49 protein-coding genes and 2 tRNA genes (2 of these 51 only partly in view) are annotated in these 57,671 nt (G+C 56.3%); 35 read left to right on the plus strand and 16 right to left on the minus strand.

The window, feature by feature from the left end; genetic code table 11:
* On the plus strand, positions 1-32 hold the 3' end of the coding sequence (gene rseP / locus ACWJJK_RS03990) for an RIP metalloprotease RseP (RefSeq protein ID WP_077731259.1). The gene continues 1,330 nt to the left of window position 1, outside the view; the window shows 32 of its 1,362 coding nt (coding positions 1,331-1,362); its start codon lies off the left edge, out of view; the stop codon is at positions 30-32.
* A 31-nt stretch (positions 33-63) separates the two neighbouring features.
* Complete coding sequence (locus ACWJJK_RS03995; RefSeq protein WP_077731258.1) at positions 64-783, plus strand: DsbC family protein; 720 nt, start codon at positions 64-66, stop codon at positions 781-783.
* 38 nt (positions 784-821) lie between these two features.
* Here the strand turns inward: ACWJJK_RS03995 and mutS are convergent, their stop codons facing one another.
* Positions 822-3,386 (minus strand): DNA mismatch repair protein MutS, encoded by a 2,565-nt coding sequence (mutS, locus tag ACWJJK_RS04000; protein WP_156880767.1) that lies wholly within the window; start codon positions 3,384-3,386, stop codon positions 822-824.
* A gap of 54 nt (positions 3,387-3,440) precedes the next feature.
* Between mutS and ACWJJK_RS04005 the strand changes: the two genes are divergently transcribed.
* The 17 genes from ACWJJK_RS04005 (at position 3,441) to lpxB (ending at position 17,778) form a co-directional block, all read left to right on the plus strand.
* On the plus strand, positions 3,441-3,935 hold the full coding sequence (locus ACWJJK_RS04005; protein WP_077731256.1) for a CinA family protein: 495 nt from the start codon (positions 3,441-3,443) through the stop codon (positions 3,933-3,935).
* A complete protein-coding gene (gene thpR, locus ACWJJK_RS04010; RefSeq protein WP_077731255.1) occupies positions 3,919-4,494 on the plus strand; it encodes an RNA 2',3'-cyclic phosphodiesterase in 576 nt (191 codons plus the stop codon). The genes ACWJJK_RS04005 and thpR overlap by 17 nt, the downstream gene beginning before the upstream one ends.
* A 39-nt stretch (positions 4,495-4,533) precedes the next feature.
* Complete coding sequence (gene recA / locus ACWJJK_RS04015; protein ID WP_454128664.1) at positions 4,534-5,583, plus strand: recombinase RecA; 1,050 nt, start codon at positions 4,534-4,536, stop codon at positions 5,581-5,583.
* Positions 5,584-5,600: 17 nt separating this feature from the next.
* On the plus strand, positions 5,601-6,041 hold the full coding sequence (locus ACWJJK_RS04020) for a regulatory protein RecX (RefSeq protein ID WP_168175468.1): 441 nt from the start codon (positions 5,601-5,603) through the stop codon (positions 6,039-6,041).
* A gap of 40 nt (positions 6,042-6,081) precedes the next feature.
* Complete coding sequence (alaS, locus tag ACWJJK_RS04025; protein WP_156880765.1) at positions 6,082-8,682, plus strand: alanine--tRNA ligase; 2,601 nt, start codon at positions 6,082-6,084, stop codon at positions 8,680-8,682.
* A gap of 25 nt (positions 8,683-8,707) precedes the next feature.
* Positions 8,708-9,937 (plus strand): aspartate kinase, encoded by a 1,230-nt coding sequence (locus tag ACWJJK_RS04030; RefSeq protein WP_077731251.1) that lies wholly within the window; start codon positions 8,708-8,710, stop codon positions 9,935-9,937.
* A 133-nt stretch (positions 9,938-10,070) separates the two neighbouring features.
* Positions 10,071-10,277, plus strand: a complete 207-nt coding sequence (csrA, locus tag ACWJJK_RS04035; protein ID WP_077731250.1) for a carbon storage regulator CsrA — start codon at positions 10,071-10,073, stop codon at positions 10,275-10,277.
* 24 nt (positions 10,278-10,301) lie between these two features.
* Positions 10,302-10,394 (plus strand) — tRNA-Ser (locus tag ACWJJK_RS04040).
* 225 nt (positions 10,395-10,619) lie between these two features.
* A complete protein-coding gene (gene rpsP / locus ACWJJK_RS04045) occupies positions 10,620-10,883 on the plus strand; it encodes a 30S ribosomal protein S16 (RefSeq protein ID WP_077731249.1) in 264 nt (87 codons plus the stop codon).
* A 26-nt stretch (positions 10,884-10,909) separates the two neighbouring features.
* Positions 10,910-11,410 (plus strand): ribosome maturation factor RimM, encoded by a 501-nt coding sequence (gene rimM / locus ACWJJK_RS04050; protein ID WP_077731248.1) that lies wholly within the window; start codon positions 10,910-10,912, stop codon positions 11,408-11,410.
* Between the two features lie 12 nt (positions 11,411-11,422).
* Positions 11,423-12,172 (plus strand): tRNA (guanosine(37)-N1)-methyltransferase TrmD, encoded by a 750-nt coding sequence (gene trmD, locus ACWJJK_RS04055; protein WP_077731247.1) that lies wholly within the window; start codon positions 11,423-11,425, stop codon positions 12,170-12,172.
* An 11-nt stretch (positions 12,173-12,183) separates the two neighbouring features.
* Positions 12,184-12,534, plus strand: a complete 351-nt coding sequence (gene rplS / locus ACWJJK_RS04060; RefSeq protein ID WP_077731246.1) for a 50S ribosomal protein L19 — start codon at positions 12,184-12,186, stop codon at positions 12,532-12,534.
* A 193-nt stretch (positions 12,535-12,727) separates the two neighbouring features.
* Complete coding sequence (xerD, locus tag ACWJJK_RS04065) at positions 12,728-13,591, plus strand: site-specific tyrosine recombinase XerD (RefSeq protein WP_240502572.1); 864 nt, start codon at positions 12,728-12,730, stop codon at positions 13,589-13,591.
* Between the two features lie 27 nt (positions 13,592-13,618).
* Positions 13,619-14,407 (plus strand): acyl-ACP--UDP-N-acetylglucosamine O-acyltransferase, encoded by a 789-nt coding sequence (gene lpxA / locus ACWJJK_RS04070; protein ID WP_205780816.1) that lies wholly within the window; start codon positions 13,619-13,621, stop codon positions 14,405-14,407.
* Between the two features lie 51 nt (positions 14,408-14,458).
* The gene (locus ACWJJK_RS04075) at positions 14,459-15,394 is read left to right on the plus strand and encodes a Gfo/Idh/MocA family protein (protein WP_077731244.1); all 936 of its coding nucleotides are present in this window, start codon (positions 14,459-14,461) and stop codon (positions 15,392-15,394) included.
* Between the two features lie 106 nt (positions 15,395-15,500).
* Entirely contained in the window at positions 15,501-16,598 is a 1,098-nt protein-coding gene (locus ACWJJK_RS04080) for a DegT/DnrJ/EryC1/StrS family aminotransferase (protein WP_454128665.1), read from the plus strand.
* Positions 16,591-17,778, plus strand: coding sequence for a lipid-A-disaccharide synthase (gene lpxB, locus ACWJJK_RS04085; protein WP_454128666.1), 1,188 nt, complete (start codon positions 16,591-16,593; stop codon positions 17,776-17,778). Before ACWJJK_RS04080 ends, lpxB begins: the two co-directional genes overlap by 8 nt.
* Here the strand turns inward: lpxB and ACWJJK_RS04090 are convergent.
* On the minus strand, positions 17,768-19,579 hold the full coding sequence (locus tag ACWJJK_RS04090; protein WP_454128667.1) for an EAL domain-containing protein: 1,812 nt from the start codon (positions 19,577-19,579) through the stop codon (positions 17,768-17,770). The genes lpxB and ACWJJK_RS04090 overlap by 11 nt on opposite strands.
* A 218-nt stretch (positions 19,580-19,797) precedes the next feature.
* Between ACWJJK_RS04090 and ACWJJK_RS04095 the strand changes: the two genes are divergently transcribed.
* From ACWJJK_RS04095 to ACWJJK_RS04115, 5 genes are all read left to right on the plus strand, one after another.
* Entirely contained in the window at positions 19,798-20,295 is a 498-nt protein-coding gene (locus ACWJJK_RS04095) for a GreA/GreB family elongation factor (protein WP_454128668.1), read from the plus strand.
* A gap of 3 nt (positions 20,296-20,298) precedes the next feature.
* The gene (locus tag ACWJJK_RS04100; RefSeq protein WP_454128669.1) at positions 20,299-21,012 is read left to right on the plus strand and encodes a M48 family metallopeptidase; all 714 of its coding nucleotides are present in this window, start codon (positions 20,299-20,301) and stop codon (positions 21,010-21,012) included.
* Positions 21,013-21,016: 4 nt separating this feature from the next.
* Positions 21,017-21,508: a protein disulfide oxidoreductase gene (locus tag ACWJJK_RS04105; RefSeq protein ID WP_454128670.1), complete on the plus strand. Its 492-nt coding sequence runs from the start codon at positions 21,017-21,019 to the stop codon at positions 21,506-21,508.
* A gap of 36 nt (positions 21,509-21,544) precedes the next feature.
* On the plus strand, positions 21,545-22,522 hold the full coding sequence (locus tag ACWJJK_RS04110; RefSeq protein ID WP_347257230.1) for an NAD(P)H-quinone oxidoreductase: 978 nt from the start codon (positions 21,545-21,547) through the stop codon (positions 22,520-22,522).
* A gap of 61 nt (positions 22,523-22,583) precedes the next feature.
* Complete coding sequence (locus ACWJJK_RS04115; RefSeq protein WP_454128671.1) at positions 22,584-23,297, plus strand: tetratricopeptide repeat protein; 714 nt, start codon at positions 22,584-22,586, stop codon at positions 23,295-23,297.
* 12 nt (positions 23,298-23,309) lie between these two features.
* On the opposite strand, the gene ppnP is transcribed toward ACWJJK_RS04115, so the two are convergent.
* Positions 23,310-23,621 carry a pyrimidine/purine nucleoside phosphorylase gene (gene ppnP / locus ACWJJK_RS04120; RefSeq protein ID WP_086134468.1) on the minus strand — a complete coding sequence of 104 codons (312 nt, stop codon included), beginning with the start codon at positions 23,619-23,621 and terminating at the stop codon, positions 23,310-23,312.
* A 178-nt stretch (positions 23,622-23,799) separates the two neighbouring features.
* On the opposite strand from ppnP, the gene ACWJJK_RS04125 reads away from it, so the two are divergent.
* Positions 23,800-24,762 (plus strand): carotenoid biosynthesis protein, encoded by a 963-nt coding sequence (locus tag ACWJJK_RS04125; RefSeq protein WP_077731234.1) that lies wholly within the window; start codon positions 23,800-23,802, stop codon positions 24,760-24,762.
* 75 nt (positions 24,763-24,837) lie between these two features.
* Here the strand turns inward: ACWJJK_RS04125 and ACWJJK_RS04130 are convergent, their stop codons facing one another.
* From ACWJJK_RS04130 to ACWJJK_RS04155, 6 genes are all read right to left on the minus strand, one after another.
* A complete protein-coding gene (locus ACWJJK_RS04130) occupies positions 24,838-27,381 on the minus strand; it encodes an ATP-binding protein (protein WP_077731233.1) in 2,544 nt (847 codons plus the stop codon).
* Positions 27,382-27,432: 51 nt separating this feature from the next.
* Positions 27,433-27,900: an FKBP-type peptidyl-prolyl cis-trans isomerase gene (locus ACWJJK_RS04135; protein ID WP_077731232.1), complete on the minus strand. Its 468-nt coding sequence runs from the start codon at positions 27,898-27,900 to the stop codon at positions 27,433-27,435.
* 518 nt (positions 27,901-28,418) lie between these two features.
* Entirely contained in the window at positions 28,419-30,257 is a 1,839-nt protein-coding gene (locus ACWJJK_RS04140; RefSeq protein ID WP_077731231.1) for an ABC transporter ATP-binding protein, read from the minus strand.
* Between the two features lie 313 nt (positions 30,258-30,570).
* Complete coding sequence (locus ACWJJK_RS04145) at positions 30,571-30,756, minus strand: hypothetical protein (RefSeq protein WP_077731230.1); 186 nt, start codon at positions 30,754-30,756, stop codon at positions 30,571-30,573.
* A gap of 173 nt (positions 30,757-30,929) precedes the next feature.
* Positions 30,930-31,634, minus strand: a complete 705-nt coding sequence (locus ACWJJK_RS04150; protein ID WP_077731229.1) for an endonuclease/exonuclease/phosphatase family protein — start codon at positions 31,632-31,634, stop codon at positions 30,930-30,932.
* A 10-nt stretch (positions 31,635-31,644) separates the two neighbouring features.
* Complete coding sequence (locus tag ACWJJK_RS04155) at positions 31,645-33,717, minus strand: VTT domain-containing protein (RefSeq protein WP_454128672.1); 2,073 nt, start codon at positions 33,715-33,717, stop codon at positions 31,645-31,647.
* 798 nt (positions 33,718-34,515) lie between these two features.
* Here ACWJJK_RS04155 and ACWJJK_RS04160 point away from each other — a divergent pair.
* Both ACWJJK_RS04160 and ACWJJK_RS04165 read left to right on the plus strand, forming a co-directional pair.
* Positions 34,516-35,130, plus strand: coding sequence for a response regulator transcription factor (locus tag ACWJJK_RS04160; RefSeq protein ID WP_166642602.1), 615 nt, complete (start codon positions 34,516-34,518; stop codon positions 35,128-35,130).
* 799 nt (positions 35,131-35,929) lie between these two features.
* Positions 35,930-38,347: a PAS domain S-box protein gene (locus ACWJJK_RS04165; RefSeq protein WP_434114062.1), complete on the plus strand. Its 2,418-nt coding sequence runs from the start codon at positions 35,930-35,932 to the stop codon at positions 38,345-38,347.
* Here the strand turns inward: ACWJJK_RS04165 and odhB are convergent.
* Positions 38,333-39,583, minus strand: coding sequence for a 2-oxoglutarate dehydrogenase complex dihydrolipoyllysine-residue succinyltransferase (gene odhB / locus ACWJJK_RS04170; protein WP_077731224.1), 1,251 nt, complete (start codon positions 39,581-39,583; stop codon positions 38,333-38,335). The two genes, ACWJJK_RS04165 and odhB, sit on opposite strands and share 15 nt — an antisense overlap.
* Positions 39,558-42,410, minus strand: coding sequence for a 2-oxoglutarate dehydrogenase E1 component (locus ACWJJK_RS04175; protein ID WP_454128673.1), 2,853 nt, complete (start codon positions 42,408-42,410; stop codon positions 39,558-39,560). The genes odhB and ACWJJK_RS04175 overlap by 26 nt, the downstream gene beginning before the upstream one ends.
* 701 nt (positions 42,411-43,111) lie before the next feature.
* Between ACWJJK_RS04175 and ACWJJK_RS04180 the strand changes: the two genes are divergently transcribed.
* Together ACWJJK_RS04180 and moaA are read left to right on the plus strand one after the other, a co-directional pair.
* Entirely contained in the window at positions 43,112-44,317 is a 1,206-nt protein-coding gene (locus tag ACWJJK_RS04180; RefSeq protein WP_077731222.1) for an EAL and HDOD domain-containing protein, read from the plus strand.
* Positions 44,318-44,442: 125 nt separating this feature from the next.
* Positions 44,443-45,444, plus strand: coding sequence for a GTP 3',8-cyclase MoaA (gene moaA / locus ACWJJK_RS04185; protein WP_077731221.1), 1,002 nt, complete (start codon positions 44,443-44,445; stop codon positions 45,442-45,444).
* 551 nt (positions 45,445-45,995) lie between these two features.
* On the opposite strand, the gene ACWJJK_RS04190 is transcribed toward moaA, so the two are convergent.
* The 3 genes from ACWJJK_RS04190 to moaB all read right to left on the minus strand — a co-directional run bounded on the left by ACWJJK_RS04190 (position 45,996) and on the right by moaB (position 47,719).
* Positions 45,996-46,202, minus strand: coding sequence for a DUF6494 family protein (locus ACWJJK_RS04190; protein ID WP_077731220.1), 207 nt, complete (start codon positions 46,200-46,202; stop codon positions 45,996-45,998).
* 224 nt (positions 46,203-46,426) lie between these two features.
* Positions 46,427-47,107, minus strand: coding sequence for an NnrU family protein (locus ACWJJK_RS04195; RefSeq protein WP_086134474.1), 681 nt, complete (start codon positions 47,105-47,107; stop codon positions 46,427-46,429).
* Between the two features lie 90 nt (positions 47,108-47,197).
* Positions 47,198-47,719: a molybdenum cofactor biosynthesis protein B gene (moaB, locus tag ACWJJK_RS04200; RefSeq protein WP_086134475.1), complete on the minus strand. Its 522-nt coding sequence runs from the start codon at positions 47,717-47,719 to the stop codon at positions 47,198-47,200.
* Between the two features lie 317 nt (positions 47,720-48,036).
* Between moaB and ACWJJK_RS04205 the strand changes: the two genes are divergently transcribed.
* The 3 genes from ACWJJK_RS04205 to ACWJJK_RS04215 all read left to right on the plus strand — a co-directional run bounded on the left by ACWJJK_RS04205 (position 48,037) and on the right by ACWJJK_RS04215 (position 53,826).
* Positions 48,037-49,404, plus strand: coding sequence for a TolC family protein (locus ACWJJK_RS04205; RefSeq protein WP_086134476.1), 1,368 nt, complete (start codon positions 48,037-48,039; stop codon positions 49,402-49,404).
* 106 nt (positions 49,405-49,510) lie between these two features.
* Positions 49,511-50,593, plus strand: coding sequence for an efflux RND transporter periplasmic adaptor subunit (locus ACWJJK_RS04210; RefSeq protein ID WP_454128674.1), 1,083 nt, complete (start codon positions 49,511-49,513; stop codon positions 50,591-50,593).
* The gene (locus tag ACWJJK_RS04215) at positions 50,590-53,826 is read left to right on the plus strand and encodes an efflux RND transporter permease subunit (RefSeq protein WP_454128675.1); all 3,237 of its coding nucleotides are present in this window, start codon (positions 50,590-50,592) and stop codon (positions 53,824-53,826) included. Before ACWJJK_RS04210 ends, ACWJJK_RS04215 begins: the two co-directional genes overlap by 4 nt.
* A gap of 377 nt (positions 53,827-54,203) precedes the next feature.
* Here the strand turns inward: ACWJJK_RS04215 and ACWJJK_RS04220 are convergent, their stop codons facing one another.
* Positions 54,204-54,452 carry a DUF4389 domain-containing protein gene (locus ACWJJK_RS04220; RefSeq protein WP_454128676.1) on the minus strand — a complete coding sequence of 83 codons (249 nt, stop codon included), beginning with the start codon at positions 54,450-54,452 and terminating at the stop codon, positions 54,204-54,206.
* A 143-nt stretch (positions 54,453-54,595) separates the two neighbouring features.
* Between ACWJJK_RS04220 and ACWJJK_RS04225 the strand changes: the two genes are divergently transcribed.
* The gene (locus tag ACWJJK_RS04225; protein ID WP_454128677.1) at positions 54,596-55,198 is read left to right on the plus strand and encodes a DUF2127 domain-containing protein; all 603 of its coding nucleotides are present in this window, start codon (positions 54,596-54,598) and stop codon (positions 55,196-55,198) included.
* A gap of 58 nt (positions 55,199-55,256) precedes the next feature.
* Here the strand turns inward: ACWJJK_RS04225 and ACWJJK_RS04230 are convergent.
* A tRNA-Gly gene (locus ACWJJK_RS04230) sits at positions 55,257-55,330 on the minus strand.
* A 152-nt stretch (positions 55,331-55,482) separates the two neighbouring features.
* Between ACWJJK_RS04230 and ACWJJK_RS04235 the strand changes: the two genes are divergently transcribed.
* A complete protein-coding gene (locus ACWJJK_RS04235) occupies positions 55,483-56,910 on the plus strand; it encodes a glutamate--cysteine ligase (protein ID WP_454128678.1) in 1,428 nt (475 codons plus the stop codon).
* Positions 56,898-57,671: the 5' portion of a M14 family metallopeptidase gene (locus ACWJJK_RS04240; protein ID WP_454128679.1), read on the plus strand. The gene runs 264 nt beyond the window's last position; the window shows 774 of its 1,038 coding nt (coding positions 1-774); its start codon is at positions 56,898-56,900; the stop codon falls past the right edge of the window. Before ACWJJK_RS04235 ends, ACWJJK_RS04240 begins: the two co-directional genes overlap by 13 nt.

The following is a 57,671-nucleotide window of genomic DNA, read 5'->3' on the forward strand; positions in this document are numbered from 1 at the left end:
TCATTCTCGACATCGAGCGTTTGCTGACATAAATCGAAACCGAAGCAACCCACGGATACATTCATGAAAACACATTGGGGCGTCGCATTCTTGGGCATGGCGGCTCTTTTTTTCGGGCCGGCCTATGCCGACAATAAAGCCATTGAACAAGCGTTAAAGGACGCTTTGCCCGGAGTCAAGCCGGATTCGATCACACCGTCCGCCATGTCGGGGCTTTACGAAGTCGTTGTTGGGCCGAAGCTGTTCTATGTTTCGGAGGACGGTCGGTATTTGTTTCAGGGCTCGATGATCGATATTAAGGCGCGCGAAGATTTAACGGAAGGCAAGCTGGCCGACGCTCGAGTCAGTTCTCTGAAAAAAGTCGGCTCAGACAACATGATAGTCTTCAAGCCTAAGAGTTCGAAGCACTTGCTATACGTGTTCACCGATATCGATTGCGGCTACTGTCGAAAACTGCATTCGGAGATCGATCAGTATCTAACGGAAGGTATCGAGATTCGTTACCTGTTTTTCCCGCGCGCTGGCGAAGGCTCTGATTCCTACAAGAAAGCGGTGTCGGTGTGGTGTGCGGACGATCGCAACGCGGCTTTGACCAAGGCGAAGCGTGGCGAGACCATCGAAAACCGGCAATGCGACAACCCGGTAGATCGGCATCTGACACTGGGAACGCAAATGGGCGCCGCCGGAACGCCCATGCTTGTCACCGAGAAAGGGAACATACTGCCGGGATACGTGCCGGCTAGTCAATTGGCCAAGATTTTGGCTCAAGAGAGCGAAAAATAAGCGCCCATTTAGGCGTGGTCGACTCCAGCGTCTTGCTCTCAGTTCGTCAAGTCCTTTAGGGTGAACAGCAAGTCCAAGGCCTGTTTGGGTGTGATTTCTTCGGGTCTGATCGTTCTGAGCAGATCCAACGCAGGGTGAGGCTCGGCATTCGCGAAAAGGTCGAATTGCCGTGCTTCGCTTTGATGTTCGGCATAGGTCTGGTTCTCCAGAACCGTCAACTTCTTGCGCGCGTTGTCAATCACCGTTCTCGGCACGCCAGCCAGAGCAGCCACCTGGAGTCCGTAGCTCTGGTTGGCCGGGCCGTCCTTGACGGCATGAAGGAACACGACCCCATCGCCGTGCTCTACTGCGTCCAGATGGACGTTCTGTACCCCGGGGCACTCGTCAGGCAGCGTAATCAATTCGAAGTAGTGGGTCGCAAAAAGCGTGAACGCCTGGATCTTGCGTGCCAAGTAGTCGGCCGTTGCCCAGGCCAGCGCCAAGCCATCAAAGGTGCTGGTGCCGCGACCGATCTCATCCATTAGCACGAGACTTGATGATGTCGCGTTATGAAGGATGTTCGCGGTCTCGGTCATCTCGACCATAAATGTCGATCGGCCGCTGGCCAAGTCGTCGGAGGCACCGATCCGGGTGAAAATCCGGTCGATCGGGCCTATCATCGCCGCTTCCGCAGGCACGTAGCTGCCGATATGAGCCATTAAGACGATAAGTGCGGTTTGGCGCATATAAGTGGATTTCCCGCCCATATTGGGGCCGGTGATAATGAGCATGCGGCGGTCGGAGTTGAGTTCCAAATCGTTGGGGACAAACGGCGTATCGGCAACCGTTTCGACGACGGGATGGCGGCCGCCTGTGATGCGAATGCCTGGTTCCTTGATTAGTAGGGGCATGGTGAGGTTCAGGCTTTCGGCGCGCTCGGCCAGGTTGGCCAAGACGTCCAGCTCCGAGAGCCCTGAAGCGCAGTCCTGCAGCGCTTTTATCGACGTGCCAAGAATATCCAATAGCTCGTCATAAAGGGCTTTCTCAAACGCTAGGGAGCGTTCCCGTGCGCTCAGCACCTTATCTTCAAAGGCTTTTAGTTCTGGCGTGATATAGCGCTCGGCACCCTTCAAGGTTTGGCGCCGGATGTAGTCTGCCGGGACCCTGTCGGCCTGCGTGCGGGAAAGCTCGAGATAGAAGCCTTGCACACGATTGTATCCGACCTTTAGGTTTGATAGCCCAGTTCGCTGGCGTTCCCGCTGCTCGAGGTCAACCAGGAAGCGTTCCGTGTTTTGGCTGAGGTTGCGTAGTTCGTCCAGTTCCGGATGGTAACCTTCGGCAATGACGCCGCCATCGCGGATCAGCATAGGCGGGTTTTCTATGATCGCGCGATCGAGCAGTTGGTAAATTTCAGGCTGCTCTCGAATCCGCTGCCGTATGTCCGTAAGGAGCGTGCTCTCCAGGGTTTCGAGCTGATTTAAGAGCTCGGGTAGCGTACCTAACGATGCTCGCAATACCACGAGATCCCGCGGCCGCGCCGATTTGAGCGCGATGCGGGCGACGATGCGTTCAATGTCCCCGACTGATGCAAGCACATCGCGAATGGAAGCGTAATTCCTATCTTTGCGTAGTGCCTCTATGGCCTCGTAACGCTGATAAAGAATGCGTTGATCTCGTAGAGGATGATGGAGCCAGCGTCGCAGCAGGCGTCCGCCCATGGCGGTTGAGGTGCGGTCGAGTACGCCGAACAGGGTAAGATTGACCCGACCCGACGGATGAAAATCCAATTCCAAGTTGCGCCGGCTTGCCGCGTCCAGGATGATGCTTTCCTCGCCAGTTTCTGTCCGTAACCCTTGGATGTGGGGCAGCGCGCTTTTTTGGGTGTCCTGAACATATTGAAGCAAACAACCTGCGGCGGCGATCGCCGCGGGCGAACCTTCGCAGCCGAAGCCGGAGAGATCTTGAGTTTTGAATTGAAGAAGCAATCGATGGCGTGCGCTCTCGGGGTCGAAGTGCCAAGACGGTCGCCGGGTGATCCCACGCCTTGCGGCTATGGTTGGTGGTGGCGACCATTCTTCGCTGATGAGTAGCTCAGAAGGATTTAAACGCTCCAGTTCGCCGGCTAATCTCTCCAGGCTGGTGGCCTGCTGAACTGTGAATCGTCCGCCGGCCAGGTCTAATCCGGCGAGACCATAAATTTCGCCGAGCTGGACTATGGCGACCAATAGATTCTCTTTGCGATCCTCCAGCAAGGCCTCTTCGGTCACTGTGCCGGGGCTGACGATGCGTACGACCTTGCGTTCGACGGGACCTTTGGAAGCGGCTGGATCTCCAATTTGTTCACAGATCGCAACCGATTCACCGAGTTTGATCAGTCGAGCGAGATAACCATCGACGGCATGATAGGGGACACCCGCCATAGGTATGCGTTCGCCGGCCGATTCGCCCCTAGCGGTCAAGGTGATGTCCAGGAGTTGTGCGGCTTTACGCGCATCCTCGTAGAAGAGTTCGTAAAAATCCCCCATTCGGAAAAAGAGAAGCTGCTCGGGGTGTTCGGCCTTGATGCGCAGGTACTGCTGCATCAGTGGGGTATGTCTGGAGAGTGTGGTTGCTTGATCGGTCATCAGAGTAGTTTATCGGATAGAATAAAGGTCTGCGATTGAGCGAATGGCTGACATATGGCGGAGGACGAAGCGTTATACGCGTTGGCGCGCGAGGTTGGGCAGATCCTGAGGCTTCAGGAGCGAGTGCTAGTCTTGGCCGAGTCTTGCACCGGTGGGTGGGTGGCCCAATGTATCACCGATGTGCCCGGAAGCTCCGCTTGGTTCGATAGAGGGTTCGTCACCTACAGCAATCAGGCGAAGTACGAGTTGCTGGGCGTGCCGAGCGAAATCATCGAAGTTTATGGCGCTGTCAGCGTCGAAACGGTGCGAGCCATGGCTGCGGGTGCCTTGAGTCATAGTGCGGCGGGCGTGGCGGCGGCCGTTAGCGGAATCGCCGGGCCGACCGGCGGTACGCCGGATAAGCCTGTGGGCACCGTATGGTTCGCTTGGCAGCGGGGCGATGGCATCTGCCGCGTAAAACACATGCAGTTCGGCGGTGATCGGCGTCAGGTCAGGCGGCAAGCGGTTAGAGTCGCGCTTCAAGGTATTCTTGATGTCTGCCGAGATTAAAACGCTTCGTTTGTTTTTCGCTCTTTGGCCAGACGGGGCGGTACGCGCTTCACTGGCGCAGCTTGTCGATACGCTCAAGCAAACGGCTACGGCTAAGTGGGTAAAGGGGGAAAATCTTCATATTACACTGGCTTTTTTGGGAGAAGTGAATGAAGATCGGTTGCCGGTGGTCAGTCAGGTTGGCGACAGCATTGTCGGACAGTCATTTGAGCTGAGTCTCGATCGAATCGAGTTTTGGCCGAAAAAGGGAATTATCTGCCTGTCGCCCCTGAGTGCGCCGGAAGCGCTGAACCATTTGGCAAACAGTTTGACTGCCGGCCTCGGTCGAATTGGGTTTGTCATGGAAAACAGGCCATTCCGGGCGCATCTGACGCTGGCCAGGAAAGCTTGCCGCGACAGTGTGTCGTCACAGACTATCGACGATCCGATCCGTTGGCGCGTGAGTTCGTTCAGTCTGATCGAGTCCCAAATTAGCCGCGCCGGCTCACTGTATCTGGTGCGGAAGAGCTGGAACCTGCCGAGTTTTCAGGCTATTCCCGACGATTCGTCTGTGAGATAATTAGTAATTATTTACAACGGTTTAGTCAGTATTAATCTAATGGACGAAAACAAAAAGAAAGCGTTGAGTGCAGCGCTTTCGCAAATCGAAAAGCAGTTTGGCAAAGGGTCCGTGATGCGGATGGGGGATGTCCCCGCAATGCGTGACCTCGAAGTCATTCCCACGGGCTCGCTGTCTCTCGATATCGCATTGGGCTGCGGCGGTTTGCCTCGCGGACGTATCGTAGAAATATACGGTCCCGAATCATCCGGCAAGACGACTCTGACGCTCGAAGTCATTGCTCAGGCTCAAAAGCGGGGCGGGGTTGCGGCTTTCGTCGATGCCGAGCACGCCCTAGACCCCGTTTACGCGGAAAAAATTGGTGTCAATCTGGACGATTTGCTGGTATCCCAGCCCGATACCGGCGAGCAGGCACTGGAAATCGCCGACATGTTGGTTCGGTCGGGCGGCGTCGACATCGTCGTGATCGACTCAGTGGCGGCTTTAACGCCTAAAGCGGAAATCGAAGGCGAAATGGGCGACTCCCATGTCGGTCTTCAGGCTCGTTTGATGTCTCAGGCGCTGCGAAAACTTACGGCCAATATCAAGCGCTCGAATACTTTGGTCATTTTCATCAATCAGATCCGCATGAAGATCGGCGTTATGTTCGGCAATCCGGAGACGACAACCGGCGGAAATGCACTCAAATTTTACGCTTCGGTTCGTCTCGATATTCGCCGTTTGGGGGCGATCAAGAATGGTGACGAAGTGGTCGGCAACGAGACTCGTGTCAAGGTGGTGAAGAACAAAGTGGCGCCTCCGTTCAGGAATGCGGATTTCGAAATTCTTTACGGCGAAGGCGTTTCCCACGAAGGCGAATTGGTCGATTTGGGCGTGAATTACGGCATTCTGCAGAAGTCGGGCTCCTGGTACAGTCTCGGAGCGGAGCGTATCGGCCAAGGTAAGGATAACACTCGCAATTTCCTGAAAGAGCGTCCGGAGTTGGCTGAAAGCATCGAGTCTAAGATTCGTGAAAAAGCCTTCGGCAGCAGCGCCCCTGCAGTGGGGCAGGTCGCTGCGTCCGATCCGCTTGAGGAGGCCGGATCCTGAGCGACGTTCCCGACTCGTTGCAGGCGGTAAAGGCTGCGGCCCTGCGTTATCTTTCACATCGCGAATGCAGCAGTGCGGAGCTGCGGCAGAAGCTTTGCCGCAAGGGGTATTCGGAAGCCGTGGTTGAGCAAGTCGTTGCAGATCTGGCATCTCAAGGCTTGCAGAGCGATGGGCGTTTCGCTGAAGTGTTCGCGCGCAGTCGCGCCGAAAAGGGATACGGAGCGTACCGGATTAGACAGGAGTTGCGACAGCACGGCGTCGACGTGGATAAATCGCTGGAAAATGATCGGGATTGGGACGCGTTGATCCATAAAACTTATGTCAAAAGGTATGGCGAGACCATTCCGGATTCGCTCCTAGAGCGTGCGGCGCGGGAGCGCTTTCTTAGGCGACGTGGCTTCGAATCGGATCAGATCCGCCGCTTGTTCAAACGCTTGAGATATCCTGACAGCGAATAATCCTCACAAGAATAAGAATGAAACCATCGGTAGCAGCGAAATGACCAGCGCAGAACTGCGTTCACTTTTTTTGAAGTATTTCGAGGAGCGGCAACATGCGGTCGTTCCATCCAGCTCGTTGATTCCGGCCGATGATCCTACTCTGCTGTTCACGAACGCGGGTATGGTTCAATTCAAAGACGTGTTTTTGGGGCGAGAAGAGCGTCCGTACGTTCGCGCGGCCTCGGCGCAACGCTGCGTAAGAGCGGGTGGTAAGCACAACGACTTGGAAAACGTTGGATATACGGCGCGCCACCATACGTTCTTCGAGATGCTGGGGAATTTCAGCTTCGGCGATTATTTCAAGCGTGATGCGATTCATTACGCGTGGGAATTTTTGACCGGGGTTTTGAAGCTGCCGGCCGAGCGGCTCTGGGTTACGGTTTACGACCAGGATAAGGAAGCCGAGGCGATCTGGCTTAACGATGTAGGCGTTGATCCAACACGGTTTGCACGCATAGGCTCTAAGGATAACTTCTGGAGCATGGGCGACACGGGGCCCTGTGGCCCTTGTACCGAAATTTTCTATGACCATGGCGAAGGGATTCCGGGAGGTCCGCCCGGTTCGCTCAACGAGGATGGCGATAGGTACATCGAAATCTGGAATCTCGTATTCATGCAGTACGATCGTGCTCCGGATGGAACGCTTACGCCATTGCCTAGGCCATCGGTCGATACAGGTATGGGCTTGGAGCGGATTGCTGCCGTCGTTCAAGGCGTACACAGCAATTACGAAATCGACATCTTTAAGGCTTTGATAAGGGCCGCAGCGGATCTTGCGCGAGTCGGAAGCACCGACAACAGCTCGTTGAGAGTACTGGCCGATCATATTCGCTCGTGTGCTTTCCTGATTGCCGACGGCGTTTTGCCGTCCAACGAGGGGCGCGGCTATGTGCTCCGTCGTATCATTCGAAGAGCGATTCGCCACGGTTACAAGCTGGGGATTCGCGAGACCTTCTTTTACCGGTTGGTTGGTCCGCTTTGCGCTCAGATGGGTGATGCGTATCCGGATTTGGCTGCGGCGCGGTCCATGGTGGAGCAAGTCCTAAAGAAGGAAGAAGAGCGTTTTGCCGAAACCTTGGAGCAAGGGATGAGGGTTCTGGAAGCCCATCTCAAGGGGATGAGCGGCAAGACGATTTCCGGCGATGCTGTGTTTCAGCTTTATGACACCTACGGCTTTCCGGTTGATTTAACAGCCGATTTTGCCCGTGAGCATGGTCTGATTTTGGACCTGGAAGGTTTCGAGAAAGCAATGGAGGAGCAGCGGGAGCGTGCGCGCGCGGCCAGTCATTTCGGCGTCGATTACTCCCACGATGTACATCTCGACGTACGCTGTGAATTCACCGGTTATAAGAGTTCGCATGAGGAGACAGCCGTTGAGGCGGCGCTACGGGATGGCAAGCCCGTTGAGACTCTATCGGCCGGCGAGGAAGGCATTCTGATTTTGGCCAAAACTCCGTTCTATGCCGAGTCTGGTGGGCAGGTCGGCGATCGAGGCATCATTCGCGCGGGCGACAATCTGTTCGAAGTATCGGATACCCAGAAGAAGACCGGCGATTTGATTCTTCATATCGGGCGAGTATTGAAAGGCGAGTTCAAAGCCGGTTCGATTTGCGAGGCGGAAGTCGATGTCGAGTCTCGCAATGCTACGGCGCTCAATCATTCCGCGACTCATTTGCTGCATGCGGCATTGAGGAAAGTTCTAGGGGACCACGTGACTCAGAAGGGCTCCCTGGTTGATCCCGACCGGTTACGTTTCGATTTTTCCCACTTTGCGCCGGTAACGGCGGAGCAAATCGAGACGATCGAACGGTTGGTGAATGAACAGATTCGTGCCAACGATGCCGTAACGGCGGAAATGATGCCGAGGGAGACTGCCATCAAGGCGGGAGCGATGGCCTTGTTTGGTGAGAAGTATGGCGATAACGTGCGTGTCCTTCGGATCGGCGATTTTTCGACCGAATTGTGCGGCGGAATTCATGTCAAACGCGCTGGTGACATTGGCTTGTTTAAGATCGTGAGCGAAACCGGAGTGGCAGCCGGAGTTCGTAGAATCGAAGCGGTTACAGGTGAGGCCGCTGTCGATTGGATAGAGAAAAACGATCGCATCTTGCTGTCTCTCGAAGAGAGAGTGAAAGCCGGGCGGGACACTTTGGATGAAAAAGTGAACCAGCTTCTCGAAAGAAATCGTTCTTTGGAGAAGGAATTGGACCGACTCAAAGCAAAGCTGGCGAGTGCCGCAGGTGACGATCTGGTCTCTCGGGCGATATCGGTCGACGGAGTGAAAGTTTTGGCGGCAAAAGTGGAAGAAAGCGATCCGAAAGGGCTTCGGGATATGGTCGATCAACTCAGGAATAAGCTGGGGAGCGCAGCGATCGTGCTGGGGTCGGTCAAAGAAGATAAGGTGACGCTGATCGCCGGAGTAACCAAAGATCAGATAAACCGGATCAAGGCCGGGGATTTGGTTAACGCAGTGGCCGTGCAGGTCGGCGGAAAAGGTGGCGGCCGAGCCGATATGGCTCAAGCTGGGGGGACCAATCCGGCAATGCTGGACGCAGCGTTGAAGAGCGTACCGGATTGGGTGCGGCGCCATACGGCATAATCACAGACAGACTTCTCAGAAGAACATGGCCTTATACGTACATAAATACGGCGGTACGTCGGTGGGTAGTACCGAGCGAATACGACATGTCGCCGACAACATTGTCAAAGCGCGAGGGAGAGGCGAGGACATCGTTGTTGTCGTATCTGCAATGAGTGGAGAAACCAATCGTCTGGTGACCTTGGCTCAGGATATTCAGGCGCGTCCCGAGCCGCGGGAAATGGATGTACTGCTCGCTACGGGTGAGCAGATCACCATAGCTCTTCTGTGCATGGCTCTGCACGAAAAGGGCATCCCGGCATGCTCATACACTGGCGGGCAAGTCAGAATCGTCACCGACCGCGCCCATACGAAGGCGCGTATTTTGAATATCGACACCGATCGCATCTTGAGTGATCTCGGTCGGGGCAGGGTGGTGGTGGTAGCCGGTTTTCAAGGCATCACCGAGGATGGTGATATCACCACATTGGGGCGCGGCGGGTCGGATACCACGGCGGTAGCCCTGGCTGCGGCGCTCAAAGCGAGTGAGTGCTTGATCTATACCGACGTGGATGGTGTTTACACCACCGATCCGCGCGTTGAGCCGCGCGCCAGGCGGCTGGACCGAATTACATTCGAAGAAATGTTAGAAATGGCGAGTTTGGGATCGAAAGTATTGCAGATTCGATCAGTCGAGTTCGCCGGTAAATACAATGTCCCTCTACGGGTGCTTTCGAGTTTTAAGGAAGGCCCTGGCACGTTGATCAGTTACGAGGAAGAAAACGTGGAAAAGCCGCTAATTTCCGGCATAGCGTTCAATCGAGACGAAGCTAAGCTGACCATTATGGGTGTGCCCGATCGTCCAGGCATCGCCTATAAAATCCTTGGTCCCATCGCAAATGCGAATATTGAAGTCGATATGATTGTCCAAAATATCGGAGAGGACGGCACAACCGATTTCACGTTTACAGTGCATCGCAATGACTATGGAAAAGCTTTGGACATTCTGCATAGCACTTGCGCCGAACTCGGCGCGCGCGAAGTTGCTGGTGATGACAAGATTGTCAAAGTATCCTTGGTTGGTGTCGGGATGCGCTCGCACGCCGGGATTGCCAGCAAGATGTTCGAGGCCCTTGCAAAAGAGGGGATCAATATCCAGATGATATCGACCTCCGAAATCAAGATTTCTGTAGTTTTGAATGAAAAATATCTGGAACTCGCAGTTCGGAGTTTGCACGAAGCCTTTAATCTCGATCAGTCGGTGGAAGCGGCGTGAGGTCAAATTTTCATTATAAACATAAGAAAAACTGATATAATATAGCGCTTAACCGTTTGTGTTGGTTGGCTTGGTGTTGCGGCAAGCGGCACCATTTTAAGGTAGGTCACGAGCGACCGGAAAGGAAGGATTTATGTTGATATTGACTCGTAGAGTCGGTGAGACTCTGATGATCGGGGATGATGTAACGGTTACCGTATTAGGGGTAAAAGGTAATCAGGTTCGCATTGGTGTGAACGCGCCCAAGGAAGTTTCTGTGCATCGGGAAGAGATCTATGAGCGCATAAAAAGAGAGCAGCAGGCTCAAACACCAGAAAAAACAGCTGAGCATACGGAATAAGTCGATTATAATCTCGTCAGTTTCGGAGAGATGGCCGAGAGGCTGAAGGCGCTCCCCTGCTAAGGGAGTATAGGGTCAAAAGCTCTATCGAGGGTTCGAATCCCTCTCTCTCCGCCATTCCATTAAAGCGCAGAAGATCTCGAGTGGCGATTACCCGGTTCGGGTGGGTTCGGGAGCTGCGAGTCTGTTTTCAATCTAGCCCGTATGACGCAAATCTGTTTCAATTTTGGCGCTGAGTCTTGGTTTGGCATGATTTTGGCGGCCAAGTCTTCACATAAACAGGTTTTTCGGTAAAATATCTGGTTTTTTCGGGTTGTTCTTGCATCCTTAAGAGGAAATTTAATGGTCACGATTCGTCTTGCCCGTGGTGGCGCAAAAAAGCGCCCTTTCTATCATGTCGTTGTTGCCGACAGCAGATGTAAACGAGATGGTCGTTACATTGAGCGAGTTGGGTTTTTTAACCCGATCGCTTCCGGGAAAGACGAAAGACTGCGTTTAAATGATGCGCGTGTTCAGTACTGGCTGAGTCAAGGCGCCAAGACGACCGAACGGGTTCACTCCTTGATTAAGGAATTTCGGAAAGGCGCAGACTCGGCTGCGGCTTAAATTTATTCCCGCGACACAAGTTTACAGTGGCGCGGCAGATTGTCGCCGGTGAAGTGTTGGGTGCGTTTGGCGTCCGAGGGTGGGTAAGAGTTCGCTCACATACCGATCCGCCAGACAATATCTTGAGTTATTCGCCGTGGCTGATCGGCGATGAGAAAGCTCAAAAGGAATTTAAGGTCGTCGGCGGGCGCCGGCATGGGAACACGGTCGTAGCGCATCTGGAGGGTGTGGATAACCGTGACCAAGCGTTGCAGTTATCTACGCTGAATATCTTCGTTAACAGAGAACAGTTTCAGCCAACGAAGCCAGGCGAATATTATTGGGCGGATTTGATCGGGCTTGAGGTCCGTACGACATCCGGCATTAGTCTGGGTGCCGTGACCGGCATGATGGAAACCGGTGCGAACGATGTTATGACGGTTCACGGCGAGCGAGAGCGCTTGATCCCTTTTGTGGTCGGCGAATTCGTTAAGAGTGTCGACTTGAATGAGGGTGTTCTAATCGTAGATTGGGATCCGGATTTTTAGAGCCGTAGCTCAATGCGTTTCGATGTCGTTACCCTGTTCCCCGAAATGGTCGAAAGTGCCGCCAGGTGCGGTGTAACCGGGCGGGCAGTCGAAAGAGGGATTGTCGATCTCAAGCTCTGGAATCCGCGGGACTGGACCTCGGATCGGCATAGAACGGTAGATGATCGTCCCTATGGCGGTGGGCCGGGCATGGTTATGAAAGTCGAGCCCTTGCACAGTGCAATTCGTGCGGCACGAGCTGACTCGAATCTAGCCGCAAAGACGATTTATTTGAGCCCGCAAGGCGGTTTGTTGACTCAAGATGTTGTCGTTCGTCTTTCTCGGCAGCCGAGACTTGTTCTGGTTGCCGGACGCTACGAGGGAGTCGACGAGCGCCTGATCGAAGCCGAAATCGACGAAGAGTGGTCGATAGGTGACTATGTCTTGAGCGGTGGCGAGTTGGCGGTGCTGGTGATGTTCGATGCGGTGGTTAGATTGCTGCCTGGTGTTTTAGGGCATGCAGATTCGGCTGTTCAGGACTCGCACATGGCGGGGTTGTTGGATTGCCCCCATTACACTCGGCCTGAAATGCTCGATGGCCGGCGAGTTCCTGAGATTTTGCAGAGTGGAGACCATGCTGCGATCAGACGCTGGCGCTTGAAACAGTCCCTGGGCCGAACTTGGTTAAGAAGACCAGATTTATTAGCTAAGCTTGAGCTCGATGCGGAGCAGCGGAATTTGCTGGAAGAGTTTAAACACGAATTGAAAGCCGGAACGAATTAAGGGGAATCGCAATGTCCAGTCACATTATTCAGCAACTTGAGCGCGAATGGATGAGCCAGAAAACGGTCCCGGACTTTGGTCCAGGCGACACCGTGGTCGTACAGGTGAAGGTGAAAGAGGGAAATCGCGAGCGCCTGCAGGCCTATGAAGGCGTGGTCATCGCCAAGCGGAACAGGGGATACAATTCCGCTTTCACGGTGCGCAAAATTTCTCATGGCGAGGGCGTGGAAAGGGTTTTCCAAACCTATAGTCCTCAGGTCCAGGATATTCAGGTTAAGCGCCGCGGCGACGTTCGTCGCGCGAAACTTTATTATCTCCGCAGCCGCACTGGCAAGGCCGCCCGTATCAAAGAAAAAATTTGATCGGAACGAGAAATCGCCGCGGCGATTGATGCGGGAATCGAAGACGGGCAGCGAGCGCTGCCCGTTTGTCGTATGGGGACCGAGATAAATCAGGCGCGTTTTGTGAAAACGCCATCGTTCATAAGGCATGAAGGCTGTTGGCTCGATTGAACCTCGCATTGCCGATTCGGATGGTGATCTGATCCGGCGTTTCATGAACGCCCTCTGGGTCGAAGAAGGATTAAGCGAGAACACTCAAAAAGCGTACGGAAGTGACGTCAGCCTGTTTGCCGTTTGGTTGAGCAATACGCACAAAAAATCGCTTTGCCAGGTAGAGGCGGGCGAGATAGAAGGCTACTTGGCGCTGAAATATCGTCAGAAGGCGAGTGAGCGGACCAGCGCCCGACTCCTTTCGAGCCTGCGGAAGTTTTACTTATTCGCCACTCGCGAAGGCTGCGTAGATAGAGATCCGACCGTGTCCATAGAGGCGCCTCGCATCGGGCGCCCGCTACCGAAAACGCTCACGGAGAAGGATGTGGAAGCCTTGCTGGAGGCTCCGAACACCGATGAGCCTTTAGGCTGCCGGGATCGGGTTATGCTGGAAGTCCTTTATGCCACCGGACTTCGTGTAAGCGAATTGGTCGGGCTTACGCTCGGGCAATTGAATCTCCGCCAAGGTGTCGTTCGCGTAGTGGGTAAGGGACGCAAGGATCGCTTGGTACCCATCGGCGAAGAGGCGGAAGATTGGGTGAACCGTTACCTGAAGTCGGCACGGCCGATGATCCTGAGGGGGAGACGCAGCGACGATGTGTTCGTCACGGATCGCGGAGCCGCAATGACGCGCCAGGCCTTTTGGCACCTCATTAAGCGCTATGCTTTGCTGGCCGGCATTCATAAGCCGCTTTCGCCCCATACTTTGAGACACGCTTTCGCTACACATTTGCTGAATCATGGCGCTGATCTTCGGGTGGTTCAACTCTTATTAGGGCACAGTGATTTGTCGAGCACACAAATTTATACCCACGTCGCCCAGGAGCGCTTAAAAGACCTTCACGCCCGCTGTCACCCGCGCGGTTGAAACCGTTCTGAGCTTAGCCGAGGATTTATGATTGCGAATATACATCCTACCGCCTGCATCGCTCCGGATGCCAAACTAGGGATAGGCGTTTCGGTGGGTCCTTACGCCGTGATTGAGAGCCGCACCGAAATCGGGGAAGGTTGTCGCATCGAGGCCCATGCCGTCATTCATTCGTACGTTCGCATGGGAAGGAACAACCACGTCTGTCCACAGGCGGTCATCGGCGGATTGCCCCAGGATCTGGGGTTCGATCCTCTAACGGAAACCTATGTGGAGATTGGCGACGCCAATGTTTTTCGCGAAGGCGTGACCGTGAGTAGAGCCACCCGAAAGGGCGACGCTACGCGGATCGGCGCGAATAACTATCTGATGAACAATAGTCACGTGGCACACGACTGCCGGTTGGGCGACAACAATATTTTCGCCAGCGGTGCCACACTCGGCGGCCATGTTCAGGTAGGGGATCGGGTTTTTTTCGGGGGCGGGGTCATGGTTCACCAGTTCTGCCGCATCGGTAGCTTCGCGATCTTGCAGGGACTTGCGGGTATCAATAAAGACGTTATTCCCTTTACGATGGTAGGTGGAAGACCGGGTAAGCATTATCGGCTGAACCTGGTAGGTATGCGGCGCGCGGGGATCGACGGAGAACGTCTGAAAGCCGTATCGACCGCCTACCGGCGTTTGCGGAACAAAAAGAGCCTGGACGACTTGCCGGATACGCCGGAACTGGCCTATCTTCGACGTTGGCTGGCGGAAGAATCGAAGCGCCACGGGACTTTGGGGTTTATCGATATACATGCCCGTGGTGAAGATTGAATCGGTCGATACATCGACGCATCCACTTTCTTTCTCAGTTTAAAAAGCGCCATGAGTTCACTGAAATGTGCCGTGATCGGAGTCGGTTACTTGGGGAAGTTCCACGCGGAAAAATATGCTGCACTTCCTGATTGCGAATTGGTCGCCGTAGTCGATACGGATCTGCGGACAGCCCAAGCCGTAGCGGATAAGACCGGTAGCCAGGCGCTGACTGACTATCGGGAACTGCTCGGCCGAGTCGATGCCGTGAGCATCGTGGTACCGACCAGCTTGCATCACCAAGTGGCCAAGGATTTCTTGGCGGTGGGAGCGCATGTGCTGGTGGAAAAGCCGATCACGGTGACGGTAGAGGAGGCCGATGAGCTTATCCGCATCGCCGAAGAAAAGTGCCGCGTGCTCATGGTGGGGCATCTGGAACGCTTCAACGCCGCTCTATTGGCTCTCGATCTGACCGAGGACAAGCCGATTTTTATCGAATCGCACCGTTTGGCGCCGTTCAAACCACGCGCCAACGACGTCAGCGTAGTGCTTGATCTTATGATCCACGATATCGATATCATCCTGGATTTGGTCGATTGTGAAGTCGACCGCATCGACGCCAAAGGCGTGCCGGTATTGACCGGTGACGTCGATATCGCCAACGCGCGCATTGCGTTCAAGAATGGCAGCGTGGCCAACGTTACGGCCAGCCGCGTCAGCCAGAAAGTCGAACGCAAGATGCGTATGTTCATGCCCAATGCTTATATTTCCGTTGATTTCCAAAATCGCGCTTTGACGCGCCATCGTAAAGGTGAGGGCGAGATGTTTCCCGGCATACCGGAAATCGTCAGTGAAGAGTCCGTGTTCGACAACGGAGATGCTCTGATGGAGGAGATCAAGCATTTCGTCGCTTGCATCCGGAACGGACGCGAGCCTTTAGTGTCCGGGCATGCCGGACGGCGCGCTCTGGCAACGGCTACCGAAATCACCCGGCTACTCAACGCCTGACCATTCACGCCTGAATGGTTTTCCTGCCCCTGGCGCTGCGGTCGCGGGGGCTTAATGTCGCTACGCAACGCTTGTCATGACAACGCCTACAGGAGAGATAGATCTCATGATCCCCATGGTCGACCTAAAAGCCCAATATCTGCAAATCAAGGACGAAATCGATCAAAGCTTGAGGCAGGTCTTGGATAGCTGCGCCTTTGTTCTGGGGCCGAACGTCAAGGCCTTTGAAGAGGAAACGGCGGCTTATCTGGGGGTCAGGCACGCGATCGGTGTCGCTTCGGGAACCGACGCCCTGCATTTGGCCCTTTTGGCAGCCGGTATCGGCGAAGGGGACGAGGTCATTACGACACCGTTTACCTTTATCGCGACGGCGGAAGCCATTCGCTACGTTGGCGCCAAGCCTGTTTTCGTGGACATCGATCCCAAGACCTTCAATATCGATCCTGCGGCCATCGAGGCGGCGATCACCGAAAAGACTGCGGCCGTCATGCCGGTACACTTGTTCGGCCAGCCGGCGGACATGCAGCGGATCTCCGCGATCTGCGAAAAGCACGGGCTCAGGATGGTGGAAGACTGCGCCCAGTCGTTCGGTGCATCCATCGGCGGGCAGCAGACCGGCAGCTTCGGCGTGAGCGCCGGATTCAGCTTTTTTCCGAGCAAGAATCTCGGCTGCTATGGCGATGGCGGTTTGGTCACCACGAATGAGGATGATATCGCCGACAAGGTCAAGGTGTTGCGCAACCACGGGTCCGAGGTGCGTTACTACCACGACGTGATCGGCTACAACAGCCGGCTCGACGAATTGCAGGCGGCAATCCTGCGCATCAAGCTGAAACGTATCGACGACTTCAACCAAAATCGCCGCCGCGTCGCCCATCGGTATTCGGACCTGATGGCGGATCTGCCGGTAACCACGCCTTACGAGGACGGCATAGGCGTACACGTTTACCATCAGTACACCCTGCTGACCGACCGGCGCGACGCCGTCATGCAGGCACTCCAGAAGTCCGGCATCGCCTGCGCGGTTTATTATCCGGTGCCGTTGCATCGGCAGAAGGTATTTGCCGAAGAGTGTGCCGGGCTAACTCTGCCGGTCACGGAAGCGGTCGCGGCGCGCTGCCTGTCCTTGCCCATTTACCCCGAACTTCAGGAAGCCGATGTCCGCCGCATCGTGTCGGTCATCCGTGCGGCTTTGAATGACTGAGCGCTCGCCTCTCGTCATGTTGAGCGCCGGAGAAGCGTCCGGCGATCTCCACGCCGCCAATCTGTTTCGGGAGCTCAAGAAACTCATCCCGAACCTCCGCGGCATCGGCATGGGCGGCGTCAGAATGCGCGAGGCGGGGATTGAACTCCGTTGCGACTCCACCCATCTCGCCGTCATCGGGCTCGCCGAAGTGGCCAAGCATTACGGTGAAATTCGGCGAGCGCTCCGCTCGATGCAGCAGATAGCTTGCGAAGAGAAACCGGATTTGCTGATCTGTGTCGACTACAAGGAGTTCAACTTTCGTTTGGCACGGAAGGCGAAGGAATGCGGCGTCAAAGTCCTGTTCTATGTGAGTCCGCAGGTTTGGGCTTGGCGCCCTGGGCGGGTGAAGAGCTACGGCCGGATCGTCGACCACATGGCGGTGATATTCCCGTTCGAAGTGCCGTTCTACGAGACCTATAAAATACCGGTGACCTACGTGGGTCATCCTTTGGCGGGAAAGGTGAAGCCCTCCATGGAGCGATCCGAAGCCATGGATAAATTCGGATTTGCGGGCAAACGCCCGGTTATCGGACTGTTGCCGGGTAGCCGGGTTAACGAGATCAACCGGCTTATGCCTATCATTCTCGACGCCGCCGGACGTCTGGCGCACGAATTTTCGGAAGCGCAATTCGTTCTTTTTCGGGCGCCTTCGATATCGGACGAGTTGCTGCAAAGCCATCTTGCGCTTAGCGATCTACCCGTCCGCGTAATCGAAGGGCAGAATTACGATGCCCTGCAATGCTGCGATGCCTTGATCACCGTTTCCGGCACCGCGACGCTTGAAGTGGCATTGCTAGGTATACCGATGGCAATCGTTTATCGGCTGACTCCGCTCAGTTATTGGTTGGGGCGCCTGCTGGTCCGCATCCCTTATATCGGATTGCCGAACATTTTGGCGGGTCGTCATGTGGTCCGCGAGTTTATTCAGCACGATGCGACGCCGGACAATATCGCCGGCGAGATCACCCGAATTCTTCGGGATCACGATTATGCAGAAGCGATGCGGCAGGCGCTCAGGCAAATCAGGGACGACTTGGGAGACAAAAATGGCGCGCTTAAACTTGCGCAGCTGGCAGCGGAAATGCTGAACCTGGAATCGAAGCCGAAAGCGGCATCCGATCAATCAGTCAGTGCATGAACAACTTGGTTTGAATGGCGATTTCTTCCAGGGTCGAAGTCAGATTGATTCGTTCTTCGCTCTCGAGATTTTCGATGTGCATCGCGTTTCCGCAAGATTCCTTGGCTTTCTTTTTGGCTATCGATGCCAGTTCGGCGATAACTTCCTTGGTCAAGCCATTCTGACTCGCGGCCACCGGTAAAATGCCGATCGAAAGAGATACGAAAGGAAAATATCGTTTTTCTCCATACCTGTCGCACGCTTCGATGCCGCCGATTTGTCGGTCTTTGGCAGTGTAATGCTCCGGTACCAGCGTCTCGAAAGTTTGTAACAGGTGTCGACAGCGGTCTTTCCAGTCGGTGCTCCGGAACAGGACGATAAAATCGTCGCCGCCGATATGCCCTACAAAGTCCAAATCGGGATCGGCTGTTTCCGTCATGAGTCGGCCCACGAGCTGGATGAGATCGTCGCCGCGTAAATAGCCATAAACGTCATTGTAAGCTTTGAAGTAATCGATATCGCAATATGCGACGACGAAATCCTCTCGATTACGCAGGAACTCATCCAGTTTCTGTTGAATCAAAACACTACCGGGCAATAGTGTCAGCGGGTTGGCATAGCGGGCTTTAGTGATCTGCAAATCGGTGATCGTGCTCAGGAGATCCAGAAGAGTCCCTTTGCCGATCAAACGTCCGTTTTCCGTAATAATGAATTCGTCCGTTTGGTGATTGACCGCGCTGGTCAGGCAGCGACTGACGTCCTCGAGGGATGTGTGGAGGTCGAACTTGAGCGTCGGCCTGAAGGCGAATTCCTGTATGGGTTTCCGACCATGCAAGTCGCGTCCGTACCGGCTCGCTAAGAGATTCATCGGGTCGTTGCGCAAAATCAGTCCCAAGGGTTCGCCATTGTCCACAATGGCCACCGATTGGAGCGTTTCACTGATTCGGAAGAGGTCGCCGACTTCTTCCATGGTTGATTGTGGCGATATGGTCGGAACTTCTTTCAACAGGTGTGCGATCGTCAGCTTTTCCGAATAAACGTTGCGTTTTTGTCGGTCACTGAATAGTTGCGGATTAAGCGCGATATCGGGAGTCTTTTTCGGTGGAGCAAAATAGAATCCCTGGGCCATGTCGATGCCCAGGTTGCGCAAGGCAGCATATTCGTGTTTATGCTCGATACCCTCGGTTATAGTCTGGCAACCCAGAGACTTGGCGATTTCTATGATGGACTTGATGAATTGGCGCTTGGTTTGGTCTTCGTCGACGCCCTCGATGAAATGCCGATCGATCTTGACGAAATCCGGATTCAGCTCTGACCAGAGCTTAAGACTGGAATGGCCGGCTCCGAGGTCGTCCAAGGCGACTTTGAAACCCATTCCGCGATAGTGCTGGAGGGCATGCTGAAAAACTGTCCAGTCTTGAATGGGTTGCGTTTCGGTGATTTCGACAACGACGCGATCCGGATCCAATTTGTGATTCTGTAGGTACATGAGTGTTCGTCCGTGAATGAATTCGTCGTCGGTCAAGGTAATGGGATTGATGTTGACGAAGAGATGTCCCGACAGAGCGAGTTTGGCGAATTGGCGGATGATGAGCTTGCGGCACAGAAAGTCCAGTTCCACCAGGTGCCCATACTTGGCCGCCGCAGCGAACAGAACGTTGGGCCTATGTAGCAAAGATTCGGAAGGTCCTCGAATTAAGCCCTCATATCCAAAAATCGCTTGTTTATCCAATACGACTATCGGCTGAAACAAAACGGTTAGCTGTTCCAGCGCGAGAATACGATCCAGCAGGCTTTTGACGTGGACTTCTTGCTTCTGCACCTAGGACTCGTCGCGATCGGTGAATGAGGCAGTCGTTTAATGATGAACTATAGCAGTTTGTATCATTTTGACCGACAAATATGACAGCAAACGTTTTACGAACGTGTAAACATAAATTGCAACTTGGCATTGGTTTCGGCAATGGCGCCGAATGCCTCGGCACTTCCGGGCACGGGATTTTTCCATGCCTCTCTCGCTAAGATTTTGAGGTGGTTATCATGAGTCGCGCTTTTGTCAAAGAACCGGATGGCGAACAGCTTGGTGACGATCTTCCCGAACGGCCTCGGAGCTCGTATACCAATTATGTTACTCCGCAGGGATTGGCGCAGTTGCAACGGCGGGTTCGCGAGCTCAGTGCGCAAAAAGAGGCCCTGATTGGGAACGACGATCTCGGCGCCCGGCAACAGCTTAAGCAGGTGGAGCGCGATTTGCACTATTACGAGGAGCGTGTTCAAAGCGCCGTGGTGGTGCAGCCGGAAGCCCAGTCGGACGACAAGGTACGCTTCGGTTCAACGGTCGACGTTCTCGATTCCGACGGCCAGACGCTGCGTTTTACGATCGTTGGCGAGGACGAGGCGGATGCGAGTCATGAGAAGATCAGCTGGATGTCGCCTTTGGCGCGGGCTTTACTTGAGGCTCAAGTGGGGGATGTAGTGACGTGGAAGAGACCGGTGGGGGATAAGGAATTGGAAGTCGTCGCGATTCGAAAAGGCTAGGCCGTGTCGGCAAGCTTTCCTTTGCCTTACAGCATTCGCCATAGCCGACGGGCCAAGCATCTTCGTTTGGTCGCGAAACCGGAAGGAATCGAGCTCGTCGTTCCGCCCACGGTCAGCGAAGCTCGAGCCCTGGCGTTCTTGCACAAACATCGCGACTGGGCCGAACGCAAGCTTTCGGAAATGCGTTCGACGACTGCTCAATCCGGGCCGACGCAGCGTTTGGAGAACGGTTCGACCGTTCCGTTTCAAGGTCGTGAAGTGCCGCTCGTGATCCGCGAGCATACCGGGCGACGGACGCATATCCAGTATGATGGCCATTTCCTGGTCTCCGTACCTGCGGGTACGGAGAACCAGCCGTATCTCGCCAGGAATGCACTTTTTAACTGGACGAAGTTGTGGATACGAGATCAGGCCGGATTCATCATACAAAGGCACGCTGTTCGCTTCGGATTGTATCCGCGTCAAATCAGGGTCAAGCGGATGAGTAGCCGATGGGGGAGTTGCGGCCCTAGGAACGACATCAACCTGAACTGGCTTCTGGCTTTTGCGCCGCCGTCGGTGTTGGAATACGTGGTTGTGCATGAGCTATGTCACATCCGCCATCGGAATCACTCGGCCGATTTCTGGGCCTTAGTCGCCCGGCATCTGCCCGCCTATTCCGGCGAGCGCCAGTGGCTGCGCCAGAACGGCGCTGCTCTGTTGAGACGGTTCGAGTAGCGCCATGGCAAACAAGCTGAAGCAAATATTGGTATTCGGCAGTACCGCGATTGTGCTGTACATCGGTGTACAGTTGATCGCCACTCGCAGCTTGGTGTCCGGGATGCCGCCCCCGATACGGGCAACTGCTTTGGACGGCACGGCGTTGGATGTACCCAAGCCGGAAGGACGGCCGGCCGTAATCTACTTTTGGGCGAGCTGGTGTCAGATCTGCAAGGCGATGCAGAGCTCCATTCGATCATTGGCACAAGATACGCCGCTGGTCAGCGTGGCGCTGTTGTCGGGGGACGAAACCGAGGTCCGTGAGTACGTCAAACGGGAGGGATTCGAGTTTCCGGTAGTTCTCGACCAGGATGGCGCTATCGGCAGAGACTACGGAATTCGGGGTGTACCGGCCGTGTTTATTTTGGGTCCTGACGGTCATATTCGCTTTTCCACCATCGGCTACACCAGCGAATTGGGGCTTCGGTTTCGGCTTTGGCTGGCGGGTCTATAGGAGTTTTTTGATTTGACTGGTTTTTTCCCCGGCACGATGGCGGCCGTCGAGATCGCCCAATCGGGCGGTCCGGAGGTTTTGCAGTTGTGTCGGCGACCGATGCCGCAGCCGGGGCCAGGCGAAGTGCTGATCAAGGTAGCTGCGGCCGGGGTGAACCGGCCGGATGTCATGCAGCGCAAAGGGCTTTACCCGCCTCCGCCGGAAGCGTCCGATATACCGGGCTTGGAAGTCGCGGGCAAAGTGGTAGCTTTGGGCGAAAGCGTGCGTGAGCCCGCCATCGGCGAATCGGTTTGCGCCCTGGTGAGCGGCGGGGGATATGCTGAATATTGCGTGGCCGCCGCGGCACTCTGTTTACCTATGCCGAAAGGATTTGGGCCGATCGATGCCGCCGCCATGCCTGAGACGTTTTTCACGGTCTGGACCAATGTATTCGAGCGGGGCGGGCTGAAACCGGGAGAAAGCATGCTGGTACACGGGGGCAGCAGCGGCATCGGCACCACGGCGATTCAATTGGCCCGTGCATTCGGCGCCAGCGTGTTCGTAACCGCGGGAAGCGCGGAAAAATGCCGGTTCTGCGAGCAGCTCGGGGCTACCGCGATCAACTATCGCGAGGAAGACTTCGTCGACCGCATCAGGGCACTGACCGAGGGCAAGGGCGTGAACCTGATTCTCGATATGATCGGCGGCCCTTATCTCCAGCGGAATCTCAGTTGTCTCGCCGCAGATGGCCGCTTGGTCGTGATTGCGGTTCAGGGCGGACCCAAGGCGGAAATCAACCTGCTTCCCATTTTTTTGAACCGTCTGACCTTGACCGGCTCAACCTTGCGGCCGCGGAGCGTGGAAGAGAAGGCCACGATTGCCGATGCGCTGAGGCGGAAAGTGTGGCCGCTGCTCGAATCGGGTCAGGTCAAGCCGGTGGTGCACGCCACGTTTACCTTGGCCAAGGCAGCAGAAGCCCATCGACTGATGGAAAGCAGCCGGCATATGGGCAAGATCGTCTTGTCGGTCGCTTGAGTGCGGACAGGCTAGCGGCTTGCGCGCTTTTTTAGCTGAATTCAAGAAACCGGAATAAATCGTGATCTCAGTTGGCTACAAGAAATTTCCAGTTCTGAGGTTATTGGCGGCGAGCGTCTGGCTGGTCTCCCCGGCATCGGCTTGGGCCGGATTCGAGGAAGGTATGGCGGCCATCGAACGGCGTGACTATTCCGCGGCCTTCGCTGAATTCAAGCCTATGGCGGAGCAGGGCATGCCGGAAGCTCAAGTCAATTTGGGCAATCTTTACATGAAAGGGCTAGGTGTGCCGCTGGACTATGTCGAGGCGCGGCACTGGTACGAGCAAGCGGCCAGGCAAGGCGATACAACGGCCGAAAGCAAGCTCGGCGTTCTTTACTTCTATGGTCTGGGAGCTCCGATCGACATGGGCGAAGCTGCGCGTTGGTTCAGCAAAGCGGCCGAGCAGGGCGATGCCAGCGCCCAAGCCGTGCTGGGTTCGCTTTATGCATCCGGCAACGGCATCGACAAGGACAATGCTCAGGCGTATTTCTGGTACACGCTCGCGGCAGAACAGGGTAATCAGAACGCGGCCGATGCCAAGGACAGCCTGGTCGAGGAAATGGCTCCCGGCGAAGTGGCCCTGGCTTTGGACCGTCTCGCCGAGTGGCAGAAGCAAAAGGAGAATGCTGAGGCGCTTTCGCTAGAGAAGCCAAAGGCAAAAAACGCGCACGTTAAGAAAGCATCGAAGAAAGCGACTCAAAAGACCAAGATGAACCGCAAGAGCCAATCGCGTTAGTTTTTGTTTGTCTCAGGCGAAGTGGCAAACATAATCCAGCATGTCAATCACTTCGATATCGAATCGGCTGTTGCCAGGAATTTCAAATGAATCGCCGGCCCCGTAAGTTTTCCATTCCGTCTCGCCCGCTAAGCGCACTCGGCAAGCGCCGGCATTGATTTCCATGGTTTCCGGCGCGGCGGTGCTGAAAGCCAGGGCGGACGGGAAGATCACGCCGACAGTCTTGCGGCTGCCGTCCGGAAAAAGGACGGTATGGCTGACGCATTTGCCGTCGAAATAGACATTGGCTTTCTTGACGACGCTGACGTTGTCGAATTGCGACATGGTGGCTCCTTAAAAACAAAGGCCGCCATTATACGTGACGGTTCGGCGTCTTGAAGAATCTCGCGGTTTCACGGAGAGCGTAATCGATATCGAGTTGGTGAATGAGCATTCAGGCCACCTGGCCGTCAAAGTCCTTGCCGGTTAATATGAAAGGTTTCGTAAACCTCGCACCTGTCGAATGTTCGAGCAACTCCTCTGGTCCTTGATCCATCGTCCGTACATCACGGTTTTTCTGATCGCATTCCTGCTGCTTTCCTGGCTGGAGCAAGGCGCTCGGCGAACGGTGATCTGGGTGATCAGCAGCTATTTGGTGGCTCTGCTGGCCGAATGGGGGAGCATCAACCATGGAATTCCGTTCGGGAAGTATGTCTACCATTACGAGGCGCTGAGCAACGATTTGGTCGTTTTTGGCGTTCCGTTCTTCGACAGCCTGTCGTTTTCATTTCTCAGCTATGTCAGTTTCTCGCTGGCGCAGTTCTTTATGTCTCCCCTATGGATCAAGGCGTACGACGTGCAGCGCGTAACCTCGGTAGAGGTCCGAAATTCGGTGTCGGTGTTGCTGCTCGGTGCATTTCTTATGCTGGTCGTCGACCTTATCGTCGACCCGATCGCCAACCTCGGCAAATATTGGTTCTTGGGGGACATTTATCATTATCCTGACCCTGGCGTTCATTTCGGCGTGACCCTCGAAAATTACGCCGGCTGGTATATCGTCGCGACGGTGACGATTTTGCTGAATCAGCGCATCGATCGGCTGTTGCTGGACCGGGAGCAAAGGCGCGGAGAGCCGGTTAGACTGGTCTATGTGCCGTTGAAGGGATTGTTCGCTCCGTGTTTCTGGAGCGGCATCGTGATTTTTCAACTGGGAGTGACTTACTGGCTCGCCTATGGGGTAGAGGCGGTTCCCGATCAAGAACAATTGAAGTTACAGGCGCTGACCGGCAGCTTCATCATCGCGCCGATCCTGGTACTCGCCGCGGCGCAGCTGACCAAGCCTTCCAACCGTGTAAAGGGCGACGATATACGGGAACGAATCGGTACCTATCCGTTGGGTTCTGCTGTCCGCAGCGACGACGAACCACGCGGGGCGTCGCCGCCGGCAACGCTCGTTGCGGCGTCGCAAGACCATGAAGGTTTTTGACAGCTCCGGCGTCGCACAAACCGGCGCGGCCCACATCCGACCGGAGATAATTCTTGACATAAGATCCGGGCAGGGTTACGAGGCCTTGGCGCGTGCCGGCTTTGCATGTGAACCGGTGTCGGCGTAGCGCCAGGTCAGGCCCAAGGATTTTTGCAGGCTGTTCAGCAAATCCCCGAGATCTACCGGCTTGGTGATGAAGTCATCGAAGCCCGATGCCAGGCACATGTCTCTGATGTCATCGAACGCATGCGCGGTGACTGCGATGACTTTGACGTTTTGCCCGGATTCCGTCTGCCGTAAATGTTTGACCGTTTCTGCCCCATCCATATCGGGCATCAAGAGATCGATCATGATCAGGTCAGGTTCGAAAAGCGCGAACTTGTCCAAGCATTCTCTGCCGTTCGAGGCCGTTTCTATGACAAAATCCAGTGATTCCAGAAGCGCCGACAGCATCGTCAGATTATCCGGATTATCGTCGACGATCATGATCCGTCGCGCTTTTCCGGTGTAACCAATGACCTGATTCTCATCGGCTTTCGGTTTCGACGGATTCGATGCTGCCGGCAACGCCAGCGAAACCGTAAAAACACTGCCTTGGCCGCGAGTGCTTTGCACGTCGATTTGTCCGCCCATGGCATCCACCAACCGCTTGCTGATAGCTAGCCCTAAGCCTGTTCCTTCCGTAGAGTCGTGATCGGCCACTTGCTCGAAGGCCAGGAAAATTCGTCCCATATCCTCTTCGGCGATACCCTGGCCGGTATCTTCAATCCGGAAATAGACGGTTTCTCCATGACTGAAGACTTTCAGAGCGGCATACCCCTGATGGGTGAACTTTATGGCGTTGCCGAGGAGATTGATGAGTATCTGCCGTAAGCGCTTTTCATCACCGATAACGTATTCGGGTAGAGTCGCGGCCTTTTCATAGATAAAACCAACGCCCTTATTTATTGCTCGGAATTCGAACATCTCGGCAATGCCGTCGAGAAACTCTACGAAATGGAAAATGGAATTTTCCACCTCCAGTCGCCCCGCCTCGATTTTGGATAAATCGAGCAGATCGTTGATCAATGTCAGCAAATGATGTCCGGAGCGGCCGATATAACCCAGATATTCCTTGTGTTTTGAGGTGAGATCGGTCTGTTTTTGAAGCACCTGGGTAAACCCGAGTATTCCGTTCAAAGGAGTTCTCAACTCGTGGCTGATGTTGGCGAGAAACTCGGTTTTGGCGCGATTCGCGGCTTCGGCGGCCTCTTTTGCTTCCTTTAGGGCCAGTTCGCCTTGCTTGCGTTCCGTAATATCGACCCAGGCGCCGATCGCTTCGATCATGTTTCCCTCGGAATCTCGAAGCGATCTAAGCTTGTCGTGAATCCACCGGTACGAGCCGTCCTTGTGTCGAAACCGGTATTGATGCGTGAGTTCGCCTTGACTAATCAGGAGGCTTTGATTTTCCAGAGCGGCAGCACGGTCGTCCGGATGAACATGATCGATCCAGAAGGTCTCGTCGCAATACCATTGGTGCGGTTCATAGCCGGTCACCAGGGTTATGGTTTCGCCCATGAAATCGACCTTGAAGGGGCATTCCGGATTGCCCGTTCGGGAGAGTATGTAAATTACGGATGGGCTGGTATTGACGATATATTCGAGCCGATTCTGGGATTGCTCCAATTTCTGCTGTTGGGTGCGCAGAGCAAGTTCAAGCTGTTTGTAGTCGGTGATATCTGTGAATACCGCTTGGATCAATTTTTTTTGATTGAGCTGAATGACCTTGGTGGTGACGCGGATATTCCGTACGATGCCGCTTTTTGTAATATGCTCGGTTTCGAATACATCTTCCCCGGTATCACGAGTTTTCTCGATATGTCGCCTGATGTCCTCTTCCGATTGCTGCCGATCGATATCGCTTATTCGCAGTTTCCGGAATTCGTCACGCCTATATTCGAGATTTTGGTGAGCCTTCGGATTGAAGTCGATCAATTTGCCGCTTTCGATATCCATCAGCACCAGCGCATCGGGCATTTGCTCGAACAACGTGCGATAGCGGCTTTCCGATTCGCGTAACGATTCCTCGATGCGGAGGCGCTCCAAGATTTCGTCCTCGAGTTGGGCGTTTGCTTCGACCAGTTGCGCGGTGCGTTGCTCCACCATTTTTTCGAGATTGGCGTTTAGTTGTCTGATTTCCTGCTCCTTCCCTTTGCGCTCTTCGATCTCATGCTGCAACTGGCGGTTTGTCTCTTCGAGCTTGGCAGGACTCGGGAGTTTGAGGGCGTGGGGAATCAGCGGCCAAAGCAGGACCGAGGTCGCGATCGAGACTAGGCCGGTAAACAGTTTGACGAATCCTTCCAGCACGTAATTGGGATGCCAAATCGTCCAGATTTCCATTAGATGCGTTGTCCCGCACGCCATGATGAAGATGCCGAACAGGACAAAGATCGAGCGGAACTCAAGGTCCCGCCGCTTGAGGACGAAGAAAATCAGTGCCGCGGGGATGGAATAATAAGCCGCCGTAATCAGCGAATCCGATAGGACATGAAGAAGCAGCAAATCGGAGCGCCAAAGAAGGCATGTCCCGTGAGGTATGAAATCTTTGATCGTCTGAGAATCGAAGAGATTTTCGAACATGGTAGGCGCACTTGAAGTGAAAACCGCATCCGGTTGCGCAGTCAGATCCGATTAAGGATTAACCTTTACCAGTTCCACATCGAAGATCAGAGCCGCGTTTGGCGGAATCACGCGGCCTGCGCCACGTTCGCCGTAGGCCAGTTCAGGGGGGATGAAAAAGCGGTATTTGGCGCCTTCCTTCATGAGTTGCAAACCTTCGGTCCAGCCGCGAATAACCCCGTTCAAAGGAAAACTCACGTTTTCGCCGCTGTCGAATTCCTGGCCCGAGATCAGGCTGCCGCGATAGTTAACGGTTACGGTGTCGGTGGCCTTCGGTGAAAGGCCGTTGCCCTCGCTAAGGATCTGGTACTGCAACCCGCTCGCGGTACTCAAGATGCCGGGCTTTTTCTCGTTGTCGACCAAAAATTTCAAGCTTTCCCGCTTGTGTTTTTCTGCATCGGCAGACGGCGAAGGGGTGCAGCCGGACAGCCCGAATATGACAAGAGCAACTGCTCGGGCAAAAGATCCGAGTTTCTTCATAGTGTTTACACTCCATTTTAGGTTTGATGTGCGAACCGGATGCCGTGTTGGGCGCCTCGAAAAAACTACTTGCGGCCCGAGTCCAAGACGTCCGGACAAATCCGCCGAAAGCGACCATTCCGCAGGGAGCGGAATGAGACGAACCGCGTTCGTCCGAAGGGCAAAGTCCACGGAAGGACATTGCCAATTTGGACTGCCAATGGCAGGCCCCGTTAAGGGCGGCTCCCACGGATGGGGGCCGCGACACAGGAACCGGAGTGTACATGGAGTACATGAGGATTCCGCAGTCCTGTGCGGCGTACGTCCCTGTGCCGCAGGACTGTCCGAGCACGCGCAACACAGCAATCGGGCCGCAAGTAGGTTCTTCGAGGCGCACTGTCGCACGGGCTCCAATGCGCGGCATATTGTCGGACAAGAAAAAAAGCCGAGTCCGAATAGCAGCTCGAATCATCGAGCGAACCACGTTTTTACTCGGCTGGGCCTGCTTCTGCAAGAGTGGCGTCAAGTAAACAGTCTCGCTACTGCGCTGCATAACGCGAGAGATCTGTGCTCGTATCGGGAAGAAAACCCCCTGCCTGCATGGTCCACAATTTGTGGTAAAAGCCTTTTGCTGCAAGCAATTCCCGGTGATTCCCGTCCTCGACGATGCGGCCTCGGTCGAAGACCAGGATACGGTCGAGATGCGCGATCGTGGATAAGCGGTGGGCGACGACGATGACCGTTTTTTGGCCCATTAGCCGATCGAGATTGTCCTGAATCGCCTTTTCCGTTATCGAATCGAGACTGGACGTAGCCTCGTCGAGTATCAAAATCGGCGCGTCTTTGACCATGACCCGGGCAATTGCGATACGTTGCCGCTGGCCGCCGGACAACTTGACGCCGCGTTCGCCCACCAGGGAGTCGTAGCCGTCTTTCATGCCGTCGATGAACTCGTCGGCGCGCGCCATTCGCGCTGCGGCGGCGATTTCGGCATCTTCGGCGTCCGGCCGTCCGTAACGTATATTTTCCCGCAGCGAACGATGGAATAGGCTGGGATCTTGGGGAATCAGACTGACTTGCTCGTGAAGCGAGTCCTGGGTTACGTGAGCGATGTCGGTGCCGTCGATCAGGATCTGACCGCCTTGAGGTTCGTAGTAGCGGAGGATCAGCCCGACGAAGCTGGATTTTCCGGAGCCCGAGAATCCGACCAGGCCGACCCGCTGACCGGGCTCGATGACGACGCTCAACCCGTCGAATACCCACTGTCCCGGCACATAGCCGAACCGGACATCGCGGAATTCGATCCGTCCGCGCGTTATTCGCAATGGTTGTGCCTTTGGCGTATCGACGATGTCATGGGGTCTGACGATGGTGGTGACGCCGTTGCCGACATTGCCCACATATTCGAAGAACTCCAGAAAGCGGCGGCTGAGATTGCGGGCATCACCGATGATCAGAAGCGCCAGTCCGGCGCTCATCGCGAAGTCGCCGACCCCGATCAGACCTTGGTCCCAGAGCCTCAAGGCGAAGTATATCGTGCCTACCTTCAAGGCAGCCGCGGATATGAACTGAAACCAGCGCACCCGCTCCATGTACCAGAAAGTCCGGCGCCCGGCTTTGACCTCCGTTTCGAGATAACGGTCGAGATAATCCCGCTCGTGACGCAGTCGGGCGAACAATTTGACATTCAGGATATTAGTCACGGAGTCGACGATTTTGCCGTTCACTTGGCTGCGGGTTTCGGCATAAGCCTGAGCGTAAGGACGGCAGCGTTTGGCCAGCCAGAACGATACGCCTACGTAGACCAGCACCCAGGCCGCTACGAACCATCCGAGATTATCGTGAGTTCTCAGCAGCAACGCGACGGACACGGCGAATACGACTCCGACCGGCCAGAAATCGAAGAGAATCGCCCAAGCGGTATGATTGACGCTCATGGCGGTTTCGGTGATCCGGTGCGCGAGTGCGCCGGCAAAATGCCCGCTGAAATACCGGACGGAATGGTGCTGCAGGTAGGCGTACAGTATTTGCGTTGTCCTTTTGCGCAAGCGCGGTCCCACCATGATCAGACAGGCGCCGCTGGCCCGGCTGAACAGGATTTCGGCGATATTCAATGCGGCGAAAAGCATCAAGGGCGTTTTCAAGCGCTCCGTCAAGGGAATCGAATCACCGCTTGCCTCCGTCACGCCATCGATGATTTGCCCGATGGCGTAGGGTACGAGGATGTTACTCATGGCCTGTCCCGTTTCCAGAATCAGCATCAGCAGAAACCATCCACGAAACCCTGCCATACAGTGAATAATGAAGCGAACGCTGGTATTCGGCAGAGCGGGGGCGTCAGTTGCGCGTTTAAAAGCGAACCTTGTCGAATCGTTCATGATGAAGGCAGTGTGTTTGGGGAAACGGTGGCGGCGGTCAGTTTCAGGGCGACTCAGGCGCTATCTATCCGCACGAGCCCGGAAAATCTCGTCGATTACTGCTTTTGGGGCAAGAGGACAACTCTGTCGCGAAAGTCGCAAGACAGGCGTTGTTGACGACATGAGCGGCGGGCGGACTACGCCCGCGTCTGTGGTTAGCTTCGTTGCCCGAATGGATCGGGCAACGAAGCGAGGCGGAGCCTCTGGTCCTCGGGATTATAGGGATAGCCGAAATGCTCGGACGAGTGGGGTCGCGTCAATCCGTAAGCATTCGCTAACGGGCTTGCGCGTGGAAGCCAGACTCGAAGCCGATCGAATGGGGGCGTTCATAGCGGTCTTCGTTGTCTGCATCCATTTCGTCATCGGGTTGAATCCGGATATCCAGCCTATCAACATCGTCTGCCCATTTGTCTAAAAGCGCTGGCAGACTCTTCCTCAAATAGTCTCCTTTGATTCTCATGGTACTTTCCTTATTTTGAGTGAGTTTGCGAATTAAGTCCTGCACCTCGGCAAAGCCTCGGTAGTCAATTTATAAAAAAATTCAAGTCGCAGGTAAATCAGAATTCCTTATGAATATCGAGTTATAGATAAGTAACTGTGAGTCATTCCTGAGACAGTGAACGTAAAAAAACCTTACGGATTCGAGCTCGAATCCGCCGGTTTCAGTACTGCCCGCAAGGGCAGATGATCGGAGGTTTCGCGCGCCAGAGGCGTTGAGTATGCCGCAATGTCCGCAAGAAGCTCGCGGGGTTTGACCCAAATTCGGTCGAGAGGGAACAGAGGAAATATGGACGGGTAAGTGGCGATATCGGGTATGTGTCCGAAATGGTTGCGCAGCCAGCGAAAAGGCCTTCCCCATAGAAACCACTCGTTCAGATCGCCGAAGAGAAGCGCGGGCGGCGGGGCATCGGCCAGTATGCTCAGAAGCCGGGTCATTTGTTTCCGCCGTTCGCCGGGAAACAATCCCAAATGAGTCCCGATCGCGCGAAGAGGCCCGCACGGACTGTCGACCGACAAATCGATCGCTGCACGGGGTTCCCGGTGCGGTATGCTGAGATCGACACGCCTAATGTTACGAACCGGCAGCCGGGTAAGGATGGCGTTGCCGTAGTGCCCGTTGCGGCGGAGCAGCGTCGGGCCCGGAACGGCCCGGTAGTGCAGACGGGAGGCGAAATGCTGAAGCAGGTCGAGAGCGACTTCAGGCTCCCATTGCAGTTCCTGGAGCGCGATGAGGTCGGCATCGAGTTCCCGAATGATGGTCAGGACTCTCTCCGGATCGTAACGTCCGTCTCGTCCGATGCAGTCGTGAACATTGTAAGTTGCAACGACTAACGACATGCCGGACCCGTTACCCGACCGAGTCGCCGGCGCATGCCGTGTTTTCCGCTTCGCGCCGACGCAGCCATCGGTGCGTAGCGAATGCGGCAGCCCCGATAATGGCGGCGGCGGCGACGAGCAAGGCGATATTGATCGGACTCGGGTGATGGACCGCAGCAGCCAAGCGATCCGAAAAAACCGTGATGGCCATGGCGCCGGGGACCATCCCAAAGATCGTTCCCAATAGAAAGTCGCGGAAACGGATATGGGAGGCTCCCGCAACTAAATTGACCACGGTGAACGGCGCGACGGGTATCAACCGGACCGTAAGCATGGCCAGCAAGCCACGATGACGCAGCCAGCGGCTGAGCGTATTGAGTCGGGCGCCGCCCAGGCGCCGCACGATATCTCGACCGAAAACGTGGCCGAGCGCAAAGGTGAGAGAGGCACCTACCAGCGACCCGAGAATCGCATAAACAAAACCCGTGATAGGACCGAACACAACTGCCGTCGTGAAGATCACCAATGTGATCGGTATCGCTGTTATAGCGGCAAGTATATAGGCGCCGATGACCCATACCGGCGTTGCCGGAGTCCGTTGCAGTGTGCGTCCGACATTGATCAGCGTCTCCTTGTCGAGCCATTCGTGCAGTGGCCCCCAGCGCCACGCGGCCGCAAGCGCCCCGATAGCTGCGAGCAGGCTGAGGGTGGCGGTAATCCGTTTGCGGGCGGAAGGCCGGTGTTCCACGGGGATGAGTTCGTCGATCAATCGATCGGGATCGATGGGCGCTTCCGGATCGACTACGCTGGCCTGGGGTAGAAGGGCATCGGCCTCGGGCGATACTTCGCCTTCAAGGTGCCGAAGCGTGTGCGGGTTTCCCCGTAAGCTTTCTATGGCGACAATCAGCGAGCCCGCCTGTCTGATAGCCAGTTCCATTCGATCCGTTCCGACGCCCAAATGCTCGGCCAGCAAGCGATTTCTTAAACCTGTAATCGCTTTTGCCGTATTTGGCTCGGTCGCTTCGATGGCAAGATTGCATTCCGTGTCCAGCCCCATCGAGCGATTGTTAAGATTCGCCGAGCCGACGAGCGCAAGGCGGTCGTCCACTACCATCAGTTTGGAATGTACGTTGATGCACTGATCGTTCAGCCCATCGCAGTCGGGATAATAGATCCGGAACTTGCCATGTCGGTCGGCTGCGCGAAGGCGGCGAAGCAATCGAGCCCGCAAGACTTCCATTGTCGTTTGCTCGAGCCAACCGCCGCCGGTCAGTCGCGATACGACGACGATCTCCGGCGGATTCGGCTCACGAAGTCTCAATTCGAGTAGAGCGCCGACCGAAGAAGCCGTCAGATACTGGTTCTCGATATAAATCGTGTTCTTCGCTGACCGGATTGCATCGACGTACAGCTCCCGGAGTTCGAGAATTTCGACACCGCCGTTGAACCGTGGGACCGTTCGGACGATTGCGACATCGACATCGCTGATGTCCGGGACGATCGACGGGGGCCAGGGATCGGTTCCGGCATCGCTGTCGGCACGGAGTTGGTTGCCTGTCGCATTGCGCCAGCGCTCACGGGCTAACATGCCGAGCGCCGCAGCTGCTTCTCCGTCCACCATCATCTGCACATCGTGGACCGGGGCGTAGGCTTGGCCGTTGGATCTTCGACGGTAGGGGGCGTTGGGTTCATGGTCCGGCGTATCCCACCGTTCCTGGGCGAGATCCATGCCACCGACAAAGGCCACGGCGTCATCGATCACGACGATTTTCTGGTGGTGCGAGGCACCGACCGGATGCCGGCCATCCAGATAAAAGTGAAGGTGCCGATGTCTTTGCCAGCCAAGCGTGTAAATCGGCAGGACTTCGCGGCCGGGTGCATAAAGCATTGCGAAGTCCCAATTCAAAATATAGACATCCAATCCGCGGCGGTCTTCGATAAGCGCTTTCAGAAAGTCGCCGAGCTGGATCGGAAATCCATCGCTGACGCCATCTTGGGCTAACTTGGTTCGGCTATCGATATCCCAGCCGATGATGAAAATAGATCGCTGAGCACGAGTCGCTGCCGCTCGCAAGGCCGGAAAATACGCCGAGCTGTCGATCAAAAATGAAGCTCGACGGGCGCGGGCAGTGCGCCAACAGTTGCGTCCAGGTTGCAGTATGCGGTTCTCGCCTTCTCGTTGGGCATCGAAATTCCTCATTCTTGTCCCTTGGTGGTGATCTAAAGGCATTGAAAATTGCCGGAGCAAGTCTGCCGGCTTGTATGATCGAGATCGCGGAAACAGCGGTCGGATCTCTTTTTAGAGTGTTTGACAAGCTCTAGCCTGCATTTCTCACACCCTTTCGTCGCGAGGGCGTCGAGACGATGCTGTGGGCGCTGCATGGACCGAGCGACGGCGAAGGCGTAGCCGGCACATCAGGCTGTAGGATGTGCCGACGAAGGAAGGGGTGCGACTAAAGCAACCGTTTGCGATTGGAAGGGTCGCGACTAAAGCGACCGTTTGCGATTGGAGGAGTGTGAGAAATGCGGGTTAGCGGCTAGCTCTCCAAACAATGCGGATTCGCTTGTCTAAACGAGAGGGGGCGGGTTCAATTCGGCGTTGCTGTAGCCGTTTGCGAGGTGCGGGATGGGTTGATCGCTAAGATGAATGTCCTTCGCTTCGGAAAAACGATCCGCTGTCTCATCGTGATGCAGCTTGTCATTCTTACGAATATGGCCGCTCGAAACCGATATAGACGTAAGCCTAGGTTTACAAAGCTGTATTTGGGGAGATAGGATAACGTATTCACCGATCATATTTCGGGCCGGTTTGGCTGCATATTCGTATATACAAATGCATGACCTTCATGGAAAATACCGACCGCATACCCTCGAAACCATACTAATTGGAAAGGCGTTAGATATGGCTGTTAATGGACTAACAGTTTTCATCGTCGACGATGACCCCGACGTGTGCGATGCCTTGGCAGCGCTACTGAGGGCTGAGGGGTTTGTTGTTGAAACCTACCTGTCCGGGCCTGATTTCCTGGCTTCGGTGAAGCCCGAGCAACAAGGATGTCTCATTCTGGATATCAATCTCCCGCAAATTTCCGGGTTGGATTTGCAACAGATCCTTACTGAGAGGGGGTTTAACCTTCCTATCATTTTTCTGACGGGATTTGGCGACGTGCCCAAATCGACAGCAGCCTTCAAGGGTGGAGCCGTAGATTTTCTTGAAAAGCCCGTCGATGCCGACGTCCTGATACCGGCGATAAGAAACGCACTCGCTCTCAGTTATCAGCGTTACGAAGAAAAGTCGCGTCAGCACGAGCTTGATGCTCTATACGCTAATCTGACACCGCGTGAAAAGGAAATTTTGGTGTACCTAGCACGTGGCTATTCGGCCAAACAGGTCGGCAAGGCATTGGGCATCAGTCATCGTACCGCTGAAATCCACCGTGCCCGCATTATGGAGAAGCTGGGCGTTCAGTCACTCGCCGATCTCGTGGCACTCGCGATTCAGATGGGAATCCGTTAATCGTCACGACGAGATTTGACCGGGCGAGCCATACTTGGGCTGAGTTGGTACGGTTTGTAGCGGGTTGATGACTGTCGTTTGGCACGACAGCGTTGGCTTGTGTCAGCGCTTGGGAACCAAAGCTTGTCGCCTATTTGCGAAACCTAGAAGCGTTGCGCTCCAGAATCAGTTCCGGCGTCGGTTAACCGAACGTCACCATCAGGAGCCTATTCCAGTAGGCCACAGAAACCCTTTGACAAGCTTCGAGCGAACGGCTTATTCCATTCGGCATTCGAGTGAACATTACGTAGGGTGGGTTAGCGGAGCGTAACCCACCGATTCGAGGTCGCTCGATGGGTTACGGCCTCGCGGCCTAACCCACCCTACAAAAATTAATGCCTTATTGAAAGCGATTTGGAATTACTGGCATAGGCCGTAAATTCCTCTTGGTTCTGCGTCACGGGTCCTTTTGGTAGCAGATAAGGCAGAGAGCGTAATCCAGACATACGTAAGAGTACGTACATTCGAATCGGCGTTAGACATCGTACTCTACGGCCACAGAGCGTTCAGGTCTTTCATATGAGCCGAAATGTTCCAATAAACTCGGCGTGACTGAACGAATCGTTCTTATCTTCGAAATGTAAGCTACCGATCGTCGCAGCCTGACCGCAGTGCCGCGATGGCCGTTATTCAATCTGTAGCTGATACAAATACGTAGGAGCTTTTATCGTCCATTCCGTCATCGTATTCGGGTTGGGATGGATAAATGTGCTTAGGACTTGGCAAGTGTTGCCCGGGGTTATCGGAATGGAGGTCAGGCGTGTCCAGCTTCAATAAATCCAGCGAGACGTTGAAGCCCAGCAATCCATTCGCCGTTCTTAAGCCCTATATTGCCGTGCTCGCCTCTCTGATGGTTATCCTAGGGTTGATCGCCGCGACCCATGCGATGAACCGACCGGCTCCGATCAGCCTATTGCTGCTAATTCCGGTTGCCGTGGGTGCCTTCCTAGGCGGATTCGGCGCCGGGATATTGGCGCTGATTCTCGGGCTGGCAGCGGATCATTTTCTTTTCGGAGAATCCGCTTTCGGCATCCAGCGACTTTTTCCCTATATGGATGAACAGGTTCGGCTCGTATTTTTCGTAGCCGAGGGGCTGTTGCTGAGCGGGATCGGTCACTGGCACCGGCTTTCCAGATTCCAAGCCCACGAGTCTGCGCGCCGCCAACAAATGCTGGAGCAAGAAATCGTGCGTCGCCGGAAATTGGAGGAGTCGGTGGTGCGCAGCCAGCGTGCCGTCAAATCGCAACTTGCAGAAATCGAGGGTATTTATGCCACGGCGCCGGTAGGTCTCTGCTTTCTCGACCGGGATCTGCGCTTTGTCCGAATTAATCGTCGGCTTGCCGAAATTCATGGAGTTCCCGTGGAAGCACATATCGGGCGGGACATACAGGAGGTGGTACCGGAGGTCGGTCGAGCAATCATTCCCTTACTGCGGCGGGTGATCGTATCGGGCGAGCCGATTCTGGAAAAAGAGATTTCAGGGACAACGCCGAACAGTTCTCAAACACAGCGGGTTCTGCTGGCGAGTTTTTTTCCGATAAAAGAAAACGATGGCTTTGTGTCCGGCGTAAATGTTGCCGTTAAAGATATCACCGGGCAAAAGCGCTTCGAGGACACGCTAAGGGAAAGCGAAGAAAGATACCGGCTTCTCGCGGAGGTGTCTCCTCTCGTGATCTGGACGGCTGCGCCGGATGGCACTTTGGTCTACGCAAGTCATCATTGGCTCGAGTACAGTGGTTTGACCTTGGAACAGAGTCGTGGGCAGGGATGGACGTCGGTATTGCACCCCGAAGATCGCGAGCGAGTATTCACCGAGCAGCCGGAGGCGCTAAGAAAAAAGCGCCCTTACGAGACAGAACTCAGATTCCGCTGTCATCGGATCGGAGAGTATCGCTGGCATCTCATCCGCGCTTTGCCGCTTTGCGACGAACGCGGCGAGGTCCGCCAGTGGGTGGGTATCGCTATGGATATCCATCAAATGAAATGCGGTGAGAAAGCATGGAGGGACGGTCAAGCACGCCTGCTGCTGGCCCTCGAAGCCGGCCGCATGGCGGTGTGGGAGCGTGATTCGTCGAGCGGCGGAATAACGTGGCTGGACCCGACGGATATGCATTCAGCTATCGGTTTCGAGAACCAATTTCTGGCCTGGGTACGGGATATCGCGGAACGGAACTTGCCCTCGGTTCCCGAGAGCGGCGATCAGCCCGCCGAGAGCTATAGCCAGGAATTCCACATTGTCTCGCCGGATGGACAATTGAACTGGGTCGAAGCGCGGGGACAGCATGTTTTGGGCAACCGGGAGAGCGGCCGGAGACTGGTTGGCGTTCTTTCCAATGTTACCGACCGGAAACGCGCGGAAGAGAGCTTGCGTCACGTCAAGGAGGTTGAAGAAGCACTGCGCGAGGCCGATCGAAGAAAGGACGAGTTCATTGCCCTCTTGGCTCACGAACTCCGGAATCCGCTCGCGCCGATTTTGACTTCGGCGCAATTATTGAAACGGCGTGGCTCGGAACGGCCGGAATTGCTCGAATCGGCTACCGATAGCATCGAGCGCCAGGTTAAATATTTGACTCGGCTGATCAACGATCTTTTGGATATATCGCGGGTCGCGAGGGGCAAGTTACAGCTGAGTTTTGAAGTCACCGATATGGCTTCGGTGATCGCCCATGCTATCGAAGTCTGTCGGCCGGTGATCGAAAAGAACCAGCAGGAGTTGGTGCATAGTGCAGCCGGCCAGCCGATTTATCTTTGGGGCGACCCGGCACGGCTCTCGCAGATCATCGCCAATCTATTGATGAACGCCGCAAAATTTACGCCTGTAAAAGGCCGGATAGAGTTGGCGATGAAGCAGACGGGACGGGAAATCTCGATTAAGGTGAGAGACAACGGCATCGGGATTGAGCCGGACGCGCTCGAACATATCTTCGAACCCTTCGTTCAGTTCGAACGGCCGCTGCATAGTGGCCATAGCGGACTCGGTGTCGGCTTGGCTCTCGTAAAAAGCCTGGTGGAGATGCATGGCGGTAAAATTTCGGTGGCTAGCGCCGGCAAAGATCAGGGCGCCGAATTTTCGATTCGATTGCCTTTGTTCGACCAATCGTCCGGGCGAAAACCAGATCGGACCGAGGCCGAGGACGAGGCGCAGCCTATTAAAGCCTTAGCTTCAGATCTTCAGTAGCAATCTGACCGGATCTTCCAGCAGTTCCTTTAACGTGAACAGAAAAGTCACGGCTTCGCGGCCGTCGATGATGCGATGATCGTAGGAAAGGGCCAGGTAGATCATCGGTCGAATCACGATCTGTCCGTCCTCGACCACTGGCCGGTCCTTGATGACGTGCATGCCGAGAATGGCGCTCTGCGGCGGATTGAGGATCGGGGTCGAGAGCATCGATCCGAAAATGCCGCCGTTGGTGATGGTGAACGTGCCGCCGCTCAACTCTTCGAAGCTGAGTTTGCCGTCCCGCGCTTTTTGTGAAAAATCGATGATCGCCTTTTCGATTTCGGCGAAATTGAGACGGTCGGCGTCACGCAGGATCGGCACCACTAGCCCGCGATCGGTGGATACTGCGATGCCGATGTCGTAATAATCGTGGTAGACGATGTCGTTTCCGTCGATCGAAGCGTTGATGATCGGAAAGCGTCTGAGGCCTTCCACCGCCGCCTTGACGAAAAAGGACATGAAGCCCAGCTTGATCTTATATTCCTGCTCGAAACGTGCGCGGTGCTGATTCCGCAGGTCGAAGATCTTCTGCAGATTGACTTCGTTGAATGTGGTCAATGTTGCGGTCGTGTGTTGCGCCTCGATCATGCGCTCTGCGATGCGGGCTCGAAGCCGGGTCATCGGCACACGTCGTTCGCCCCGGCCTTCCGTCGCTCTGACCTCGGGTCTCTCCTTCGGTGCCGGCTCCGGCCTCCGAGCCGGCGCAACCGCTTCGACGGTCTTGCGTTTTTGCGATTCCAGATAATCCAGGACGTCCTGCTTGGTCAAACGGCCCTCGCGTCCCGTGCCTTTTATCTGCGCCGGATCGAGGTTATGCTCCATGATCAGCCTGCGTACCGAAGGTCCCATGGGTTGGGCGAACCTCACGGGTCTGGGTACCGCCTCGGGCACAGCCGCCGGTTCCGGCTTTGCCGGTATTTCCGGGGGCGCGGCAGTTTCGGCGACCGCGGGACGGGCCTCTGTTTCAATGACCGCCAGAAGCTCACCGCTCCCGACCACGTCACCCTTGGCGTGTCGGATTTCCTGCAGCACGCCGTTGTCCGGCACGGGAACTTCGAGGATCACCTTGTCGGTTTCCAGGTCGACGAGAGTCTCGCTTTTCTGCACCGTATCGCCCGGCTGTTTACGCCAGTCGAGCAAGGTCGCGTCGGTGATGGACTCGGGCAGATTAGGCACGGTGACTTCGATGCGCATGAACTATTCCTAAAGGCTCTTGACGGGGCACGGTTCCAAACAATGCGTCTTCGACAACTTTCTTCTGCTGCTCCAAATGCCGGTGGAATTGGCCTACGGCGGGCGCAGCAGACATCGGCCGTCCAGCATAGCTGAGGACGATGTCCTTTTCCAGCAGGCTCAGGAAGCGGTGCTTGATCTGGTGCCACGCGCCCTGATTTTCCGGTTCTTCCTGACACCAGATCAATTCTTTCATTTGGGGGTAAGCCGCCAGTTCCTGCATGAAGAGATCGTAAGGAAAGGGATAGAGCTGCTCTATGCGGATAATGGCGACGTGGTGAAGGTTTTCCTTGCGCCGAGTCTCCAGAAGATCGTAGAACACCTTGCCGGTGCAGAGGATGACGCGGGTGATCTTGGCCGGGTCATGGGCGTCGATTTCGCCGATGATGTTGCGGAAGCATCCGTCCGACAATTCTTCCAGCCGCGACGTGGCCAATTTGTGCCGCAGCAGGCTTTTGGGCGTCATGATGATCAGCGGCTTCCGGTAAGGTCGCAGCATCTGCCGGCGCAAAAGATGAAAGATCTGGGCCGGTGTCGTCGGCACGCACACCTGAATGTTCTGTTCGGCGCATAGTTGCAGATAGCGCTCGATCCGGGCCGATGAATGTTCGGGGCCCTGGCCTTCGTAGCCGTGCGGCAGAAGCATGGTCAGTCCGCTGAGCCGTCCCCATTTGGTCTCTCCCGAGGTGATGAATTGATCGATCACAACCTGGGCATTGTTGGCGAAGTCTCCGAATTGGGCTTCCCAAATGACCAGGGTGTCAGGCTCGGAGCTGCTGTAGCCGTATTCGAACCCGAGCACGCCTTCTTCGGACAGCAGCGAGTCGTAAATGTAAAAACGCGCCTGGTTGTCGCTGAGGTTCTGAAGCGGAATATAGGTATCGCCGGAATCTTGGTCATACAGAGTTGCGTGACGATGAAAAAACGTTCCGCGTCCCACGTCTTGACCGGTCAAACGTACGGCGTAACCCTCGGTCAGCAGCGAGGCATAGGCCAGAGTTTCAGCATATCCCCAGTCGAGAGGTATTTCCCCGGCCGCCATTTTGCGCCGGCTTTCCATGATCGCCGCCGCACGCGGATGAAGGGCAAATCCCGGCGGAATGCCGATCAGTCGCTGCGACAGGTCTTGAATCGTTTTCTGTGGCAAACCTGTATCGCAGGGCAGCGTCCACTCGGTGCCGAGGTAGTGATCCCAGCGGGTTTTGTAGTAGCTCATGGCGTCGTGAACGATCGGCCGGAGGAATGTTTCGTCTTTCTTCAGACCATTTTGGTAATCCTCCTCCATGCGCTGGACGACGTCGGGGGTTACCACTCCTTCGGCGATCAATCGGTCGGCGTAAAGCTTCCGAACCGGCGGATGGTTGCGGACAAACCGGTACATCGAAGGTTGAGTCACGGCCGGTTCATCCGCCTCGTTATGCCCGTGGCGGCGATAGCAGATAAGATCGATCACCACGTCTCGCTTGAATTTCATCCGATAATCGAGAGCGAGCCGGGTGACATAGAGCACCGCTTCGGGATCGTCGCCGTTTACGTGAAAAACCGGCGCCTGAATCATGTTCGCAACATCGGTGCAATACAGCGTGGATCGGGCATCGAACGGGTTGCTGGTGGTGAAGCCGATCTGGTTATTAATGACGACATGTATGGTTCCACCCGTCGTATAAGCACGGGTTTCGGCCATGTTGAGCGTCTCCATGACGACGCCTTGCCCCGCAAAAGCGGCGTCGCCGTGAATCAGGACCGGGAGTACGGCGGTCTCGCCGTCTTCGTCCTCGCGCCGGTCCTGGCGTGCGCGCACGGAACCTTCCACGACCGGATCGATGATTTCGAGATGCGAAGGATTGAAGGCCAGGGCAAGATGCACCATGCCGCCGCCCGTTTCGATGTCCGATGAGAAGCCCATGTGATATTTCACGTCGCCTGCGCTGGCATATGGCGGTGCGTTCGGATATATGCCTTCGAACTCCTGAAATAGCGAGCTGGGCTTTTTCCCAAGGATGTTGATGAGCACATTCAGCCGCCCTCGGTGGGCCATGCCCATCACGATTTCCTTGGTTCCTTTTTCGCCTGCCCGCTGGATCAGATCGTCCAGCAGCGGAATCAGGCTTTCCGCCCCTTCGAGCGAGAACCGCTTTTGGCCCACGTACTTCCGATGCAGGTATTTTTCTATACCCTCGGCGGCGGTAAGGAGCTTCAGCATCCATTTCTTTTCCTCGGCACTGAAGTTTCCGCGGGCGCGCGTGCTTTCCAGCCGCTTTTGGATCCATCGCTTGATGTCGCTGTCGACGATATGCGTGTATTCCGCACCGACGTGTCCGCAATAGGTCTGCCGCAGCATCGAGAGAATCTCGCGCAATGGCAGCCGTTCCGGGCTTCGCAGGATGTCGATGTAAAACGGACGGTCCAGCTCATCTTCGCTCAGCTCGTAATGGGCAGGGTCCAAATCCTTCAGCGCTGCCGGGGGGGATAGCTTTAACGGGTTGTTGTCGGCGGACTGATGGCCGCGGGTTCGGTATTGATAAATCAGCCGGTCTACAGCGGATTGCTTGCGCAGCATTTCTTCCGCTTCGGATTCCCCGATTGCCGCTTTGATGACGCGGCGCTTTCTTTCGGCTGCGGGCTCCTCTCTTGTCAATTCGTGCTGGATCGACCGGAATTTCTCCCGCCAGCTTTCATCGACGGACTCGGGATCCCGCAAGAATCTCTCGTAGAGATCTTCGAGAAAACCGACGTTGTCTTCGCTGAAAGCCGATGCGTCTTTAAAGAGTTGTAAGAGCTTATTCATTAGGTTGTCTCGTGTGTCCGTCCCGTTCTTTGAGATTTTAAACGAAGGTCTTGCGCCTACCGTGTGGTGGTCAGTCCGTTTGGCCAGACTGTGGGACGCGTATACGTATGCGTATACTTAAAGACAATTTTGAGCCGAGTTTTATCTCCGATAAAGCCCGGAAAATTTCCTGCTACCAAGCTGCCGGAGGGACCGACACGGCACCGGTGCCGTCGTTTCTCGCCATTGCGGCAGTCCGTTGTTTCCGTCCACGTCCGTCACAGTCTAAGTCTACGTTATTAACCCGGCTTCTAAATTAGGCCGGGTTAATCCGGGGCGGCGATCAGCCGCGTGAGCTAGGCCTAAGCGTGTAACCGGCCTGGGCGGCGGCCCGAAAGACCAGGAGGGTATTTACGGGTCTGATCGATATTAACCCGGCCTATAAATATAGGTCGGGTTAATCCGGGGCAGGGATGCCCCGGCGCGGCGACAAGCCGCGTGAGCCCAGGCCGGGCGTGTACCGGCTTGGGCGGCGGCCCGAAATACCAGGAGGGTATTTACGGGCCTGATTAATAAATTATTCCGGAGCAGGCTAAACGACCGGTAGTCGGCCGATTTTGGTCGTCATTCCACGCGGCGACAACACGTCGAGCGCATGAAAGTTTCTTGTGCTAGCCTCTTGCTTGGTTTCATTTTGGACGAAATACGGTGGGGGAGACAGTATGTTCGATGGGTTGATCGGTCGTGTGCCCATATACACGCACACTCTCGATGTATACGGCTACGAGCTTAGCTTTTGCAGCGGTGAAGCTCTGAGCGTAGGGACCAAAGACAGCGAAGATCGGTGGACCGAAGCGGTGCGGCAGGCCGGCCAGGCGCTGGATTTGAGAGATTTGGTCGGCGATAGCCGAGCGATGCTCCGGGTGCCGTCCACTTCTTTAACCGTATGCGAAGGATTGGCCTGGCCGAAGTCCCAGGTGGTTCTGGCGGTATCGGGAGACGTCTTGAATGATAGTGCGGCGGAGGAAACCGTATCCCGCCTGGCCGACGAGGGTTTTACCATCGCGCTTCATAATCCGTCCTGCGATTTGGTCGAACTTAGGCGCGAGGCCGACTTCGTATCGATCTGCTCCCTGGATGCCAGAAAGCTGAACGGTTTTAAGATCAGTTGGACGGCCCGCCACGACCAAAATCTGCATCTTCTGGTGAGAGACATAGAAACGCCGGACGAATACGATCGTTTCCGCAAGCTGGGTTTCGATTATTACGAAGGCATGTTTTTCGAGCGGCCCCGACATTTGCGCAGTTGCGATATACCGGGAAACCGCCTGGCCGTGCTCGAACTGCTTGCGCGGCTCCAAAGTCCAAAGGTCGACGTCGCCGAGGCCGAGGCGATCATCACGCGCGATATGACCCTGAGTTATAAGCTGCTCCGATTAGTCAATGCCGCATTTTTCGGTGTGACGAAGCGGATCGACTCGATCCGCCGGGCCGTGATTTTCTTCGGCGTACAGCGGATCAAAAACTGGGCGTCGGTCATTCTGGTCAATTCCGTCGATTACCGCCCGCGCGAGTTGCTGACCACGGCACTGGTACGGGCGCGAACCTGCGAGCTGCTGGCCGAACGAATGAAACGGCCAAATACCGAGCTTTATTACATAACCGGGTTATTTTCCCTGCTGGACGCCGTTATGGACGTTCCCAAGGAGGACATTCTGCGACACTTGAACCTCGATGACCGCATCGATGAGGCGCTGCTGCATGGTAGCGGCCCGATCGGCGATGTGCTCCGCGCCGCGATTGCATTCGAGCGCGCCGAGCCCGGTGAAATTCAGGGTTGCAAGTTTGAACAGGGCGTACCGGCGAGCGCTTACGTGGAATCGATCCGCTGGGCGACGGACGTTCGAAAGGCGCTGGAGGTTTCTTAACCGGGACTTTATGAACGGAAGAAGATGGAGATGAAATCCTGAGTGATTTGCTTGGCTATTGGGCCGCCTTCGTGGGAAAATCGTGATTTAAGCTTTCGAACCTACCCGATCGGAATGACTAGACTATGGCGGCTTTACCCGCGCAATTGATAGACCGCTTCGGGCGGCGTATCAGTTACGTTCGCATTTCCATCACCGACCGCTGCGACTTTCGCTGCATTTATTGCATGAGCGAGGACATGGCTTTTTTGCCCCGCGCTCAGATCTTGACGCTCGAGGAAATCCTGGCCGTCGCCACGGCGTTCGTGGAACTCGGCGTCGAAAAGATACGCATCACGGGCGGAGAGCCCCTGGTGCGCAAGGGCGCGGTCGATCTATTGCAAGAAATCGGCAAGCTGCGGGGCTTGAGAGAGCTGGTTTTGACGACCAACGGATCGCAGCTGGAAAAAACCGCATTGCTGCTGAAGTCCGCCGGAGTAAAGCGCATCAATGTCAGTCTCGATTCGCTGGATGGCGACCGGTTCCGGAAGATGACCCGGATAGGGGACTTGGATCAGGTGCTCCGCGGGATCGACGCCGCGCTGGATGCCGGTTTCGAACGACTCAAAATCAATGCCGTCGTGCTCAAGAATCGCAACCATGACGAGGTGAGCGATCTGGTCGACTATGCGATCGCCAAGAACATCGACATCAGCTTCATCGAAGAGATGCCGCTGGGCGCGGTCGATGGGCACGACCGTGCCGAGGAGTATTATTCCAGCGACGACATCAAGCGGGATCTCGACCGGCGTTTTGTCCTGCTGCCCACGCCGGAAACCACAGGCGGACCTTCCCGTTATTACCGCGTGTCCGGCACCCACACACGTGTGGGGTTCATATCCCCGCACAGCCACAATTTCTGCGGAACCTGCAACCGCGTGAGAGTGACGGCCGAAGGCCGGTTGCTGCTCTGTCTGGGCAACGAACACTCGATAGATCTGAAACGGGTCTTGCGAGCCAATCCCGGCGATATGCACAAGCTGAAACATGCGATCGTCGATTCGATGGCGATCAAGCCCGAACGGCATTATTTCGACATCAAGGCACAGCCCGTGATCTTCCGCCACATGAACGCTACCGGCGGCTGAGCCCCAATGCCGTTAAGTTAAGACGAATGACGTCACCCCGGCAGGGAAGGGTGGCTTCGGTGCTCCCGAAGACACCGTTTGCGATTGGAATGCCGGGGTCCAAAAGCCATGGACGGCAGAGGCCGATCACTTCCTTGTGCACTGGATTCATGCCGCACAGTCCCTGTGCGGCACCCTACGGGCGCTTCGCGTGCAAATCGGCCTCGCCACGCTACGCCGTCCCGCTTCGCTCGCGAGTCCTGGGCAGTCCTTCCCTGGCCTGCCCGCTCGCCGCATTGCGCCTCGCCCTGCCGATTTGTCCGGCACAAATTTGCCAGGAGCAAATTTGGACGTGCGGAGCACGGTCCGTAGGACGAACCCCAGGGATGGGGTGAGCAATCCCTGCCGGAATGACGTCATTCGTCTTAACTTAACGGCATTGCGGCTGAGCCCGCCGTCGAGGGGCGGCGCGCTAGAGCGTTTTTCATCGCTTTATAGCGGCGTGGACGGGGACACCGCCCGTACCCATTCGTAGGTCGGCAATCCTTTGCCGACGAACGTGTTTGAAGGGACTACTCCAGAGCGATCTCGCCGTCTATGACGTGATGGATGTTCAGGGCCGGAACTTCCAAGGTCATCTTGACGGCGAATTTCTCGTTTCCGACGAGCTTGCCGGCTTGCAGCGCGTCGTGCACGGCCAGCTCGATCTCCCGCTGCGAAGTCACACCGACCTTTTTCAGGAACTTGCGGATGTCCATGTTGAAAGTATCGTCGTTCATTGCCGTGACTCCTAAATTTCAAGAATCTCAAGTTTCGATGCAAAATTTCGGGACTTGATCCCGGTGCTGTTATTAACCCGGCCTATCAATATAGACCGGGTTAATCCGGGGCAGGGATGCGCCCCGGCGCGGCGACCAGCCTCGTGAGCCAAGGCCTAAGCGTGTAGCGGCCTGGGCGCCGGCCCGAAATACCAGGAGGGTATTTACGGGCCAGATTAATAAACTCAGAAGAGCGGCGAAACTCCGAATAGTTTGCTGTGGAAATGCAGTATTGCGAGATAAAGCACTACGGCCAGCGTGATGCGCCACCAACCGATCTCGGTCAATTTGAGCTGATTGCGCCCTTCTCGGATGGCGTTGAAAGGTATATTGGATGTAACGGCCGTGAATTTCGCCCATTGCTCTCCGAAGTGCCTTTGACGCTTGGCATCTATCGAGCGGGTTCCACCTATCGTTAGGATCAGCAAGGACCCGAACAGTACGAGTGCTGCGGCATCGCCGTTGGCGATCAGGTGCACGACGGCCCACAGGCCGATTCCCCAAAGAAAGGGATGACGGGTGATCCGCAGAATGCCTCGTGCCGGCTCTGCTTCAGAGAGTAGAGACTCACCGTTTACCGCAGTCGGATTGGGTGTCGTTACGCCGGCGACAGCCAGGAAAAAAGCGACCAGCATCAAAAGCGCCGCGATAGGTTTGAACCACGCGAGCTGCCCCCAGGTTTCGATGTAAGGCGCATGGCGGTAGGCGTAAATCAGCCAAACTAGACCCACCAGCGAAAGCACGGAAAAACCGAAGCGGTAGACGCGCTCGCCGTATTTCTCGGCCAGCCGATCCCGCCATTGGGTGCCGGCGATCAAGAAATGAATGCCGACGAAAAACAAGGCGGCAAGTGTAAGCTGGATCATATGGATGCTCCGGGTTCGAGTTGGCTACGGTTCGTGGGTGTTTATTTCAAGTCGCGAGCTTCGCCGCGAGCGGCGTGCCTTCTGTTCGGCTCATTTCTCCAGCAAGCGGGGCATCAATTCCACCAGATTGCACGGACGGGTACGGTAATCGAGCTGATCTCGAATGAGCTGGTCCCAAGCGGTTCGACATGCGCCCGAAGAGCCTGGCAGACAGAAGATATAGGTCCCGTTGGCTACCCCGGCAACGGCGCGGGACTGAATCGTGGACGTCTTGATATCTTGATACGAGATGGCGCGAAAGACCTCGCCGAATCCGTCCAGAGTCTTGTCGAACAGGACTGAAACCGCTTCCGGTGTGCCGTCCCGTCCGGTCACGCCGGTGCCGCCGGTGGTGATGACGACCTGTATCGTCTCGGAGGCGATCCATTCCGATACCACGGCGCGGATTCGGTAGATGTCGTCGGCTACGATGCGTTTATCCGCCAGGCGATGTCCGGCGGCGCTTAGCCGGTCGACCAGGGTTTTCCCGGAAACATCGGTGTCTTCCGTGCGCGTGTCGGATACCGTCAATATCGCGATGTTGAGGGGAACGAAATCTCTTTCCTGGGACATTGAGATGCTTTCCTGTGGTACGTGTTGTAAATTCCGTTCGTGAAACGGTCGGCGGCCTCTTCATTCGCCCGCGCGAGACTGCGGGCTGAGGGGCGAACATTAAAAAGCTATCGAACATCCCGAGGGGGTGCAATCCTTTCGAGCAGGATGCGGACTTGATTAAATATTAGCAAACGCTTATATTTTAGCTTGTCCATGATCGAGCGGTATTCGCATTACGGAGTGCGCTGACAGATCCGGGGTAGGCATTCGAGTTTCGAAGCACTTGGCGGTTTTCAAGCATCAAGGCGCAAGACGATGAGGAGCAAAGGCAGGATATGAGTTTGAAGCTTTTCCAGTCGAGACTTTTGGCCGCGGGTTCGACGCTCTGTCTGATACTGATCGGAGCCGGGTCTGCCGCAGACGCGCTGGCGGAAACAAGCGCTCGCCATCCGCTCAAGCTGGAGGAAGCCATCGATTTGGCCTTCGAGCAAAATCCCGATCTTCTCGCGGCCGCCGCCCGGATCGGCGAGGCCGAGGCCAAGGTTGCCGAAGCCGCCGCGAACTTCTATCCCAAGCTTATGGCGCGGGTCGGTTACGCCTATTCCGACGATCCTTCCCAAGCCTTTTCCTATATCGTGGCACAGCGCCGTTTCAACTTCGGCGTGGATATCAATCATCCGGGCTGGGTGGAAAACTTTCGCCCCGAGATCGTCGGCACCTGGTCGTTGTATCGAGGCGGGCAGGACAGTTATCGGAAGAAAGCCGCCGAATTGGGCGTCGAAGCGGCCGAATTGGAACGTTCGGCAATTCGCAACCGTCTGGCTGCGGCAGTGACGGCGGCGTATTACGCGCTGCTGTCCGCGCCGCAGCAAGTGGATGTGGCGCGCCATTCGATCGAGGCCGTCGAGCGCGAACTGGAGCATACCAAACATCGGGTGGCGGAAGGCATGGCGCTCAAGGCGGACGTTTTATCCTTGGAAGTCCGCGCGGCGGAGGCCCGCGAGTCCGAGTTGAAGGCCCAAAACGCCATCGAATTGTCCCGTTCGGCGCTTAAGACGCTCCTCGGCATCACGACGGGCGAAATCCTGGAGCTGCGCGAACCCGCGGACAGACTTGCCGACCATCCAGCTCAAGATTATGCGCGGCTGCTGGATCAAGCCTTGGCCCAGCGTCCCGAGATGCAGGCCGCGATACATCAGTCGCAGATCCGGCGCGAGGAACTTCAGGCCGAACGGGGAGCGCGCTGGCCGCGGGTCAATGCCTACGCTGCTTACGGTCAGAACAGCCGCTCGCCGGATTTCGCATTCAGCCGGGACAACGTCACCCTGGGCGTCAACGCCGAGGTGGATCTATTCTCGGGCGGCGCGGTCAGCGCCCGTATCGCCCAGGCGGAACGCCGGCTGACCGAAGCTCAGGCCCTGGAGCAGCGCACCCGGCTGGAGATCGGGGATGAAGTCCGGCGCGCCTATACGACCCTGGAAGAAGCGCTGCAACGCCTTAAAGTGGCCGAAGCCGGCGCTGCCGCCGCCGACGAGGCTCTGCGACTGGTCAATGAGCAATATCGAGGCGGCGCTGCTACCGTGACGCGGTATCTGGAAGCGGAAACCGATCGTGCCGATGCCGCCCTGCGCGTCATCGTCGTCCGTTACGAAGCGGAGGTGGCGCAAGCGCAGCTGAAGAAGGCGGTGGGACACTGGCGGTAAAGTCTCCGGACAACCTGTTCTTCAACCCCCGCTCTGGCCGGCTTTCATGCAGGTGCCGGGGGCTTTTGCCCGACTACGAACAAGCAAGAAACCGATAGGCCAATTCATGACGCATGCCACGCATTCCCGGACCAAGCTTGTCTACGCCCTGATCGCGGTATCCGTTTTGATTCTTCTTCTCGTCTGGATGCAGGGAGGCTTTAAGGACAAGGTGGAACCGGGGGTGAGCGAGTCCGTGGCGAATGGGAAAGCCGACGAGCGCACGCCAACGGCCAAGGTGGTTCGAAAGGAAGTCGAGAAAGTCTTTGCCTGGCCCGGAACCGTCGCGGCGCGGACGGTGGCGCAGATCGCTCCCAAGATTCCCGGCAGGATTCTGGAAATCACGGTTCGCGCGGGCGACCGCGTCAAGCAAGGCCAAGTGCTGGCACGCCTCGACGAACGGGAAACTCGGTCGCGCCTCGGCCAGGCGCGCGCCGCTCTCGCCGCCGCCGAGGCGCAAGCCGGACGCGCTCGTGCGGATGCGCGCCGAATCCAAAACCTCTACGACAAAGAGGCCGCGACCCGGCAAGCCCTCGATGCCGCCCTGGCGGCGGCCCGGACCGCGGAAGCGCAAGTGCGGGAAGCCAGGGACGCAATTCGCGAGGCGGAATCCTCTCAGACGGAAACGGTGCTGCGCGCGCCCTTCGACGGTGTCATCGTCGAACGCCGTCTGGAACCGGGCGACATGGCCTTGCCCGGTGCGCCGATACTGGTTCTTCAGGAATCGCAGCGGCTTCGGATCGAGAGCGCCGTTCCGGCCCAATGCGCCGGTCTGGTCGAAATCGGGAATGAACTCAAGGTCCGCATCGCCAATCCGGAACGAGAACTCGATGCCGTGGTGGACGAAATTCAGCCCGCTGCCGATCCCAAGACCCGAACCGTGCTGGTGAAAGCCCGTTTGCCCGAAGATTCGGCCGTGCAGCCCGGCGCGTTCGGCTGGCTCTATCAAGCCTGCGGTCAGGACGAGGTGCTGTTGCTGCCGGTTTCCGCCGTGAGCCGCGTCGGACAGCTCGAGAGCGTGCGGCTGGTGGTGGACGATAAGGTCCGGCTGCGCCACGTCCGCACCGGCAAGCGCTACGACGGCCAGATCGAAATCCTTTCGGGGCTCAAGGAAGGCGACACCGTGCTGCTCCGGGAGGCCGGCCGATGAGCGCGGAAACCTCTGTCGAGCGGGGTTTGACGGCCCGCATCGTCGAGCTGTTCATCACCTCCAAGCTGTCGGTGTTGTTGCTGATCGCGTCCTTTCTGGTCGGGTTCGCCGCGCTGGTGCTGACGCCGCGCGAGGAAGAACCGCAGATCGTGGTGCCGGTGGCGGACGTTTTGATCAGCGCGCCGGGCGCCGATGCCGAGGAAGTCGAAAAACTGGTGTCGACGCCGCTCGAGACCCTGCTGAGGGAAGTGGACGGCGTGGAATACGTGTATTCCGCTTCGCGCGAAGGCGAGGCCCTGGTGACGGTGCGCTTCTATGTCGGCGAAGACCGCGAGGACAGTCTGGTCAAGGTCTGGAACAAGCTGATGTCCAACCAGGACCGGATACCGCCCTTGGTCAGCTCCTGGACCGTGAAGCCGGTGGAAATCGACGATGTCCCCATCGTTACGCTGGCGTTGTCGTCGAACGATCCGGTTTACGATGCGGCGGCGCTGCGCCGTTTGGCCGACGAGATGAAGGACAAACTGGCCGTGGTGGAGGATGCCGGCAAGATTACCGTGGTCGGCGGAGAGCGCCGGCAGATCTCGGTTTATCCCGATCCCGCGCGTTTGGCGGCACACGGCGTAACCGTTCTGGACGTGATGCGAGCCTTGCAAGCCGCCAATATCAACCTGCAGGCCGGGACCTTCGAACAGGCCAACCGCGCCGTCCGCTTGGAGGCCGGTCCGTTCTTTACCAGCGCGGACGAAGTCGCCGGCACGCCGGTTGTGGCCGGGCAGGGCGGCAAACTGGTTTATCTCCGCGACGTGGCGGCGGTTATCGACGGTCCGCAGGAAGCATCGAGTTACACCCGGATCGGCTACGGGCCGGCAGCCGCCGAGAGCCCGCACCTGGGCGAAACGGAAGCCGCGAAGCCCGGCGAAGAGCGGCAATCGGTCACCGTAACCGTGGCCAAGCGGAAAGGGGCCAATGCGGTTGCGGTGGCCGAAGAGGTCATCGAGGCGGCGAACGAACTGTACGGCACCGTCATTCCGGAAAACGTCACCGTCAATATCACCCGCAATTACGGCGAGACCGCCAATCACAAGGTCAACGAACTGGTCCGGCACCTCTTCATCGCCATCGCCACGATCATCGTCCTTTTGGCTTTCGCCTTGGGGCCGAAGGAGTCTTTCATCGTCGCCCTGGCGGTGCCGATGACTTTGGGCGTGACCCTGTTCTGCGATCTCATCTTCGGCTACACCATCAATCGCGTGACCCTGTTCGCGCTGATTCTGTCGCTGGGGCTTTTGGTGGACGATCCCATCGTCGATGTGGAAAACATCTTTCGCCATTTCCAGCTGCGCCGGGAGCCGCCCCTGGACGCCACCTTGACCGCGGTCGACGAGGTCCGTCCGCCCACCATCTTCGCGACCTTCACCGTCATCGTTTCCTTTCTGCCGATGTTCTTCATCACCGGCATGATGGGGCCGTACATGGCGCCCATGGCTTTCAACGTACCTATCGCGATGCTGATGTCGCTCCTGGTGGCGTTCACCGTAACCCCCTGGGCGAGCTATTACCTTCTCAAGAGCGAGTACGGCAAGGGCGAGGAAGCGTTCGATCTCAAGCAGAGCACGGTGTATCGGTTTTATCACCGCACCTTGGGCGGACTCTTGGCAACTGCCGGTCGGGCGAAGATTTTTCTATGGCTGGTGCTGGCGGCATTCGTAGTCTCCGCCTTGCTCGCGGTTTTCCGCATCGTGCCGCTCAAACTCCTGCCTTTCGACAACAAGAACGAACTGCAAATCGTCGTCGACATGCCGCGCGGCACCACGCTGGAAGCATCCGACGCCGCCGCGCGGGCGCTGGGCGATTATCTCGCCACCGTCAACGAAGTGACCGATTACGAGACCTTCGTCGGACTCGCGTCGCCCATGGATTTCAACGGTTTGGTGCGGCATTACTATCTGCGGCGCGAGCCCCATCAGGCCGAGATTCGGATCAACCTGCTGCCCAAGGAACGGCGCGAGCAGCAGTCTCACGAAATCGCCCTGCGCATCCGTCCCGATATCGAGCGGATCGCCAAGGCTTACGGCGCCAATGCCAAGATCGTCGAAACCCCTCCGGGTCCCCCGGTGCTGTCCACCTTCGTGGCCGAGGTATACGGGCCTCTGGACGCGGCTTATTCCGATCTGGCGCGCGTCGCCGAGCGGGTGAAACAGGAGATCGCCGGGATAGAGGGCGTCGTGGATGTGGACGATACCGTCGACGAGCCGCAGACCGTGATCCGCTATCAGTTGGACCGTCAGCAGGCCGCGCTGCATGGCGTGACCGTGGCGGAGGTCGCGGAAACCCTACGTGCCGCGTTGAACGGCGCCTCCGCCGGTGCGGTGCACATTTCGTCCGAGCGCCAGCCCTTGGAAATCGTCATGCGGCTGCGGCGTGCGGAACGCTCCTCCATGGCCGATCTGAATACGCTCCGGGTGAAAGGCCTGGACGGCTCGCTGGCGCCGCTGGGAGAAATCGGCCACGCGATCGAGGAGCCGGCCGATCTCACGATTTATCATAAAGATCTCAGGCGCCTGAGCTACGTTACCGCCGAAATGGCGGGGCGAAGTCCCGTGGAAGCCGTGTTCGACTGGTGGGACATCGAGGACGAAAAACCGCTGCCCGAAGGCTATACGGTCGATCTGGCCGGGGAAGGGGAGTGGAAGATCACGGTGGATGTGTTCCGGGATTTAGGGCTCGCGTTCGGTGCGGCCCTGCTCATGATTTACGTGCTTCTGGTGGCGCAGACGGGTTCCTTGGGGATGCCGCTCATTATCATGGTGGCCATTCCCTTGACCGTCATCGGCATCATGCCCGGCTTCGCGCTGCTCAACCTGCTGACTACCGAGCCCGTGGCGGGTTTCGACAATCCCATCCTGTTCACCGCAACGGCCATGATCGGCATGATCGCTCTGGCCGGCATCGTGGTGCGCAATTCCATCATTCTCATCGACTTCATCGAGCGGCTGCGGGCTCAGGGCGAAGCCCTCGTCGATGCCCTCATCGAGGCCGGCGCCACCCGCCTCCGCCCGATTTTTCTCACCGCCGCCGCCGCGCTGTTCGGTTCTTTCGTCATCACCCTGGATCCCATCTTCTCCGGCCTTGCCTGGAGCTTCATCTTCGGCATCTTCGCGTCGACCGCATTCTCCCTGTACGTGGTGCCGGTGGTTTACTACCTGCTGAATCGGAAGGCGGCGCAATAGCAGCCGTCAGAGCCTTTTCCGGTATGTCGTAGCACTATCGGGAGGCCTTCGTCGGCAAGGGATTGCCGATCTACCGCATCTTTTCCAGGCTATATCTCTTGAAGGTGGAAGGCGCTTTGCCGGTCCGCGCCTCATCCGATCACTTCCTCGGCATCGGCCGGGATCTTCGCTCACGCGGCGGCACCTTTGCCGCAACAATTTGTACACAGCAGGCAACAAAATTTCGTGTGCGCATGAACTAACGGGCTGCCACGCTGTCTACATGTATGTGTTCTTCCTCCTCTTGACCCACCGTATGGTGGGTTTTTTTATTTTCGGGGATGCTGAAAGATAAGAGCTTGAAAGCTCGGATAATTGAGCAACGAACTCCGCGACCGTCAATCCTCTCTCGCTCCGAAAGCGGAAAACGGGAAAGGCATGCGGTCGGTGCTGTAGGACATGAAGAGCATCATGTTGTAAATCCACGCCGACAGGGCTTCACCCCACTTCACGCCGAGGCGGGTGGCTCGGCCGGTAAAGAGATGGGCGATGAACTGGAACAGCACGATGGCCCACAGAACAAAACGTACGATACCGAAGAGCGCAAAAAACAGAGCCATGAACAACAGGCGTTTAAAGGCGTTCATGCTAACTTGATTGTTGTCGATCGGGTCTTTCATAAAATGCAAAGGATAAGAAACATAGTGGAGCTACTCAAAAAGGTATTGCCAACGGTCTAGCACAGCCATCGGGGACATGGCGCATGCCAGCCGGCGTTAAAAGATGCGACGTGGATCATATTCGCAATCCAATCGCTCGATCCCGAGTTCATTTGCTCAAAAAGTTGGCGGCCAAGGATTTTAGGAGGCGCGTGGTCATGGGACAACTATTATCTGCCAAGCAAAATAGCGCCGTCAGGTCTTCGCGCTCGCCGGGAGGCTTACGCGTGATCGCGATAGTCGAGTTGAGCAAAGGTGTGCTGATCGTGCTGGCGGGATTCGGACTCCTCTCGCTTATCCATCATGATGTGCAGCAACTGGCTGAGGAAATTGTCGGTCATTTTCACCTCAATCCAGCCAGCCGGTATCCGCGAATTTTTATCGATTTGGCAGGACGGCTTTCGGATAAGAGACTTTGGCTTTTTGCCGGTTTTGCATTTACGTACAGTGGGTTGCGGTTTATCGAGGCTTATGGATTATGGCGAGGACGGCGCTGGGCCGAGTGGTTCGCGGTGGCGAGCGGTGCCATCTATATTCCCATAGAGCTTTTCGAGTTGCTGGCCGGCGTCTCGTGGATCAAGGTCCTGACTTTCGCCGTCAATATCGGGATTGTGTCTTATGTGGGCTTTTCTCTATGGCAATCTCAAAGGAATAACCTGAGCCTGCCTGCGTAGGCGGTTCGAACTGAAGTGAAGCGACTTTGATGTTCGAGGATGAAGAAGGTGGGGGACGTGGAGCGGGTGATGGGAATCGAACCCACGTCATCAGCTTGGGAAGCTGAGGTTCTACCATTGAACTACACCCGCTTGTCTTCGTGATTTTAAGCGCTTTCGCTGGCCAGGATCAATCTTTTCGACCACTTTTGCGGTCTATAGCTTGCATAAGATAAATTGCGTCTTTGGTCGGCCTTAAGTCCGTGGCATGATGTGGTCAGAGCGCCAAAACTTTGGGGTGGAACATGGGGCAAGAGATAGAAAAAGCCCGGTTCTCCGATGCCGATTTCGATAATTTTCGCCAGCGCCTGGAAGAGGAAACTGGATTACTCAGCCGCTATGTCCGCAAGGGCGTGTGTTCGTCGCTGGGACCGATTACCGGGTTCGAGCTGGAATCCTGGCTAGTGGATTCGGAAATGAACCCCGCGCCGGTCAATGCCGCGTTTCTCGAAGCTTTCGGCGGCTCGCTCGCCTGTCCGGAGCTCGCGAAATTCAATGTGGAGTTCAATAGCGTGCCGCAATTCCTGCGGGGACAGGTGCTTTCGCAGCTTCGCCTCGATCTGGGCGAACTCTGGCGAAAGGCCTGCGCGGCGGCGGAATCCTTGGGCGTCGAACTCGTGGCGATCGGAATCTTACCTACGGTGCCCTCGGCGGTGCTCAATCTGAACAATATTTCGGAGATGAACCGATACCGGGCGCTAAACGAGCAGATTCTGTCGGCACGTCGCCAGGAGCCTTTGAAACTCGACATTTCCGGTCATCAGCATCTCGCGGTCGAACACCAGGACGTGATGCTGGAATCGGCGGCAACATCGTTTCAGATTCATCTCCAGGTTCCGCTTGAACGGGTACGGGAGTATTTCAATACCGCCATTCTGGTCTCCGCGCCGCTGGTAGCTGTTTCCGCCAATTCGCCGTTCTTGTTCGGAAAGGATCTGTGGGCGGAGACGCGGATTCCTCTGTTCGAGCAAGCGGTCGACAGCGGCGGTTTCCATGAGGCGAGCCACGGCCCCTTGCATAGAGTCGGCTTCGGCAGCGGTTATGCGAGGCACGCTATTACCGAGGTGTTCGAGGAGAATTTTCAACATTATCCGGTTTTGCTGCCGATACTGTCGGAGAGCCCGCCCGAGCAGTTCGCCCATTTGCGGCTGCACAACGGCACCATCTGGCGCTGGAACCGCCCTCTGGTCGGTTTCGATCCCGACGGCCGCCCCCATATCCGAATCGAGCATCGCGTTATTCCCGCAGGGCCGAGCATTGTGGATATGATCGCCAATGCGGCATTCTTTTACGGTTTGGTGGAAGCGTTCGCGAACGAGTACCATGAGCCGTTGATTCCGTTCGCTCAGGCCAAGGATAATTTTTATCAGGCGGCTCGATACGGCCTGGGGGCGCACGTGATTTGGCGGGACGAGACAAAGCTGCCGCTCAAGCCATGGCTTCTGCATGAACTGCTCCCGAAAGCGGAATCCGGTTTAAAGCGATTGGGGTTGGCGGAAGCGGATATCGCCTATTTTTTGGGCGTTATCGAGCAACGGATATTATCCGGCCAGACCGGCAGCGAATGGCAACGCCGCTTTATAGAGAAACATCCTGGGGAATTTTCGACCATGACTCGCGAGTATCTGAATCGTCAGAAGAGCGGGGAGCCGGTTCATCGATGGCCGCTCTGATGGATGCTCCGTCTCTGACTCAACTGGACCATGTCCCGCAAGGATTGACCGAGATAGCCGCGGAACGCCTCCATACGATATTGCCGGGACCTACGCTCATTCATCTCCCGGGACGTCAGGAAAGACCCTTGTTCGTGTCCGTTCTGCTTCACGGCAATGAGCCTACCGGCCTACTTGCTGTGCAAAGCTTGCTCAGAAAGTATTCGGACCAGACTTTGCCGCGCGCGCTGTCGGTTTTCATCGGCAATGTCAGTGCGGCGCGGAATGGTGTGCGGCGGCTGGATGGGCAGGTGGATTACAATCGCATTTGGCCCGGAACTACGCATTCCGCTTGCCCTGAGACGGCCATGATGCAGTCGGTAATGGAAGAAATGGCCAGGCGTCGCGTTTTCGCCAGCATCGATGTGCACAACAATACCGGGGTGAACCCTCATTACGCCTGCGTCAACCGGCTGGACCACCGGTTTTTTCGATTGGCGTCCATGTTCAGCCGGTTGGTGATTTATTTTACCTATCCCAAAGGCACCCAAACCTCTGCTTTCGCCCGGCTGTGTCCTGCGGTTACCCTGGAATGTGGCAAGCCTGGACAAAAATACGGGAGCGAGCATGTCTTCGAATATTTGGACGCTTGCCTGCACCTCACCGATATACCGGACCACCCGGTTGCATCGCAGGATCTGGATTTTTATCACACGGTCGTACAAGTCACCGTGCGCGAGAACGTGTCCTTCGACTTTTCATCCGAGGACACCGACCTTCGG

It is taken from the genome of Methylocaldum gracile, from assembly GCF_053646815.1.

Coding starts and splice junctions, on each gene's coding strand:
- ACWJJK_RS03995 (WP_077731258.1), top strand. CDS start 64: ATGAAAACACATTGGGGCGTCGCATTCTTGGGCATGGCGGCTCTTTTT.
- mutS (WP_156880767.1), bottom strand. CDS start 3,386: ATGACCGATCAAGCAACCACACTCTCCAGACATACCCCACTGATGCAG.
- ACWJJK_RS04005 (WP_077731256.1), top strand. CDS start 3,441: ATGGCGGAGGACGAAGCGTTATACGCGTTGGCGCGCGAGGTTGGGCAG.
- thpR (WP_077731255.1), top strand. CDS start 3,919: ATGTCTGCCGAGATTAAAACGCTTCGTTTGTTTTTCGCTCTTTGGCCA.
- recA (WP_454128664.1), top strand. CDS start 4,534: ATGGACGAAAACAAAAAGAAAGCGTTGAGTGCAGCGCTTTCGCAAATC.
- alaS (WP_156880765.1), top strand. CDS start 6,082: ATGACCAGCGCAGAACTGCGTTCACTTTTTTTGAAGTATTTCGAGGAG.
- ACWJJK_RS04030 (WP_077731251.1), top strand. CDS start 8,708: ATGGCCTTATACGTACATAAATACGGCGGTACGTCGGTGGGTAGTACC.
- csrA (WP_077731250.1), top strand. CDS start 10,071: ATGTTGATATTGACTCGTAGAGTCGGTGAGACTCTGATGATCGGGGAT.
- rpsP (WP_077731249.1), top strand. CDS start 10,620: ATGGTCACGATTCGTCTTGCCCGTGGTGGCGCAAAAAAGCGCCCTTTC.
- trmD (WP_077731247.1), top strand. CDS start 11,423: ATGCGTTTCGATGTCGTTACCCTGTTCCCCGAAATGGTCGAAAGTGCC.
- rplS (WP_077731246.1), top strand. CDS start 12,184: ATGTCCAGTCACATTATTCAGCAACTTGAGCGCGAATGGATGAGCCAG.
- xerD (WP_240502572.1), top strand. CDS start 12,728: ATGAACGCCCTCTGGGTCGAAGAAGGATTAAGCGAGAACACTCAAAAA.
- lpxA (WP_205780816.1), top strand. CDS start 13,619: ATGATTGCGAATATACATCCTACCGCCTGCATCGCTCCGGATGCCAAA.
- ACWJJK_RS04075 (WP_077731244.1), top strand. CDS start 14,459: ATGAGTTCACTGAAATGTGCCGTGATCGGAGTCGGTTACTTGGGGAAG.
- ACWJJK_RS04080 (WP_454128665.1), top strand. CDS start 15,501: ATGATCCCCATGGTCGACCTAAAAGCCCAATATCTGCAAATCAAGGAC.
- lpxB (WP_454128666.1), top strand. CDS start 16,591: ATGACTGAGCGCTCGCCTCTCGTCATGTTGAGCGCCGGAGAAGCGTCC.
- ACWJJK_RS04095 (WP_454128668.1), top strand. CDS start 19,798: ATGAGTCGCGCTTTTGTCAAAGAACCGGATGGCGAACAGCTTGGTGAC.
- ACWJJK_RS04105 (WP_454128670.1), top strand. CDS start 21,017: ATGGCAAACAAGCTGAAGCAAATATTGGTATTCGGCAGTACCGCGATT.
- ACWJJK_RS04110 (WP_347257230.1), top strand. CDS start 21,545: ATGGCGGCCGTCGAGATCGCCCAATCGGGCGGTCCGGAGGTTTTGCAG.
- ppnP (WP_086134468.1), bottom strand. CDS start 23,621: ATGTCGCAATTCGACAACGTCAGCGTCGTCAAGAAAGCCAATGTCTAT.
- ACWJJK_RS04125 (WP_077731234.1), top strand. CDS start 23,800: ATGTTCGAGCAACTCCTCTGGTCCTTGATCCATCGTCCGTACATCACG.
- ACWJJK_RS04130 (WP_077731233.1), bottom strand. CDS start 27,381: ATGTTCGAAAATCTCTTCGATTCTCAGACGATCAAAGATTTCATACCT.
- ACWJJK_RS04135 (WP_077731232.1), bottom strand. CDS start 27,900: ATGAAGAAACTCGGATCTTTTGCCCGAGCAGTTGCTCTTGTCATATTC.
- ACWJJK_RS04140 (WP_077731231.1), bottom strand. CDS start 30,257: ATGAACGATTCGACAAGGTTCGCTTTTAAACGCGCAACTGACGCCCCC.
- ACWJJK_RS04145 (WP_077731230.1), bottom strand. CDS start 30,756: ATGAGAATCAAAGGAGACTATTTGAGGAAGAGTCTGCCAGCGCTTTTA.
- ACWJJK_RS04150 (WP_077731229.1), bottom strand. CDS start 31,634: ATGTCGTTAGTCGTTGCAACTTACAATGTTCACGACTGCATCGGACGA.
- ACWJJK_RS04160 (WP_166642602.1), top strand. CDS start 34,516: ATGGCTGTTAATGGACTAACAGTTTTCATCGTCGACGATGACCCCGAC.
- odhB (WP_077731224.1), bottom strand. CDS start 39,583: ATGCGCATCGAAGTCACCGTGCCTAATCTGCCCGAGTCCATCACCGAC.
- ACWJJK_RS04175 (WP_454128673.1), bottom strand. CDS start 42,410: ATGAATAAGCTCTTACAACTCTTTAAAGACGCATCGGCTTTCAGCGAA.
- ACWJJK_RS04180 (WP_077731222.1), top strand. CDS start 43,112: ATGTTCGATGGGTTGATCGGTCGTGTGCCCATATACACGCACACTCTC.
- moaA (WP_077731221.1), top strand. CDS start 44,443: ATGGCGGCTTTACCCGCGCAATTGATAGACCGCTTCGGGCGGCGTATC.
- ACWJJK_RS04190 (WP_077731220.1), bottom strand. CDS start 46,202: ATGAACGACGATACTTTCAACATGGACATCCGCAAGTTCCTGAAAAAG.
- ACWJJK_RS04195 (WP_086134474.1), bottom strand. CDS start 47,107: ATGATCCAGCTTACACTTGCCGCCTTGTTTTTCGTCGGCATTCATTTC.
- moaB (WP_086134475.1), bottom strand. CDS start 47,719: ATGTCCCAGGAAAGAGATTTCGTTCCCCTCAACATCGCGATATTGACG.
- ACWJJK_RS04205 (WP_086134476.1), top strand. CDS start 48,037: ATGAGTTTGAAGCTTTTCCAGTCGAGACTTTTGGCCGCGGGTTCGACG.
- ACWJJK_RS04210 (WP_454128674.1), top strand. CDS start 49,511: ATGACGCATGCCACGCATTCCCGGACCAAGCTTGTCTACGCCCTGATC.
- ACWJJK_RS04215 (WP_454128675.1), top strand. CDS start 50,590: ATGAGCGCGGAAACCTCTGTCGAGCGGGGTTTGACGGCCCGCATCGTC.
- ACWJJK_RS04220 (WP_454128676.1), bottom strand. CDS start 54,452: ATGAACGCCTTTAAACGCCTGTTGTTCATGGCTCTGTTTTTTGCGCTC.
- ACWJJK_RS04235 (WP_454128678.1), top strand. CDS start 55,483: ATGGGGCAAGAGATAGAAAAAGCCCGGTTCTCCGATGCCGATTTCGAT.